Annotated in this window: 52 protein-coding genes, 1 tRNA gene, 1 pseudogene and 1 riboswitch (1 of these 55 only partly in view); of the genes and pseudogenes, 31 read left to right on the top strand and 23 right to left on the bottom strand. The window is 60.5% G+C overall.

Going from position 1 to position 55,824, the window contains the following annotated elements:
* Together moeB and moeA are read right to left on the bottom strand one after the other, a co-directional pair.
* Positions 1-594: the 5' portion of a molybdopterin-synthase adenylyltransferase MoeB gene (gene moeB, locus ACB034_RS03455; RefSeq protein WP_342012853.1), read on the bottom strand. It extends 162 nt beyond the left edge of the window; the window shows 594 of its 756 coding nt (coding positions 1-594); it begins with the start codon at positions 592-594; its stop codon lies off the left edge, out of view.
* Entirely contained in the window at positions 591-1,817 is a 1,227-nt protein-coding gene (gene moeA / locus ACB034_RS03450) for a molybdopterin molybdotransferase MoeA (protein WP_371172096.1), read from the bottom strand. Before moeA ends, moeB begins: the two co-directional genes overlap by 4 nt.
* Before the next feature lie 217 nt (positions 1,818-2,034).
* Between moeA and folE the strand changes: the two genes are divergently transcribed.
* The gene (gene folE, locus ACB034_RS03445) at positions 2,035-2,691 is read left to right on the top strand and encodes a GTP cyclohydrolase I FolE (protein ID WP_042027456.1); all 657 of its coding nucleotides are present in this window, start codon (positions 2,035-2,037) and stop codon (positions 2,689-2,691) included.
* Positions 2,692-3,003: 312 nt separating this feature from the next.
* A complete protein-coding gene (locus ACB034_RS03440; protein ID WP_042072822.1) occupies positions 3,004-4,659 on the top strand; it encodes a methyl-accepting chemotaxis protein in 1,656 nt (551 codons plus the stop codon).
* A 128-nt stretch (positions 4,660-4,787) separates the two neighbouring features.
* On the opposite strand, the gene ACB034_RS03435 is transcribed toward ACB034_RS03440, so the two are convergent.
* Positions 4,788-6,518, bottom strand: coding sequence for a formate--tetrahydrofolate ligase (locus tag ACB034_RS03435; RefSeq protein WP_371172095.1), 1,731 nt, complete (start codon positions 6,516-6,518; stop codon positions 4,788-4,790).
* A gap of 67 nt (positions 6,519-6,585) precedes the next feature.
* Here ACB034_RS03435 and ACB034_RS03430 point away from each other — a divergent pair, with 67 nt between their 5' ends.
* A complete protein-coding gene (locus ACB034_RS03430) occupies positions 6,586-7,005 on the top strand; it encodes a hypothetical protein (protein WP_371172094.1) in 420 nt (139 codons plus the stop codon).
* A gap of 2 nt (positions 7,006-7,007) precedes the next feature.
* Here the strand turns inward: ACB034_RS03430 and ACB034_RS03425 are convergent, their stop codons facing one another.
* Positions 7,008-7,910 (bottom strand): LysR family transcriptional regulator, encoded by a 903-nt coding sequence (locus tag ACB034_RS03425; protein WP_371172093.1) that lies wholly within the window; start codon positions 7,908-7,910, stop codon positions 7,008-7,010.
* Positions 7,911-8,016: 106 nt separating this feature from the next.
* On the opposite strand from ACB034_RS03425, the gene ACB034_RS03420 reads away from it, so the two are divergent.
* The 4 genes from ACB034_RS03420 to ACB034_RS03405 all read left to right on the top strand — a co-directional run bounded on the left by ACB034_RS03420 (position 8,017) and on the right by ACB034_RS03405 (position 10,927).
* Entirely contained in the window at positions 8,017-8,577 is a 561-nt protein-coding gene (locus ACB034_RS03420; protein ID WP_042027448.1) for a YceI family protein, read from the top strand.
* Entirely contained in the window at positions 8,577-9,314 is a 738-nt protein-coding gene (locus ACB034_RS03415) for a hypothetical protein (RefSeq protein ID WP_061475778.1), read from the top strand. Before ACB034_RS03420 ends, ACB034_RS03415 begins: the two co-directional genes overlap by 1 nt.
* A gap of 183 nt (positions 9,315-9,497) precedes the next feature.
* On the top strand, positions 9,498-10,619 hold the full coding sequence (locus ACB034_RS03410; protein WP_042027443.1) for an adenosylhomocysteinase: 1,122 nt from the start codon (positions 9,498-9,500) through the stop codon (positions 10,617-10,619).
* Positions 10,616-10,927, top strand: coding sequence for a SelT/SelW/SelH family protein (locus tag ACB034_RS03405; RefSeq protein ID WP_371172092.1), 312 nt, complete (start codon positions 10,616-10,618; stop codon positions 10,925-10,927). The genes ACB034_RS03410 and ACB034_RS03405 overlap by 4 nt, the downstream gene beginning before the upstream one ends.
* A gap of 98 nt (positions 10,928-11,025) precedes the next feature.
* Here ACB034_RS03405 and ACB034_RS03400 read toward each other — a convergent pair whose 3' ends face one another.
* Together ACB034_RS03400 and pepT are read right to left on the bottom strand one after the other, a co-directional pair.
* The gene (locus ACB034_RS03400; RefSeq protein WP_371172358.1) at positions 11,026-12,759 is read right to left on the bottom strand and encodes a lysophospholipid acyltransferase family protein; all 1,734 of its coding nucleotides are present in this window, start codon (positions 12,757-12,759) and stop codon (positions 11,026-11,028) included.
* 120 nt (positions 12,760-12,879) lie between these two features.
* Positions 12,880-14,103 (bottom strand): peptidase T, encoded by a 1,224-nt coding sequence (gene pepT, locus ACB034_RS03395; RefSeq protein WP_371172091.1) that lies wholly within the window; start codon positions 14,101-14,103, stop codon positions 12,880-12,882.
* 923 nt (positions 14,104-15,026) lie between these two features.
* Here pepT and speA point away from each other — a divergent pair.
* Positions 15,027-16,928, top strand: coding sequence for a biosynthetic arginine decarboxylase (gene speA / locus ACB034_RS03390; RefSeq protein WP_371172090.1), 1,902 nt, complete (start codon positions 15,027-15,029; stop codon positions 16,926-16,928).
* 78 nt (positions 16,929-17,006) lie between these two features.
* On the opposite strand, the gene ACB034_RS03385 is transcribed toward speA, so the two are convergent.
* The 3 genes from ACB034_RS03385 to ACB034_RS03375 form a co-directional block, all read right to left on the bottom strand.
* On the bottom strand, positions 17,007-17,531 hold the full coding sequence (locus ACB034_RS03385) for a hypothetical protein (RefSeq protein ID WP_371172089.1): 525 nt from the start codon (positions 17,529-17,531) through the stop codon (positions 17,007-17,009).
* Positions 17,528-19,510, bottom strand: a complete 1,983-nt coding sequence (locus tag ACB034_RS03380) for an alkyl/aryl-sulfatase (RefSeq protein ID WP_371172088.1) — start codon at positions 19,508-19,510, stop codon at positions 17,528-17,530. Before ACB034_RS03380 ends, ACB034_RS03385 begins: the two co-directional genes overlap by 4 nt.
* A 267-nt stretch (positions 19,511-19,777) precedes the next feature.
* On the bottom strand, positions 19,778-20,686 hold the full coding sequence (locus tag ACB034_RS03375; protein WP_371172087.1) for a LysR substrate-binding domain-containing protein: 909 nt from the start codon (positions 20,684-20,686) through the stop codon (positions 19,778-19,780).
* Between the two features lie 312 nt (positions 20,687-20,998).
* On the opposite strand from ACB034_RS03375, the gene ACB034_RS03370 reads away from it, so the two are divergent.
* On the top strand, positions 20,999-21,187 hold the full coding sequence (locus tag ACB034_RS03370; protein WP_026456536.1) for a hypothetical protein: 189 nt from the start codon (positions 20,999-21,001) through the stop codon (positions 21,185-21,187).
* 52 nt (positions 21,188-21,239) lie between these two features.
* Here ACB034_RS03370 and ACB034_RS03365 read toward each other — a convergent pair whose 3' ends face one another.
* Positions 21,240-21,530, bottom strand: coding sequence for a hypothetical protein (locus ACB034_RS03365; protein WP_371172086.1), 291 nt, complete (start codon positions 21,528-21,530; stop codon positions 21,240-21,242).
* A 286-nt stretch (positions 21,531-21,816) separates the two neighbouring features.
* Complete coding sequence (locus ACB034_RS03360) at positions 21,817-23,142, bottom strand: hypothetical protein (RefSeq protein ID WP_371172085.1); 1,326 nt, start codon at positions 23,140-23,142, stop codon at positions 21,817-21,819.
* A gap of 242 nt (positions 23,143-23,384) precedes the next feature.
* On the opposite strand from ACB034_RS03360, the gene ACB034_RS03355 reads away from it, so the two are divergent.
* From ACB034_RS03355 to ACB034_RS03320, 8 genes are all read left to right on the top strand, one after another.
* Positions 23,385-23,771, top strand: a complete 387-nt coding sequence (locus tag ACB034_RS03355) for a Rid family detoxifying hydrolase (RefSeq protein WP_042027430.1) — start codon at positions 23,385-23,387, stop codon at positions 23,769-23,771.
* 22 nt (positions 23,772-23,793) lie between these two features.
* Positions 23,794-25,083: a serine dehydratase subunit alpha family protein gene (locus ACB034_RS03350; RefSeq protein WP_371172084.1), complete on the top strand. Its 1,290-nt coding sequence runs from the start codon at positions 23,794-23,796 to the stop codon at positions 25,081-25,083.
* A 67-nt stretch (positions 25,084-25,150) separates the two neighbouring features.
* Positions 25,151-25,804, top strand: a complete 654-nt coding sequence (locus tag ACB034_RS03345; protein WP_042027428.1) for a transcriptional regulator — start codon at positions 25,151-25,153, stop codon at positions 25,802-25,804.
* Between the two features lie 75 nt (positions 25,805-25,879).
* Positions 25,880-26,587 (top strand): two-component system response regulator RstA, encoded by a 708-nt coding sequence (gene rstA / locus ACB034_RS03340; protein ID WP_371172083.1) that lies wholly within the window; start codon positions 25,880-25,882, stop codon positions 26,585-26,587.
* Between the two features lie 21 nt (positions 26,588-26,608).
* Positions 26,609-27,934: a two-component system sensor histidine kinase RstB gene (rstB, locus tag ACB034_RS03335; RefSeq protein ID WP_371172082.1), complete on the top strand. Its 1,326-nt coding sequence runs from the start codon at positions 26,609-26,611 to the stop codon at positions 27,932-27,934.
* Positions 27,935-27,987: 53 nt separating this feature from the next.
* The gene (locus ACB034_RS03330) at positions 27,988-28,170 is read left to right on the top strand and encodes a hypothetical protein (RefSeq protein WP_371172081.1); all 183 of its coding nucleotides are present in this window, start codon (positions 27,988-27,990) and stop codon (positions 28,168-28,170) included.
* Positions 28,171-28,438: 268 nt separating this feature from the next.
* Complete coding sequence (gene fabV / locus ACB034_RS03325; RefSeq protein ID WP_371172080.1) at positions 28,439-29,632, top strand: enoyl-ACP reductase FabV; 1,194 nt, start codon at positions 28,439-28,441, stop codon at positions 29,630-29,632.
* Positions 29,633-29,959: 327 nt separating this feature from the next.
* Positions 29,960-31,600 (top strand): mechanosensitive ion channel family protein, encoded by a 1,641-nt coding sequence (locus ACB034_RS03320; protein WP_371172079.1) that lies wholly within the window; start codon positions 29,960-29,962, stop codon positions 31,598-31,600.
* 133 nt (positions 31,601-31,733) lie between these two features.
* Here ACB034_RS03320 and ACB034_RS03315 read toward each other — a convergent pair whose 3' ends face one another.
* The gene (locus ACB034_RS03315) at positions 31,734-32,948 is read right to left on the bottom strand and encodes a pyridoxal phosphate-dependent aminotransferase (protein WP_042072799.1); all 1,215 of its coding nucleotides are present in this window, start codon (positions 32,946-32,948) and stop codon (positions 31,734-31,736) included.
* Between the two features lie 393 nt (positions 32,949-33,341).
* Here ACB034_RS03315 and ACB034_RS03310 point away from each other — a divergent pair, with 393 nt between their 5' ends.
* Together ACB034_RS03310 and aqpZ are read left to right on the top strand one after the other, a co-directional pair.
* Positions 33,342-33,554 (top strand): DUF1653 domain-containing protein, encoded by a 213-nt coding sequence (locus tag ACB034_RS03310; RefSeq protein WP_371172078.1) that lies wholly within the window; start codon positions 33,342-33,344, stop codon positions 33,552-33,554.
* Positions 33,555-33,823: 269 nt separating this feature from the next.
* Positions 33,824-34,513, top strand: a complete 690-nt coding sequence (aqpZ, locus tag ACB034_RS03305; RefSeq protein ID WP_042027418.1) for an aquaporin Z — start codon at positions 33,824-33,826, stop codon at positions 34,511-34,513.
* A gap of 88 nt (positions 34,514-34,601) precedes the next feature.
* On the opposite strand, the gene ACB034_RS03300 is transcribed toward aqpZ, so the two are convergent.
* Complete coding sequence (locus ACB034_RS03300) at positions 34,602-35,309, bottom strand: lytic transglycosylase domain-containing protein (protein WP_042072792.1); 708 nt, start codon at positions 35,307-35,309, stop codon at positions 34,602-34,604.
* A gap of 281 nt (positions 35,310-35,590) precedes the next feature.
* On the opposite strand from ACB034_RS03300, the gene ACB034_RS03295 reads away from it, so the two are divergent.
* Positions 35,591-36,070, top strand: coding sequence for a GNAT family N-acetyltransferase (locus tag ACB034_RS03295; RefSeq protein ID WP_042027413.1), 480 nt, complete (start codon positions 35,591-35,593; stop codon positions 36,068-36,070).
* On the opposite strand, the gene ACB034_RS03290 is transcribed toward ACB034_RS03295, so the two are convergent.
* Complete coding sequence (locus ACB034_RS03290) at positions 36,032-36,574, bottom strand: DUF1439 domain-containing protein (protein WP_042072791.1); 543 nt, start codon at positions 36,572-36,574, stop codon at positions 36,032-36,034. The two genes, ACB034_RS03295 and ACB034_RS03290, sit on opposite strands and share 39 nt — an antisense overlap.
* 99 nt (positions 36,575-36,673) lie before the next feature.
* Here ACB034_RS03290 and cls point away from each other — a divergent pair, with 99 nt between their 5' ends.
* On the top strand, positions 36,674-38,155 hold the full coding sequence (gene cls / locus ACB034_RS03285) for a cardiolipin synthase (RefSeq protein WP_371172077.1): 1,482 nt from the start codon (positions 36,674-36,676) through the stop codon (positions 38,153-38,155).
* A 103-nt stretch (positions 38,156-38,258) separates the two neighbouring features.
* Positions 38,259-39,521, top strand: a complete 1,263-nt coding sequence (locus ACB034_RS03280; RefSeq protein WP_371172076.1) for a DUF945 family protein — start codon at positions 38,259-38,261, stop codon at positions 39,519-39,521.
* Positions 39,522-39,576: 55 nt separating this feature from the next.
* Here ACB034_RS03280 and purU read toward each other — a convergent pair whose 3' ends face one another.
* Positions 39,577-40,413 (bottom strand): formyltetrahydrofolate deformylase, encoded by an 837-nt coding sequence (gene purU / locus ACB034_RS03275; protein ID WP_042027403.1) that lies wholly within the window; start codon positions 40,411-40,413, stop codon positions 39,577-39,579.
* Between the two features lie 232 nt (positions 40,414-40,645).
* Positions 40,646-40,803, top strand: a riboswitch (FMN riboswitch).
* Between the two features lie 105 nt (positions 40,804-40,908).
* On the opposite strand from purU, the gene ribB reads away from it, so the two are divergent.
* Both ribB and ACB034_RS03265 read left to right on the top strand, forming a co-directional pair.
* Positions 40,909-41,562, top strand: coding sequence for a 3,4-dihydroxy-2-butanone-4-phosphate synthase (gene ribB, locus ACB034_RS03270; RefSeq protein ID WP_042027402.1), 654 nt, complete (start codon positions 40,909-40,911; stop codon positions 41,560-41,562).
* A gap of 224 nt (positions 41,563-41,786) precedes the next feature.
* Positions 41,787-42,029 carry an Lpp/OprI family alanine-zipper lipoprotein gene (locus ACB034_RS03265; RefSeq protein ID WP_005334342.1) on the top strand — a complete coding sequence of 81 codons (243 nt, stop codon included), beginning with the start codon at positions 41,787-41,789 and terminating at the stop codon, positions 42,027-42,029.
* 147 nt (positions 42,030-42,176) lie between these two features.
* On the opposite strand, the gene ACB034_RS03260 is transcribed toward ACB034_RS03265, so the two are convergent.
* Together ACB034_RS03260 and ACB034_RS03255 are read right to left on the bottom strand one after the other, a co-directional pair.
* On the bottom strand, positions 42,177-43,025 hold the full coding sequence (locus tag ACB034_RS03260) for a tetratricopeptide repeat protein (RefSeq protein ID WP_338610576.1): 849 nt from the start codon (positions 43,023-43,025) through the stop codon (positions 42,177-42,179).
* A complete protein-coding gene (locus tag ACB034_RS03255) occupies positions 43,022-43,744 on the bottom strand; it encodes a 4'-phosphopantetheinyl transferase superfamily protein (RefSeq protein WP_371172075.1) in 723 nt (240 codons plus the stop codon). The genes ACB034_RS03260 and ACB034_RS03255 overlap by 4 nt, the downstream gene beginning before the upstream one ends.
* 275 nt (positions 43,745-44,019) lie before the next feature.
* On the opposite strand from ACB034_RS03255, the gene ACB034_RS03250 reads away from it, so the two are divergent.
* From ACB034_RS03250 to ACB034_RS03235, 4 genes are all read left to right on the top strand, one after another.
* Complete coding sequence (locus ACB034_RS03250; protein WP_042027399.1) at positions 44,020-44,508, top strand: C40 family peptidase; 489 nt, start codon at positions 44,020-44,022, stop codon at positions 44,506-44,508.
* A 150-nt stretch (positions 44,509-44,658) separates the two neighbouring features.
* A complete protein-coding gene (gene rlmF, locus ACB034_RS03245) occupies positions 44,659-45,603 on the top strand; it encodes a 23S rRNA (adenine(1618)-N(6))-methyltransferase RlmF (protein ID WP_371172074.1) in 945 nt (314 codons plus the stop codon).
* Positions 45,604-45,847: 244 nt separating this feature from the next.
* Positions 45,848-46,573 (top strand): MaoC family dehydratase, encoded by a 726-nt coding sequence (locus tag ACB034_RS03240; RefSeq protein WP_042027394.1) that lies wholly within the window; start codon positions 45,848-45,850, stop codon positions 46,571-46,573.
* 230 nt (positions 46,574-46,803) lie between these two features.
* A complete protein-coding gene (locus ACB034_RS03235; protein WP_061475767.1) occupies positions 46,804-48,219 on the top strand; it encodes a DASS family sodium-coupled anion symporter in 1,416 nt (471 codons plus the stop codon).
* A 76-nt stretch (positions 48,220-48,295) separates the two neighbouring features.
* Here the strand turns inward: ACB034_RS03235 and ACB034_RS03230 are convergent, their stop codons facing one another.
* Positions 48,296-49,282 carry a DUF481 domain-containing protein gene (locus ACB034_RS03230; protein ID WP_026457253.1) on the bottom strand — a complete coding sequence of 329 codons (987 nt, stop codon included), beginning with the start codon at positions 49,280-49,282 and terminating at the stop codon, positions 48,296-48,298.
* A gap of 21 nt (positions 49,283-49,303) precedes the next feature.
* Positions 49,304-50,221: a L,D-transpeptidase family protein gene (locus tag ACB034_RS03225; protein WP_042028169.1), complete on the bottom strand. Its 918-nt coding sequence runs from the start codon at positions 50,219-50,221 to the stop codon at positions 49,304-49,306.
* 308 nt (positions 50,222-50,529) lie between these two features.
* Here ACB034_RS03225 and ACB034_RS03220 point away from each other — a divergent pair.
* Positions 50,530-50,619: transfer RNA gene (locus tag ACB034_RS03220), tRNA-Ser, on the top strand.
* Between the two features lie 99 nt (positions 50,620-50,718).
* Here ACB034_RS03220 and ACB034_RS03215 read toward each other — a convergent pair.
* Genes ACB034_RS03215 through ACB034_RS03200 form a run of 4 tightly spaced genes read right to left on the bottom strand, consistent with a single transcriptional unit; the run spans position 50,719 to position 53,950 of the window.
* Positions 50,719-51,357 (bottom strand): flavodoxin family protein, encoded by a 639-nt coding sequence (locus ACB034_RS03215; RefSeq protein ID WP_371172073.1) that lies wholly within the window; start codon positions 51,355-51,357, stop codon positions 50,719-50,721.
* Positions 51,358-51,365: 8 nt separating this feature from the next.
* A complete protein-coding gene (locus ACB034_RS03210) occupies positions 51,366-52,004 on the bottom strand; it encodes an SDR family oxidoreductase (protein WP_371172072.1) in 639 nt (212 codons plus the stop codon).
* Positions 52,005-52,053: 49 nt separating this feature from the next.
* Complete coding sequence (locus ACB034_RS03205; RefSeq protein ID WP_371172071.1) at positions 52,054-52,983, bottom strand: alpha/beta hydrolase; 930 nt, start codon at positions 52,981-52,983, stop codon at positions 52,054-52,056.
* Between the two features lie 49 nt (positions 52,984-53,032).
* Positions 53,033-53,950, bottom strand: a complete 918-nt coding sequence (locus ACB034_RS03200) for an alpha/beta hydrolase (protein ID WP_371172357.1) — start codon at positions 53,948-53,950, stop codon at positions 53,033-53,035.
* A 123-nt stretch (positions 53,951-54,073) separates the two neighbouring features.
* On the opposite strand from ACB034_RS03200, the gene ACB034_RS03195 reads away from it, so the two are divergent.
* Together ACB034_RS03195 and ACB034_RS03190 are read left to right on the top strand one after the other, a co-directional pair.
* Positions 54,074-54,997, top strand: coding sequence for a LysR family transcriptional regulator (locus ACB034_RS03195; protein WP_371172070.1), 924 nt, complete (start codon positions 54,074-54,076; stop codon positions 54,995-54,997).
* A gap of 766 nt (positions 54,998-55,763) precedes the next feature.
* Positions 55,764-55,824: pseudogene (locus ACB034_RS03190) on the top strand (type VI secretion system tube protein Hcp); the annotation flags it as partial.

Genomic DNA, 55,824 nt, shown 5'->3' with positions numbered 1-55,824 from the left:
GACCACGGGCGCCAGCACCCCGGCCTCGACGCAAGTGAGGGCCTGCTCGCCGAACAGGGCACTGAGGCAGGCATAGCAGGGCTCGCCCTCCTGCCAGGTGAAGCTGCAGATTTGCCCCTCCATCCGGATGGCGGCGCCGCTGACCAGGGGCACCCCGTGCAGGCGGGCCTTTTGGTTGAGCAGGTTGCGAATGGTCAGGTTGTCGGTGCAATCGAGCACCAGCTGGTGCAGGGGCAACAGGGCATCGAGCAGTGCCTCGTCGGCGACGGTGGCGTGGGTGTCGACCTTGAGCCAGGGGTTGAGGGCGCGCAGCGCCTGGGCGGCGGAGTCCACCTTGTACTGGCCGATGCGCTCATCTGTGTGCAGCACCTGGCGCTGCAGGTTGGAGAGCTCCACCTTGTCAAAATCCACCAGGGTAAGCTGGCCGACCCCGGCTACTGCGAGATACTGGCTGGCGGCGCAGCCCAGCCCCCCTGCGCCAATCACCAGCACATGGGCCTGCTTGAGCGCCTCCTGCCCCTCGAAGTCGAAGGATTTGAGGATGATCTGGCGGTTGTAGCGCAAGAGCTCGGCGTCAGAGAGGATCTCGCTCACAACAGCAATCCCCCGAACGGCTCCACGGTGACGGTTTCACCCGCCGCGACCCGACCGCGCTCGCGCTCAAGGACGATGTAGCAGTTGGCCCGCGACAGGGAACTGAACACGGCGGAGTCCTGGGAGCCGGTGCTGCGCACTTCGAGGCCGTTTGGACCTTGGCAGAGGATACCGCGCTGGAAATCCAGGCGCCCCGGGCTCTTCTTGAGCGGCTCGGCAGCGACGGCCTGGAGTTGGAGCGGGCGCTCGAAACGCTGACCGGCCAGCTTGGCCAGTGCCGGCTGCACCAGCTGATCGAAGGTGACCATGGCGGAGACAGGGTTGCCAGGCAGGCCGAAGAACCAGGCATGGGGCAGGCGGCCGAAGGCAAACGGTTTGCCCGGCTTGATGGCGAGCTTCCAGAAGCCGATTTCGCCAAGCTCGTCCAGCAGCTGTTTGGTAAAGTCCGCTTCCCCTACCGAGACGCCACCCGTGGTGATCAGCACATCGGCCTCCTGATCGGCCCGGATGAAAGCGGCGCGCAGCAGGTCAGGATTGTCGGGCAGGATGCCAAGGTCGAGGCAGTCGCACCCCAGACGCGCCAGCATCGCCTTGACGCCGTAGCGGTTGGAGTCGTAGATGTCGCCGTGGGCGAGCGGGGTACCGACCGGTTTGAGCTCGTCACCTGTGCTGAAGATGGCTACCCTGAGCGGGCGGCGCACGCTGACGGTGGCGATGCCAAGAGAGGCCAGCAGTGGCATCTCCCGAGGGGTGAGGCGGGTGCCGGCGCCGAGCACGCAGGCGCCCTTGGCCATGTCGCTGCCGGCGCGGCGGATGTTCTGGCCCGGCACGGGCTGGCAGAGGAAGGAGATCCGTTCGCCATCGGCCCGGGTCTCTTCCTGCATCACCACCGCATCCGTCCCTGCCGGCACCGGGGCGCCGGTCATGATGCGCACGCAGTGGCCGGCAGGCCACTCCCCCTGATAAGGTTGGCCGGCGAAGGCCTTGCCCGCCATGATGAGAGGCGTGTCCGCGGCGAGATCCGCCAGGCGCACGGCATAGCCATCCATGGCGGAGTTGTCGAACGGAGGCACTGAGAGGGGAGAGGCGATATCGTCCGCGAGGATCCGGCCGAGGGCCTCTGGCAGCGGCAGCAGCTCGGTGTCGCAGCAGCAGGCAAGTTGCTCCAGCATCCCTTGCAGGGCATCGCTCAAGGGGAGTAGTCCGCTGGTATCAAATCCCATCGTCATTACCTCTTTCTATGGTTGAGGGCGGGATTATCACAAAAATCCCTGCCGATGGGCAGGTCGTGGCAGGGTAAAAGTGCCCGTTAGACCATAAAGTATGATTAGGAACGCAAGTTGACTTGAATATTGGCGGCAATGGCCGTTTACTATGCCGCCATACCATAAAGGGCCGCCCGATTGGCCCTCACCGTCCCTGAGCGTGGGAGAGACGACAATGACAACCTTAAGTCAGGAAGCCTTGCTGGTCAGGGCTGCCCTCGAGGCCCAGGGACTGGAAACCCCCCTGGTTGCCAACCAGCTGGATAGCCAGCAGAAGCGGGAAAAGATCGAAGGCCACATGCGCGCCATCATGGAGACGCTGGGGCTGGACCTGGCCGATGATAGCCTGGCCGAGACGCCGCATCGCATCGCCAAGATGTACGTGAACGAGATTTTCTCCGGCCTCGACTACACCACCTTCCCCAAGGTGACGGTGATCGAGAACAAGATGCAGGTGGACGAGATGATCATGGTGCGGGACATCAGCCTCACCAGTACCTGTGAGCACCACTTCGTGACCATCGACGGGCTGGCCCATGTCGCCTATATCCCCCGTGGCAAGGTGATCGGGCTCTCGAAGATCAACCGCATCGTGCAGTTCTTCGCCCGTCGTCCCCAGGTGCAGGAGCGGCTCACCCAGCAGATCCTGCTGGCGTTGCAGACCCTGCTGGGTACCCAGGATGTGGCCATCAGCATCAAGGCGACCCACTTCTGCGTGAAAGCTCGCGGGGTGATGGACTCCACCTCTTACACCACCACCACCTCCCTCGGCGGTGTGTTCAAGACCCAGCCTGATACCCGCGCCGAGTTTTTGGGCGGTTTGCGCAGCTGATACCTTAAGGGCGGTGAGAACCGCCCCTGTACTTTCCCTCTCTGCTGCAGGCTGACAGTTGGCCTGCATTTTTTACCAATAAAAGTCTCAAGGAATAGGCCAGGTCGGTCGATAAGGCTTTTACAATGGGTTGTTTTGACTCCATTCCTTCTTGTTCGGGACACGGGAGACGGCTGTTTGTCCCCTGACGCCCCTTGTTTTACCTCAGGACCAAACTCATTTTCTCGATGAGCTGCGATGGAACGCGGGATCCGGGTCTTTGCCTCGCGCAACAGGCCCGCGGAACCTGTTCACTCAATTTCAGGAAATGCCATGAATACCAGCTCCATGACCATAGGCAAGAAACTGTCGGCCGGTTTTGCCGTGCTCGGCCTGATGGTTGCCTTTATCGGCGGCTTTGCAATCGTTCAGTTTGGCAACATGAACGGAGCGGCGCTGCGCTTTACCGACAGCATACTGCCGGCCGTCAACCGGACCACCCTGATAGGGGATCGCATCAGCGAACTGCGTCGCTATGAACTCGGCTACTTCGTGGTGGCCGAGGATCCGAAACTGCGCGCGGAATATCGTGATGTGGCCGCTGATCTGATCCGCAAGGTGGATCAGCAACTGGCCGGCCATGACCGTACCATCTGGGCGGAAGATGTGGAAGAGCGTCGCGCCTTCGACGGCGTCAAGGCGGAATGGACCCGTTATGTCGCCCTGCACCAGCGGGTCAAGCAGCTGCAGGACAACGGCCAGATGGCCGAAGCCCAGAAAATCTTCCTGGCAGAAGGGGTGCCGCTCTTTGGCTCACTGCATCACTATGTTGACGAGCTGATCCGTATCAACCACGGCTATGCCACAGACTCTCGCTCCGATGTGGTGGCCTCCTACGATGGCGCCAAGTGGAGTGTCTCCATCGCCCTGGTGGTCTCCCTCATTCTGGTGGTCATGCTCTCCATGCTGCTCACCCGCCAGATCCGCGACCCTCTCATCATGCTGGCCCGTCAGGCGCAGCGTATCGCCGGTGGCGAGCTGGGGCAGGGCGAGCTGCAACAGTGGATCAAGGAGAACCGCTTCAACCGTGACGAGCTGGGCCAGCTGGGCAGCGCCATCAACCGGATGCAGACCTCTCTGTCCGAGCTGGTGAGCGAGATCGCAGGCTCGGTCAGCCAGCTCAGCAGCGCGGTGGAAGAGGTGAGTGCCATCTCCAGTCAATCTGCCAGCGGCATGGCCATCCAGCAGAGCGAAGTCTCCCAGGTGGCCACCGCCATGAACGAGATGCAGTCCACCGTCAACGAAGTAGCCCGCAATACCACGGATGCCATGAGTGCCGCCAAGGATGCTTCCCGTACCTCGGCCGATGGCAACCAGGTGGTACGCAGCGCCATCAGCAGCATCGAAGAGGTCTCCGAGAAGATTGAGCAAGCCGGTGCCGTGGTTCAGCAGCTGGAGGCGGACAGCGCCAACATTACAGTGGTGCTGGATGTGATCCGCGACATCGCCGGCCAGACCAACCTGCTGGCCCTCAATGCCGCCATCGAGGCCGCACGGGCAGGGGAACAGGGTCGTGGCTTTGCCGTGGTGGCGGATGAGGTTCGCTCCCTGGCCCAGCGCACCCAGGATTCCACCGCCGAGATCAGCAAGATGATCGAGCTGCTGCAAAGCCGCGCCGCCGAGGCGGGCAACGCCATGCAGCTGAGCCGTCACCAGATGCAGGAGAGCGTGGGACTGGCGCGGGATGCGGGGACCAGCATCGACACCATCAACAGTGCCGTGGTGCGCATCACCGACATGAACACCCTGATCGCCACCGCCACCGAGGAGCAGAACGCGGTGACCGAAGAGCTCAACCGCAATATCGTCAACATTCACAATGCAGCGGACGAGAATGCCCAGGGCGCGAGCCAGATTGCCCAGGCCTGTGGCGAGCTGAGCAAGCTGGCCAATACCCTGCACCATATGACCCAGCGCTTTACCCTCTAAAGCCTTGCTGGCGTGATAACGAAAGGCCCCGCCAATTGGCGGGGCCTTGTCGTTTCTGGCAGTTTTTTTGACCGTAGGGTCGATTAGCGAAGCGTAATCGGCCGACGCCAGACCCCTTACCCGACCATTTAGCTCAACCCGATGATCTCTCCGTTATCGTCGATATCGATATGACGATAGGCTGGCAGGCTGCCCAGGCCCGGCATGGTCATGATGGGGCCCGCCAGGGCATAGACGAAACCGGCGCCGGCGCACAGTTTCACCTCGTCGACGGGGATCTCGAAATCCCGGGGCACGCCCTTTTTCGCCGGATCATGGCTGATGGAGAGGGGGGTCTTGGCCATGCAGATGGGCAGATGATCCCAACCTTCGGCCGAGAGTCGTGCCAGCTGCTGGCGCGCCTTGTCGGAGAGGATGACGCCGCGGCCGCCGTAGCCGCACTCCACCAGGGTGGCGAGCTTGGCACTCAGGCTCATCTCGTCGGGATAGAGCAGGGAGCTCCGGCTCGGCAACGCGCAGGCATCGACCACGGCTTGGGCCAGCTCGGCGGCCCCTTCGCCGCCCTGCACGAAGGCATGGGAGATGGCGGTGCCACAGGCTCCTGCGTTCATCGCTTCACTCATCAATAGCTCGAGTTCAGCCTGGCTGTCGGTGGGGAAGCGGTTGATGGCGACCACCACGGGCACCCCGTAACGGCGGGCATTGCGAATATGCCAGACGAGGTTGGCACAGCCCTGGCGCAGGGTGGCCAGATCCTCCCCCTGCAGGCTGGCGGGCAACGGCTGGCCGGGGCGGATATCGAGCAGGCCGCTGTTGGCCTTGAGGCCACGCACCGTGGCCACCAGCACCACGCAGGAGGGGGTGATGCCGGATTGGCGGCTCTTGATGTTGAAAAATTTCTCCAGCCCCATGTCGGAGCCAAAGCCCGCCTCGGTCACCACATAGTCGGTGAGGCCAAGGGCGATACGATCGGCGATCACCGAGGAGTTGCCGTGGGCGATGTTGGCAAACGGCCCCGCGTGCACCAGCACTGGGGTCTGCTCCGTGGTCTGCATCAGGGTGGGTTGCAGGGCATCTTTGAGCAGCACCGTCATGGCGCCGGCCACTTCCAGTTGCTCGGCGGTGATGGGGTTGCCGTGGATATCGAGGGCCAGCTGGATGCGGCCGATGCGCGCGCGCAAGTCTTTCAGATCGCTGGCCAGCGCCAGGATGGCCATCAGCTCGGAGGCGGCGGTAATGACGAAGCGATCGCTGCGCTCCACTCCATCGGCCGGCTCTCCCTGACCTATGGTGAGATGGCGCAGGGCGCGATCGTTCATGTCGAGGGTGCGCGGCCAGAGAACCTGAGCCGGATCGATGTCGAGCCGGGTCAGGCCGGTTTTGGTACTGAACTGGTCGCCGAGTTTGCGCTCGTGAAACAGGCGGGCATCGAGGGCCGCGGCGGCCAGGTTGTGGGCGGCACTCAGGGCGTGAAAATCACCGGTCAGGTGCAGGTTCATCTCCTCCATCGGCACCACCTGGGCATGACCGCCCCCGGCGGCGCCCCCCTTGACCCCGAATACGGGGCCGAGGCTCGGCTGGCGTATAGTTGCGATGCTGGGGTGACCGATATGGTTGAGCCCCATGGAGAGTCCGAGGGTGGTGACCGTCTTGCCCTCGCCGAGCGGGGTCGGGGTGATGGCACTCACCAGCACCAGCTTGCCAGCCTTGGGGTTGTCCTGCTTGAGCAGATCCAGGCTCAGTTTGCCCTTGTAGTGGCCGTAGGGATAAAGCAGATGCGGTGGGATAGCGAGGCGCTGGGCCAGCTCGTGGATGGGGAGGCGGGGGGACTGGCGGGAGATCTCGATATCGCTTAGCATCAGTACCTCGTTGGCATGTCGGGGTAGAATATGCGGCGAAGTCTAGTGGAATATAACGGGTAATCCAATGGCGAAAACGATTTTATTTGGTGAGGGAGAGAGTGCTCAGGATCCTCTTCTGCTGGATCTCAATGCGCTCTATCACCCGCCCAAACAGCCGCTAACGGCGCTTGGCATCGTCAGCGCCCTGGTGCCCCTGTTCGGGTTTGGCTGGCAGGCGATGACCCAGGACTCCCGCACCCAGCTGCAACACGAGATCGCAAAACGCATCAACAGGCGTCGCAGCGACGAGGCAAACCTCATCCTGATCCTGCAGCTGGCCGCCATGTTTGACTGCCGGGAGCTTGAGGTGACACTGCCCTACGCCTTGAGCGACCAGCAGTTGACGGCGATCCGCACCCGTTTGCCGCGCTGGCTGCTGACCCCGGAGCCGGCACGCCTGCTGGCCCACCTGCCTGCGTCACCTTCTGTCTCCAGTCAGGCTTAGCTTCAGGCTGGCTGATCCCACTTCTGCGGGGCGAGATAACGCTCCTGCACGAATTCGATAAAGCAGCGCACCTTGGCCGAGACGAAGCGCCGGTGCGGATAGACCGCATAGAGCCCCACTTCGCCCTTGTTCCACTCGGGCAACAAGCTCACCAGCCTGCCATCGTTCAGGGCCTCTCCCACGATGAAGGTGGGCTGCAATATGATGCCCTGATCATCACAAGCGGCGCGGGTCAGCGCCACCCCGTTGTTGGCGCGAAGCGGCCCCTGGGGACGCACGCTCTGGGACTCCCCATCCCGTTTGAAGTGCCACTCCGGCTGGGTCAGGGTGTAGACGAGGCAGTCGTGCTGCCTGAGATCGTCAGGGTTCTTTGGCATTCCCTTGCGGGCCAGATAGGCCGGGCTGGCGCACAGCTCGAGCCTGATCGTCGCCAGCTGGCGCGCCACCAGGGAGGAGTCGCTCAAATGGCCGATCCGCAGCGCCAGATCGAACCCCTCTTCCACCAGTGCCACCCGCCTGTCGCTGTATTCGATATCCAGCTTGAGATCGGGGAAGCGCTCGCGAAACAGCGGCAGGGCGGGGGAGAGGTGCAGGTAACCAAAATCCATCGGCACCGACAGCTTGAGAGTGCCGTTGGGCTGCTGGTTGTGGTGGGTGAGCTGGCTGTGGGTCTCTTCGAGCTCCGCCAGTAAGGCCTGCGAGCGCTGATAGTAGAACTGGCCCGCCTCGGTGGGATTGACCTGGCGGGTGGTGCGCGACAGCAGGCGGGTGGCGAGAGACTCCTCCAGCTGCTGCATCAGCTTGGAGGCCATGGCCACCGAGATGCCGAGCTGATGGGCCGCCTTGGTAAAACTCTGGCACTCCACCACCTTGATGAAGGTGCGCATGGCGGCGATCTGATCCATTTTCCATCCTCAGTAAATAATTAATTTAATAAATCACTGATTATTCATTCAGGCAAGGAGGTTAGCATTTTGTTTACCGATGTGAACCCAATGAAGGAACGAACGGATGAAAATGACCAAGGCCCTGCTGGCCTCCTGCCTGTTTATGGCGACCCCCCTGATGGCGGCCGATTACGATGTCGATGCGGCGCACACCACGGTGCAGTTCAAGGTGGGCCACCTCGGCTTCTCCGAACTGGTGGGCCGTTTCAACACCTTCAGCGGCACCTTCAGCATGGATGACGCCAACCCGACCGCCGCCAAGGCGAGCTTCGAGGTGGATGCCGCCAGCGTGGACTCCAACCACGAGGCCCGTGACAAGCACCTGCGCAGCCCGGATTTTCTCGACGTGAAGCAGTATCCCAAAATGACCTTCGTCAGCTCCGCCTATGAAGGCAGCAAGGATAAAGGCGTGCTCAAGGGTACCCTGACCCTGCACGGCGTCAGCAAGGAAGTGGCTTTCGATCTGGTCAAGATCGGTGAGGGCAAGGATCCCTGGGGCGGCTATCGCAGCGGCTTCAACGCCTCCACCACCATCAAGCGCAGCGATTTCGGCGTGAACTACATGCTGCCGGGCATCCCTGACGAGATGGCTATTCAGCTGTTTGTCGAAGGCGTGCGCAAGTAATGGGTGCGGCACTTCTGCTTCAAACCCTGGCGGCCCCCTTGGGGGCCGCTTTGCTGTCATGGCGCTGGCCGCGCGCGGCGTATCTGTGGGGGGCGCTGGCCCTCTGGCTGGTGGGCTCGCTGCTGGGCGGTCTCTATGGTGTGCCGGTCAAGGCGTGGCAGTGGCTGCCGTTGACTCTGCTGGTGCCCGCCATCGCGGCCCAACTGGCGGACAAGCGCGCAGCCTTGCTGCTGTTTGCCGTGGCGGGTGCTCTGGTGTGGTGGCAGGGGCTGGCCTCTGTGCTTGTTGGCGAGCCGCGCATCTGGCTGGCGCTGCTGCCCGCCATCGCCTGGTACGGCGTTGCCGCCTGGCAGGGGGATAGCCGCGAGGGGCTGGGTTTTGCTCTCGGCTTTGTCTGGCTGGCGCTGGTGATCGGTATCGATGGCAGTCTGCTGATCGCCCAGCTGGCGGGGGCCCTGGCGGCATTGGCCGGTTTTCGGGCGCTGCTGGCCACCTTTGCCGGGGCGAAAGTAGCGCCTGCCGCCCTGGCGTTGGCGCTGGCCTTCGTCCAGATGCTCGCCTGGCAATACGTGGAGGTGCCTTTGAGCGTCTTGCTGCCGGTCTGGCTGCTGCCGCTGCTGGAGTGGGGGCTTCGCAACAACCGGTGGCAGACCCGTTGGGGGATCCTGATCCTGCTGGCCGGGGTGGGGACTGGCATCAGCCTGTGGTGGGTCTGGCCCGAGGCTTCTCTTTACTGAGTTTTTGCATAAAAAACAGGCAATTATGAGCATTTTTGCATACCTGCTCATACTCTTGGCAGATAATGATTGAGCCGCCTATGTGTTTAAGATAAAAAGGATTTTCATTTCACTGGATACACACAGAACCCGGTCATGCCGGGTTCTGTTTGCCTGCTTTGCGGCACATTAAGGAGGCCACAGTTGCGCAGTCAAGGATCTGAGCATCTGTTTTTTCGCCATTTTATCGATCAGGGACGTATCGATGGTCTTTGCATCCTGCTGGTCACCCATCTGCTCCCCGACCGTCCCCGCTTTATCGAGGCCCTTGGCCAGATGGGGCGCATCGCGGCCATCCTGCCAAAGCCCAAATCGGTGCATGCGCCGACCCTGGAGTGGGTCTCCCGCCACTATCCCGTCTGTACCCTCAACCGCCAGTGGACCAATGATCCCGATGGTGTCATCGCCCAGATAGCCCCGCTGGTGGCCCCCCACGAACGACTTATCATCCTCGATATCGGCGGTTATTTTGCCAAGACACAGGCGACCCTGAGCGAGTATTTCGGCCCCCGTTTTCTCGGCGTGGTGGAGATGACCGAGAATGGCCATCAACGCTACGAGCAGGAGGTGCTGGCGACCCCGGTCGTGTCGGTGGCGCGCAGCCCCCTCAAGCAGGCCGAGGATATCCAGATTGGCCTGAGCGTGGTCTACTCCGCCGAATCGCTGGCCCGCACGCTCAACCGCACCTTCAATGTCTGCGAGGCGGCGCTGTTCGGCTATGGCAAGGTGGGGCGCAGCATCGCCCGCGATCTGCGCTGCCGCAACCTCCATCTGGGGCTGGTGGAGACGGACGTACTGCGCCAGGTCGAGGCGCTCTCCCACGGCTTTCGCCTGATCACCAAGGAGGAGGCCCTGCGTCGCGCCGAGCTGGTGATCTGCTCCACCGGCAATGGCTCCCTCGATCTCGCGGATCTGCAGGCACTGCGTCCGGGTACCATGGTGGCCTCGGTCACCTCCGCCGACGACGAGTTCGCCTTCTGTCTGGCCCGGCTACCCTGGCCGAGCGAGGAGGTGTGTCCCCATGTGCTGGCCCTCAACCGTCCCGATGGCAGCCAGATCTATCTGCTCAACCGGGGCGAGGCGGTCAACTTCGTCCATGGCGCCGTCATCGGTGAATACGTCTATCTGGTGCTGGCGGAGATCATGGAGGGGATAAGGATGCTGGCCGCCGGCCCCCTGGCTCCCAGCCTGCTGGAGCTGCCGGAATCCACCATGCGGGCCATCGCCCGCCACTGGTTGACCGATTTTCATGGAGTGACCGAATGAGCGACTTGTCCATCCCGGGCGGCAAACCCCGCATCGAGATCCGCTACTGCACCCTCTGCCGCTGGATGCTGCGCGCCGCCTGGCTGGCCCAGGAGCTGCTCTCCACCTTCGACAGCGAGCTTGGTGAGGTAGCGCTGGTACCGGCCAGCAAGGGTGAATTTCGCATCTTGGTGAATGGCGTGCAGGTGTGGGATCGGGTGGCTGACGAGGGCTTCCCCGAGGCCAAGGAGATCAAGCAGCGGGTGCGCGACCTCATCGCCCCCGAGCGCAACCTTGGCCACGCCGATCGCAAGCCGGCTGCCGAGTAAGGGGACGCTGGCCCTGACAAGGGCAAGTGCCAAAGACAATAGAAACATACGAAAGAGGGAGGCCGTGGCCTCCCTCTCTTATTTATTGCGGCGTACCTCTATTGTGGCGTTCGCCCGTTGCCAGGGGCCAGCTCCACGCCCTGTGGGTTGCCGATATAGCGGGCCCGCTTGTGGGGCTTGATGCGGCTCACATCCACCCACACCAGGGCGTCGATGCAGTGATTGAAGTCGGGGTCGATGCCAAAGTCCATGAACTGCACGCCTCCCGGTTCGCACAGCTCGGAATACTGCTTGTAGAGGGTGGGAATGGCGCAGCCCAGATTGTCGAGACGGGCCTTGAGCTCCTTGAGATCGGCGCCGTAATCCGTGCCCGCGAACAGCGGCGGCGTCATGGGGTAGGGGCGACGCGAGGGAGCCAGCGCAAGCGTGGGGGCAAAGTGCTGGCGATAGAAGCTTACCAGCAGCTCCTTGCCTGCCGGCGGCAGGCTGCCGGACAGCGACACCGGGCCAAACAGATAGCGGTAGTCGGGATAGCGAGCCAGATAGGCGCCGATGCCGAACCAGAGATAGTCCAGACCCCGCTTGCCCCAGTAGGCGGGCTGGATAAAGCTGCGGCCCAGTTCAATGGCCTGTTCCAGCCGAGGCAGCAGCTTCTCTTCGAAGCCGAACAGGGTGTGGCTGTAGAGGCCCGCAAGCCCTTTGCTTGCCAACAGCTCGGCCACCGGGGCGAAACGGTAGGCGCCTATGATGTCGAGCCTGGCCGGATCCCAGAGGATGAGGTGGTAATAGTCATCATCAAAGCCGTCGAGATCCCGCCGCTTGCCCGAGCCTTCCCCCACCGCTCGAAAGGCGATCTCCCGCAATCGACCCAGCTCGCGCAGGATCACCGAATGACCCGTCTCATGACGGCGATAGAGCAGGATGGATTGGCCATCCGGAGTGTGGCCGAGCACCTCGCAGCGATCGATGGCCTGCTTGAGCAGGCGGCGATCCTCCGGCAGGGCGATGGGGGCCTCGGTCGCAAGCTTGCCCGCCTGTCCCCGGCCGATGCGATAGAGGTGGCTTCGCACCAGCCGCGCCGCCGTTTTGGCGGGCAGATCGCCAAGGCTGGAGGGGGGGAGCCTGGCCCCGATAGTCATCGGCAGTGTCTGCCCCTGCTGGCGAAACAGCTGGCGAACCAGCAGCAGGCCGGAGGCCGGTTTGCTGAGCCAGGAGAGAAGGTAAAAGCCGAGGCTGTTGTGCCCCCCCAGATGGACGGGCACCAGCGGGGTGCGGGTGCGCTGGGCCAGCTTGATGAAGCCTCCCTGCCAGGGGCCATCTTTTACCCCCTTGGGGCCAAGACGCGATACCTCGCCGGCGGGGAAGATCACCAGCGCCCCTTCCGCCGCCAGGTGCTCCCCCATCGCCAGAATGGCGCGCCTGTCCGTCTTGCCTCCCAGGTTGTCCACCGGCAGCAACAGGGAGCGCAGCGGCGCAAGCTGGGCCAGCAGCTGGTTGGCCACGATTTTCACATCGGGGCGGATGCGGCCGAGCAGGCGCAGTAGCGCCAGCCCGTCGAGAGACCCTATGGGGTGGTTGGCGACGATGATCACCCGGCCACTGGCGGGGATGTGCTCCAGCTGCGCCTCGCTGACCCGGTAGTCGAAGTCGAGCTGGGCCAGCACCTGTTCGACAAAATCGAGTCCGCGCAGGTGGGGGTAGCGGCTGGCAAACTGCTGGAAGGCCTGCTCGTTGAAGAGCCAGGCCAGGGCCCGCTTGCTGAGCGGGGCGAGTGCGGGGGAGCCATGCAGGCGGGGAAAGTGCTGGGCAAGCAGGGTATCGACACTGAACATCTGGGGCGCTCCGGCGAGGATTTGCCCCAGCATGAGGGTGATCTGTTCCCGCCGTATGGCAGCGGGATGACAGTTTGATGGCAGGGCGAAGGGAGTCGCCCTGCGGATTATCGGCGAGGATCAGCCGCGCCAGGCGGCCGTCAGCCGTACCAGTTCCACCAGGGTGGCGACCGCTTTTTCCATGGATTGCAGCGGGATGAACTCGTGCTTGCCGTGGAAGTTGTGACCACCGGTGAAAATATTTGGGCAGGGCAGCCCCATAAAGGAGAGGCGGGCACCGTCGGTGCCACCGCGGATCGGCTTGACTCTGGGGCTCACGTCGGCCGCGATCATCGCCGCCTTGGCCAGCTCCACAATGTGCATGTGCGGCTCAATCTGGCTGCGCATGTTGCGATAGCTGTCGGTCAGGGTGAGCTCGATGCGGGCCTTGGGGTACTCGGCCTGCATGGCGGCGACCCGTCGCTCCATCTCGGCCTTGCGACTGGCAAACCCCTCGTCGTCGAAGTCACGGATGATGTAGTGCAGGGTGCACTCCTCCACAGTGCCGTTCATCTGGGCCAGGTGGAAGAAGCCTTCGTAGCCCTCAGTACACTCGGGTGTCTGCTCGGCCGGCATGGCGGCGTGGAAGCGGGCGGCCAGAGTCTGGCTGTTGATCATGCTGCCCTTGGCGGTACCCGGGTGCACGTTGTTGCCGACAAAACGGATGGTGGCGCTGGCGGCGTTGAAGTTCTCGTATTCAAGCTCCCCCAGTTCGCCGCCATCGACGGTATAGGCCCACTTGGCCGGAAATCTGTCCAGTGGGAAGAGGTTGGCGCCGCGGCCTATCTCCTCGTCCGGGGTGAAACCGACCCAGATATCGCCGCGAGGGATCTCGGGGTGAGACTGCAGATGATCGATGGCGGTAAGGATCTCGGCGATGCCCGCCTTGTCGTCGGCACCGAGTAGGGTAGTGCCGTCCGTGGTAATGAGATCCTGGCCCAGGTAGTTTTTCAGGAAACGGTAGTCGCGGATGGTCAGCACCTCGTCACCCTTGCCAAGGCAGATATCCCCACCCTGGTAGTTCTCGATGATCTGGGGCTCCACGTGCTCGGCCTCGTAATCGGCTGTATCCATGTGGGCGATAAGACCGATGGCGGGAGCCTCTGGCTGGTTGCCCGGCAGACAGGCGGTGAGGTAGCCGTGTTCGTCCAGAGTGACCCGGGTCAGCCCCAGGGCTTCCATCTCTTCCTTGAGGACTCGGGCAAAGACCAGCTGGCCTTCACTGCTGGGACAGGCGGGATTGGTCTCGTCAGAGCGGGTATGAAAAGTCACGTAACGCAAGAAACGCTCAAGCAGGGTATCCATTAGTAGCCTCCGGTAATGAAGGGTCATTGTGGCCAATCCCGTTTTCTCGCTCATTGCGTCAGCGCAGGTTTTCTCCATTTTTTATGTCGGGGCGTCACTCCCTGACGCGGGTGGGCCCGCTCTGCATAAAGCGAAGGGGTTTCAGGATTTTTAGGCGCCGGCAAAGAGCTGCTTTTTGGCTGCAAGGCCCGCCTGGTCAGGGCTGCCCGTCATGGCGGAAAAACGTGACTCTTTTCAGGGGTAAAGGAGGGGGAGCGAATGAGGTGCTATCCCTGATGGCGCCTGCCTGGCAGCGATATTCGCACGGGTGAAAAAAAGGGGATTTGCAACGCGATTTTTTATTGTCACGGCCGGCCTTAAGTGTGTACACTCCGCGCCGATCCAAGGGTAACCCTGACGCAGGCAGAGGCCGCCAGACACCCGGACGATCACACGCCTATAGGGCGAGGCACGCAGAAACGACAGACACTGCTGGGGAATGGTTTCTTTAATACCGGTTAGGCTCCGGTATCAGGGAGAACAACGGACTCTCATCTTTCGGCTGACCGAGTGAGCCAACGGCTCATCATCTTCCCTTGTCATGGGCGGTCACTGGAAATGGGTTGGCTGTGGTTGTTGTCGTCTATCAACACGCATGCGTGCTGGCGCCTTCGCATCTCTTCCTTGAACCTCTCTCCTGCTGTCGTGATGGCTGCCGAATGATGAACAGACTGCGTGGCTGATGCTGTCTGTCATCAAAGTACCGCGGTACTACGGCATCGTAGCACCGCATACCGTTGAGCTTGATGTAAAGCCACCAGCCCCACATCAAGACTCGTTACTTCCCAAAATCCACCAGGCAGCCTTGGCTTGCCGCAAATGGTCTGGATGTGATTGAGGGTAACGAAGGCGGCCACTGGCCGCTCATTTGCGAGGCATAGCCCATGACTAACTGGTCCAGCAAGGACTCCTTGAAGGTCTACAACGTTCCCTACTGGGGTGCGGGTTTTTTCAATATCAATGACGCCGGTCATGTGACCGTTGCTCCCGATAAATCACGCCCTGATGCACAGATCGTGCTCTCCGACGCCATCGAACAACTGCGTCAATCCGGGCTGACCACCCCTGTGCTGCTGCGCTTCCCCGACATCCTCAAGAGCCGGGTCGATGCGCTGTTCAACGCTTTCGGTCAGGCCATCGAGAAGTCAGGCTATGAAGGGGACTACCTGTGCGTTTACCCGATCAAGGTAAACCAGCAGCGCCGCGTCATCGAGACCATCAGCCAGTCCTACAGTGACAAGCCCCGGCTTGGCCTGGAAGCTGGTTCCAAACCGGAACTGCTTGCCGTGCTGTCCCATCACCATGAGCAAGGCTCGGTGATCGTCTGCAACGGTTACAAAGACCGCGAATATATCCGCCACGCCCTGTTGGGCAACCTGATGGGCCACAAGGTCTACATCGTGGTGGAGAAGCCCTCCGAGCTGGAAATGGTGCTGGACGAGTCAGCTCGTCTCAACATCAAGCCCAACATCGGGGTGCGCGCCAAGCTCGCTTCCACCGGCTCCGGCATGTGGGAATCGAGCGGCGGCTCCATGTCCAAATTTGGCCTGTCCGCCTCCCAGATCCTGGCGCTGATCGAGCGTCTGCGCAGCGTCGGCAAGCTGGACTGCCTGCAACTGCTGCACTTCCACCTGGGCTCCCAGATCGCCAATATCCGCGACATCCAGGGCGGTATCCGCGAGTGCGGCCGTTTCTACGCCGAACTGCGTCGCCTCGGTGCCAACATCGAGGTGGTGGACGTGGGTGGTGGCCTGGGTGTGGACTATGAGGGCACCCGCTCCCAGAGCCACTGCTCCGCCAACTACAGCCTCTCCGAGTACGCCAACAACGTGGTGTGGGGCATTGGCGACGTGTGCCGCGAGTTCGACCTGCCGCACCCGACCATCATCAGCGAGTCCGGCCGAGCCCTGACTGCGCACCACGCCGTGCTGGTAACCAACATCATTGGTGCCGAAGGGGTGGAGGTGAACGACATCAGTGCCCCGGATGAAGACGCGCCCACCATTTTGCAAAACATGTGGAAAGGCTGGCTGGATCTGCGCGGGGAAGATCCCTCCCTGCTGGAGATCTTCCACGATTCGGTGGCGGATCTGGCAGACGTCAACACCCAGTACACTATGGGCCTGTTGAACCTGGAGCAACGCGCCTGGGCCGAGATGCTGCACCAGAACACCTGTCTGGCGCTGAAAGAGCTGCTCAACCCGGTCAACCGCAACCACCGTGCGCTGGCTGACGAGCTCTCCGAGAAGCTGGCCGACAAGTGCTTTGCCAACTTCTCCCTGTTCCAGTCCCTGCCGGATGCCTGGGGTATCGGTCAGGTGTTCCCGGTGATGCCGCTCTCCGGCCTTGAGCGTCCGCTCACCCGCCGCGGCATCCTGATGGACATCACCTGCGACTCCGACGGTCAGGTGGAGCACTACGTCGACGGTCTGGGGGTCGAGAGCACCCTGCCGATGCCGGTGTATGGCGAGCACGAAGAGTGCCACGTCGGCTTCTTCCTGGTGGGCGCCTATCAGGAGATCCTCGGCGATCTGCATAACCTGTTCGGTGACACCCACTGCGCAGAAGTGTGGTTGGACGAGGAAGGCAAGATGGACATCCGCAACGTGGTGCGCGGCGACACCGTCGACCAGCTGCTGCGTTACGTCAACATCGACCCGTCCGTCATTCGCGAGAACTACCAGCGGATCGTCTCCCACCCGGCGCTGGACGACGCGACCCGCAAGGCCCTGCTCGATGAGCTGGAGCTGGGTCTGCAAGGCTACGCCTATCTGGAAGACGAATAAGCGCCCGCGCTTGACCGTTGCCGCGATGGCACTAAAGAAAAGGGAGGCAGATGCCTCCCTTTGTCATATCTGAGCGGGTCATACCTGCGAGCTCAGGGCCTGGTGCAAGTCATGCAGCAACTGTTTGCCATCTTCTCCTTGCAGCGTCACCACTCCAAGCTGGACGGCAGTCTCTATGGTGAGGGTGCCGGCCAGCAGGGCATCGAGGGCGGCCTCGCTCAGCAGCATCACCCTGTCATCCGCATGTGGCCCGGGGGTGTGCAACTGCAGCAGCAGTGACTCCTTGCCACGCAGCCTCGACCAGAGCCCGGAGTCGACCAGCAGGATGGAGACGCCGCCCCTGACGCCGGCCTGCTGGAAGCTGCTCTTCAGGGCCTGCAGCCAGGCCTGGCTGCGGGTAAACCCCGCCTCGCCGGTGAGGGGGGGCAGACGGGCCAGTCTGTCATCATTGACCGCCGCCGCGGTCGCCATGGCAACGTCGAGCGTACCGGGCCAGCTCTGTTCAAACGGATTGGGGTAGAGTGCGTCATAACCGCAGGTCTGCCCCATCCCGGGGATGAGGCAGAGCAGGGTCATGCACACGCGCAGGGTGCGTCGCATCATGGGGTCACTATGTTGAACCAGAAGTTGAACTTGTCGAGCAGGCTGACGAAGTCGCTGAACTTCTGCTGGTCGCCCTGAACCTTGATCTCGCCGCTGGCGATCTTCTGCTCCAGCGTGCCCTGGCCCAGCTGGATGTCATCCAGGGTTTGCTTGCTCAGGGTGACGGTTACATCCGGCGAGGTGGCGTAGCGGGTGGTGTGATTGAGCACGGCGTTCTCCAGGCTCAGGGTGTGTTTCTCCCCGATGTCGGTGAAGTCCATGTTGACGACCATCTTCTTGCCGGCCGCTTTCTCCGGATTGATGCGTACCGCCAGATAGTCGAACAGCATGCTGGGACTCATGGCGCGAATGGTATCCGGCGAGGCGGTAACGGTACCGCCAGCAGTGGGCACGCCGTTGCGCAGCTCATAGGCCCCCTGCAGATAGACGGAGCGCCATGGGCCGGACTCAGCCTGATAACCCAACTGTTCGAGCGCATCGGCCAGCAGCAGCTTGCCCTCCTGGTTGTTGGGGTTGGCGAACACCAGATGCTTGAGCACTTCCGCGACCCAGCGATATTCCCCCTTGTCGAACGACGCCTTGGCTTTCTTCAGCAGCGCTTGCTCACCGCCCATGAACTCGACGTATTTGGGGCCGACCATCTCGGGTGGCAGGTTGTCCAGATCGGAGGGATTGCCGGAGTACCAGCCCATGTAGCGCTGATAGACGGCCCGGCTGTTGTGGCGCAGGGTGCCGTAGTAACCGCGGTTCGGCCAGAAGTCGTTGAGCTCGGGGGGCAGAGCTATCTTCTCCGAGATCTCCTCACCCGTGTAGCCCATGTTCATCAGCCGCACCGACTGGTCGTGGATGTACTTGTAGAGATCCCGCTGCTTCTTGAAGTAGTCGACGATGCTGGCATTGCCCCAGCGCGGCCAGTGGTGGCTCTGGAACTTGACCTGGGCCTGGTCGCCCCAGGTTTCGATGGTCTCGTTGAGGAAGCTGGACCACTTGAGGGCATCGCGCACCTGGGCGCCGCGCAGGGTGAGGATGTTGTGCATGGTATTGGTGGTATTCTCGGCCATCCAGAGCGCCTTGCTGTCCGGGAACCAGGTGTTCATCTCGGCCGGCGCTTCGGTGCCCGGAGTCATCTGGAAGACCATCCGCACGCCATCCAGGGTGACCTCTTCCCCGGTCTTGGTGATGAAGCGGGTTGGCAGCAGCAGGGAGGGAACGCCGGTGGAGGTGGTCTGCCCCAGGCCGCCATTCACGCCTCCCTGGGCATTGCGCGGCAGCAGGGCGCCATACATGTAGACGGCGCGGCGGGCCATGGCGTTGCCGGCGATGACGTTTTCCGAGACCGCATGCTCGGTGAACCCTTCGGGGGCGATGATCTGAACCCCGTTCTTTTTCACCTCGTCCGGCGAGTTGAACAGGCCGGCGGCCCCGCCGTAGTGATCCACGTGGGAGTGGCTGTAGACCACGGCGCTGACCGGCCGCTCGCCCAGGGTCTTGTTGATGAAGGCGAGGGCCGCCTTGGCGGTCTGCGGCGAGATCAGCGGGTCGAAGACGATCCACCCCTTGTCACCCTGGATGAAGGTGATGTTGGAGAGATCGAAGCCGCGGATCTGGTAAATCTTGTCGGTCACCTTGAACAAGCCGTACTCCATGTTCAGCTGGGCATTGCGCCACAGGCTCGGGTTGACGGTATCCGGCGCCGTCTTGTCCAGGCCGATGTAGGTCTTGTATTGCTCCAGATCCCACACCACGTTGCCCTTGTCATCCTTGATGGTGAGGGTATCCGGTTTGGCGATGAAGCCGCGTCGGGCGTCCTCGAAATCCTGCTTGTCGTTGAATGGCAGGGTGTGCAGCACATTCTGGTTGGCCTGGATGGTAAATTCGCTGGCCGGCTTGGGGTTGATGACGGCCCAGGCCGGCTGCAACAGCAGGGAGCCGGAGAGGCATAGGGTGACAATGGTGTGCGTCGAGAACTTGAGCTTCATCTGTCTTTCTCCAGATTGTGGTGGGCAGGCAGGACCAAGTGTAGTCAGACTCTGATGCCCCCCAGTAAACAGGGTGAGTGACGGGTAGCCGAGATGGCGCCTGACGACATGTCCCATGAACATGGTCAGCGTTGCTCTGTTATTCGGGCGTTGCGGCATTGCGCCGAGGGTTCGGCAACGGGGTCGGCACCAGAGTAGTCAAGCCGGCCGCAACAATCATGGCAGCCGGCAATAAACGACAGTTAAGCAGCCGTTAAATGAGGGGGGTCAGCTTGCGGCAATCAGGTGCAGCTGGCGGATAAACCACTGGAGGGCGGGATCCCGGCCCTGCGCCTGGTGCCAGCTGAGATAAACGGGGCAGTGGCTGGAGGCCCAGGGCAGCGGAAAATCCTTGAGCCGCAGGGTGTCGCGCACCTGTTCGACATGCCACTGGCTGACCACGCAGAGCCACTCGGTCTGGCTGACCAGGGAGAGGGCGGTGAGCAGGGCATTGCTCTCGTAGGCAATCTTGCGGGGAGGCAGGGCCTGGCTGCTGAGGCTGCGGATGACCCAGTCATCCTTGCGGCGCACATCCCAGACCACGTGCTCTTCGGCAAAGAAGGTTTCGAAGTCGAGGCTCTCCCCGATGCGCGGATGATCGGCGCGACAGGCCACCCTGAGCTCCAGGGTCAGTAGGGACTCGTTGCAAAAGCCGGTCTCTTCCAGCGCCGTGCTGGCCAGTACCAGATCGATGTTGCGAAGGCGCAGCGCCTGCTGACGCAGGTGCTCTTCAAACATGCCGGGCACCGACTCCACCCGGCAATGGGGAGCGACCCTGGCCAGATGGGCGAGCAGCGCCGGCAACAGCAGGAGATCGAGGTCCGGGTGGCTGGCAATGCGAAAGATGCGCTGGCTGGTGAGGGTATCGAACGCCTGATTGAGCAGCAGGGAGCGCTCCAGGGTGTGCAGAGCGGTGCGGATCTCTCTGTGCAGTCCGAGGGCTCGGCTGGTGGGGATGATCCCGCGTCTCTCGCGGCGAAACAGGGGTTCACCGATGAGGTCGCTCAGCCTGCGAATGGCCTGACTGATGGCGGCGGGGGTCATCTCCAGGCTGGCGGCCGCAGCCGATACTCCCTTCTCGGTCATGACGCGATCGAAGATGCGAAACAGGTTCAGATCTATGTGCGGGTAGGACATTTATGCATCCTCTGCTTGCCTGGTCGATATGGCGCAGGCGCCTCATGCCGGTGAGGCTGCCCATGATGTGAAGGGTGCCCAGGAGATTGCTCATCTTCCATTCAGCCCGATGTCATTGTGGCGAACATGGCTGACTGAGAACTTAACAGGAAGCAGATGGCCGTCAATGGGCGATAAACAGCGTCTATCGGAACTTTTTTGCCGACAAATCGCGGTGTCGCCACCCGGACTTGATCTGTATCAAGTTTGTAACGCTCTGGTTACTTTACGGTCGAAAATGATGTTGGTGGTATGACACAAAAGGAAGCTTGTATGGAACTCAAAAGGGACCCGAGATGCTATACCGACGTCTGTATCGACGGTAAGTGGTATCACTATGACCACTGCAGCACGAACGTCTACATGCTGATGGGCGGCGCCGCCCCAAGCTTGCAATTGGCCTATGAGCCGAGCAGCGAAGAGGAGCTGGTCGAGATGCTCCGCCAGCTTGCCCGCATCTGACTATCCTGTTGGCCTTCGGACGCTTTGTCGCGATGGCCATCTTCTTTCCTCGTCAATGGCCCGCTTTTCGATCGAACAATTCCTTGCCAGCTTCCAGCAGTGCCGTCGCCGCGGCATAGGCTTCGTCTGATTTGCCTATTTCGTCAGCCACATAGAGAAAGTCGGACTGGTACTTCTCCACCGCCTCTGTCGGGCTTTGGGCATCGATAAAATCCTCCCGGACCTCGAATCCCTGGGCCAATAACGCCTCTTTCTCAATCAAAAAAGTGGGGGAGACCATGTCGATAAAGGTGTATTGCTGCCGGTTGGATGCCGGAATGGTGAAAAACTGGTATCTCGCCATCTGAAATTCCTTGCCTGAACGAGGTGATAGATGTTGGCTCTTTCGATCTGTCGTATCTGGCCCTTGCCTCGAACTCCCTGATTCGGGAGAGCGGGTTGGCCATGTTTTGTTTTCGTTCGAGACTACGTCTTTGTCCCCCAGCCAAGCAAGACGAGATAGTTGTTTTTGTGCAGGGAGGTTGAGCTGGCTCTCATCCGGGCCTTGATAGCGGCGAGTTGCCAGGCGAAGTCGCTATCCAGAAAAAGGGCCACCCGGGGTGGCCCTTTTGTTGTGTCGTCACCGCGACTTAATTGAACGCCAGGAAGGGCGATACGCAGAGCAGCAGACCGGTGATGATGATGATGTAGAGGGAAGTGCCCTTGTACTTGTGCAGCGCCGGCACCTGATAGACCAGATAAGCCGGGATGAGGCAGCCCACCATGCCGAAGATGGGGCTGCAGATGGAGGTAAAACTCAGCACGGGGGCGTTGAGCACGATGGCGCCCCAGGAGAGCATGACGGTAAACACCATGATCCCTTTGCCTACCAGATCCCGGTTGATGCGCTCATCGGGCATGACGCGGCGCAGCAGGTTCATGGTCAGCCCCTGGCAGGCTTCCCGAAAACCGAGATAGACGCCGAAGTAGGCGGTCATTACCGCGAAGATGTTGAGGGTCAGGCTCAAGAGTTTGAGGGTCTGGCCCGGCACGCCCTGTGCCACCATGGCCAGCGCCGAGATGTTCTCCTCGGAGGCCCTGACTGCCTGCTCGTGGCCCATGGCCAGGGTGAAGGAGATGGCGTAGAAGAAGACCACCACGAACAGGATGCCGAAGGCGATGTTCATGGCACGCATGGCCTTGAAGCGGGCCACCTCCAGGGATTTTTCCCGCGAACGGTAAGAGATTACCATGGGGCTCAGGCTTTGGATAAAGAGGATGGAGGTCAGGGTGAAGGGGAGCATGATGACGGCATCCTTCATCCAGTGACCGACGGTGGGCATGGCGGTGATATTGGCCGTATCCCATTTGTCCACCATCATCAGACCGAGCAGGGCTACCACGCTGATCTTGGTCAGTACCATGAAGCTGGAGATCTTGAACAAGAGGTTCTCGCCGCGGGATGCCAGCGCCACCAGGGCGCAGATCAGTACCAGACCGTAGAGCGGGTTTTTCGAGAGCAGGGTGTCGGTGATGCCGAAGCTATGGAGGAAGGAGGCGCTGTCATTGGTGATGGCGGTGGAGTAGACAAACACCCAGATCACCAGCATCACGAAGTAGAGGGCGCCGAGCAGCATGCCCCAGTTTTTGCCCAGGTAACCCGTGATGATGCTGGGGTAATCCTTGCACTCGGGGGAGGTGGCCAGGGTATTGATGAAGAGGCGCTGGAACATGTACATGGCCGGATAACCGATCACCGCCGACAGCAGGAAGACCCACAACCCCATCAGCCCCACCTGTACCGGCAGGAAAACGATCCCCGCCCCGATGGCCATGCCGATGCTCATGATGATCCAGCCCCAGTCGGTGCTGTCAAAACGAACCGCCTCTTTCCATTCCAGTGTGCCCATCAGCGGGCCCTTGTGTATTGCGCTACCCGTGCCCGTGGCGGGCTGGGTGGTTGCCGTTGTGTACATATCTAGAGTCCCTTGTTTTTGTAATGGCAATGAATCTGGTGCAAATATAGTTGAATAAAAAGTTGGCAGACAATGCTCTTATATCCAAAGAAGGAGGTCGATCACGCTTTTTGTTTACAATAAAACGGAATTTATGACTGCATATTTAGTTTTTAGTTGAATAACTCAATTAATAAGCAAATAATGTTGAGTGAAAGCAAAACAACGTTTGCAAAAATAATTGCATATTAAGGAGTAGCGATATGAAGAAACAGGTCATAGTGGCGAATGCCGCACCCGATGCCATCGGCCCCTACAGCCATGGCACTGCCTATGGCGATCTCATCTTTACCTCCGGTCAGTTGCCGGTCTGCAAGCAGCAAGGGGGCGTGGTGGAAGGGGGCATCACGGCCCAGAGCCAGCAGGCGCTGGAAAACCTGAAATCCGTGCTGGAGGCGGGTGGCGGCTCGCTCGATACCGTGCTCAAGACCACCTGTTACCTGGCGGAGATCAGCGATTTTGCCGCATTCAACGCGGTTTATAAACGCTATTTCCAGCAGGATTGTCCGGCGCGCAGCTGTTTCGCGGTGAAAGATCTGCCCATGGGGGTCAGGGTGGAAGTCGAAGCCATCGCCCATATCGCCCGTTAATGCACACAGAAAGGTTCTCGCAATGAAACAAGCATGGCAGCAGTATCTGAAGATTATTCAACAGGTTGTCAAACCGGCGCTGGGCTGTACCGAGCCCATCGCCGCCGCTTATGCCGCGGCCGTCGCCGCCAGGGCGCTGGGGTGTGAGCCCGAGCGTCTGTCGGTGGTGGTCTCGGACAATCTCTACAAGAACTCCATGGGGGTCTATGTACCCGGCACCGGCAGGATAGGGCTGGCCATCGCCGCGGCTGCCGGCGCCATCGGTGGCAAGGCTGACGCAGGGCTCGAGGTGCTGGCTGCCATCACCCCGGAGCAGGTGGCCCGTGCCCAGTCCCTGATCGACGCAGGGGCCGTGCTGGTCAGTCGTACCGAGGCCCCTGAGTTCATCTACTGTCGGGTGACAGTGTCCGGTCATGATGATCAGGGCGAGGAGCACAGCGCCGAGGTGACCCTGTGCGGGGGGCATACCCGCATCGTCGAGCAGCGTCGGGATGGCGAGGTCACCTTTGCGGCGGACCCGACCCAGAGTGGCGCCACCGGGGCCATCTGCGACGGGGTCGACATCAGCATCGCTGCCATCCACGAATTCGCCACCCAGGTGGAGTTCGAGCAGATCCGCTTCATCCTCCAGGCCTCCGAACTCAACGGCAGGCTCTCCGACGAGGGGATGAGCAATCCCTATGGCCTCGAGATCGGGCGCACCATGCAGCAGAACATCCAGGCCGGCCTCATCGGCGAGGATGTGATGAACCGCATCGTGATGCGCACCGCCGCCGCCTCCGACGCCCGCATGGGGGGCGCCAGCCTGCCCGCCATGAGCAACTTCGGCAGCGGCAATCAGGGCATTGCCGCCACCATTCCCGTGGTGGTGATTGCCGAGCGCTATGGCGCAAGCGAAGAGCAGCTGGCCCGCGCCCTCATCATGAGCCACCTGGGCGCCATCTATATCAAATCCCACTATCCGCCGCTGTCGGCATTTTGCGGCAACACCGTCACCAGTGCCGCCGCTGCCATGGCCATGGTCTACCTGGCGGGAGGGAGCTTCGAGCAATCCTGTCATGCCATTCAGAACGTGCTGAGCGACAGCGCCGGCATGGTGTGTGACGGGGCGAAAGCCTCCTGCGCCATGAAGGTGAGTACTTCCTCCAGTGCGGCGGTGCGCGGCTTCCTGATGGCCCTCAACAGCCACTCGGTTTCGGGGCAGGGGATCGTCGCAGGCAACGTGGAACAAACCATCCGCAACGTCGGTCAGATGGTCAAGGACGGCATGGCTGCCACAGACAGCACCATTATTGATATCATGTCCGCCTGAGTGTCCCTGTCGGCTGCTGCCCGGCGCCCCGAGTCCGGCGCAGCAGCCCCTGCATTAAGGTCCCAATGTGAAGCTGCAAGAGTTGAGTCCGAGTGATTTCGAGATCCTCAAGGCGATGGAAAACATAGTGGATGGCATCGCCGCCATGTATGGCCAGCATACGGAGGTATTGCTCCACAGTCTGGATGCGCGCAACCCCTCGATCATCAAGATTGCCAACGGCCATATCACGGGCCGCAGCGTCGGTGCTCCCATCACCAACCTGGCGCTGATGAAGCTCAAGAGCGGGCAGGATATCTCCAGCCCCTACCTGACCAAGTGCGCCACCGGCAAGACGCTGCGCTCCCTCACCACCATCATTCGCAATGGCGAGCACCAGCCGATCGGCATGCTGTGCATCAACACCGACATGGATGCCCCGCTGCAATCCGTACTGCGGGCCATGATGCCCGAGTGCATGCATACCCACGAGAACTCCACTACCCCCGAGGTGTTCGCCCGCAACATCGACGAGGCCCTCAACAGCACCATCGACACCATCAGCAGCGAGGTGCGTGGCAACGAGGCGGTACCGCCATCCCAGAAGACCCGGGTCATCGTCAACCAGCTGCACGACATGGGGATCTTCGAGCTCAAAGACAGCGCCCAGATCGCCGCCCGCCAGCTCGGCATCTCGGTGCACTCCATCTACCGCTACCTGCGGGAGATCAAGAAGGGGTAATCTGGGGCCACAACGTCAAAAGTGGCCGCGTAACATCCCGAATGGGTTTTCCCTTGCTGCCAGCGAGCGCTTTTTATGCAACGTATTCTGTTTGTTGAGGATGACCCCGAGATTGGCGAGCTGATCAGCAACTGGCTCGGACGTCATGAGATGGAGGTGATCCTGGAGAGCAGGGGAGACAGGGCGCTGGCCAGATTCGAGGCCGAACAGCCTGATCTGGTACTGCTCGATATCATGTTGCCGGGGCTCGATGGCATGTCCCTGTGCAGGGCATTACGACCGCGCTTTGGCGGCCCTATCGTCATGCTCACCTCCCTCGACAGCGACATGAATCAGATCCTGAGCCTGGAGCTGGGGGCGAACGACTATATCCTCAAGACCACGCCCCCGTCCGTGCTGCTGGCCAGGCTGCGGGTGCAGTTTCGACAGCACCAGCGGGCGCCGCAGCCGGTGGCGGTGACCTCGGCGCCCCAGACTCTGCAATTTGGCCGTCTGTGCGTCGATGGGGCGGGGCGGGATGTGCGGCTCGACGGTCAGAGCATTGCCCTCTCCACCGCCGATTTCGATCTGTTGTGGGAGCTGGCCTGCCACGCCGGCCAGATCCTGGGGCGGGAAGCCCTGTTCCAAAGCCTGCGAGGCCGGGAGTATGACGGGCTGGATCGCAGCATGGATGTCGCCATCTCCCGCTTGCGACGCCGGCTCGGCGATGACACCAATAACCCGGTGCGCATCAAGACGGTCCGCCAGAAAGGCTATCTGTTCGTGCCCCACGCCTGGGAATAACCGGGAGCAGCGAGGAGCATCATGCGCCGCCTCTTTATCCAGTTTTATCTGTTGCTGATGGGCTGCTTCACCCTGGCGATCTTGCTGGTGGGCATGGTCTATCAGGTGACCGCCGAGCGGGCGGGGGATCGCTATCTGGAGCGGATGATGCAAGGCTCTCTGGGCCTGTTGACGGGGGAGCTGGCCAAGCTCTCCCCCGAACTCTGGCCGGAGCGCCTGCGGGTGCAGAGCCACCAGCTCACCCTGCCGCTCAAGGTCGGGGCGCTGGCACAGCAACCGCTGGCACGGGAGGATCAGGCCTTTCTTGCCGCGGGCAATATCGTGATCGTCGAAGAAGATGACACCTTCTTGCAGCGCATCCCGGGTACCGAACAGGTGCTGATCGTCGGCCCCGTGCCCTATCTCTCTTATCTTCATGAACTTCACTGGGTTGATGTGGGGTTGCTGCTGCTGATCGGGCTCTCCCTCGGTGTGCCCATCCTGCTCTGGTTGCGCCCCCACTGGCGCGGTTTGCAACAGCTGGAACGCACGGCCCGTCTGGTTGGCGACGGCGATCTCTCCCGTCGCACCAACCTGCCGGCGGGGAGCAGCCTGGCGCGGGTGGGGCGAACCTTCGATGAGATGGCCGCCCAGCTGCAGGCCATGCTGGCCAGTCGCAAGCAACTGACCGATGCCATCGCCCATGAGTTGCGTACCCCGCTGGTCAGGTTGCGCTATCGTCTTGCGATGCTGGAACCACAGCCAGCCGCGCCGGATCAGCAAGCCCTGGAGCGTGATCTGGGGGCGCTGGATGCCCTGATCGAGGAGATGCTCACCTACGCCAGGCTGGACAGGCCCGAGATGCCGCTGCAGCGCGACGAGATCGAGCTGGGGGCGTGGGCACGGCAGCACAGCGCCGACTGGCAGGCGCTGCGGCCCGATAAAGAGCTGGTTTTCGAGCTTCAGCCCATCGATATGCCCTGGTGCGGCGATCAACGGCTGCTGGCCCGTGCCGTGGAGAATCTCATCGGCAATGCCCTGCGCTATGCCGAGCACAGGGTCATCTTCACCGTCTCGCGCTTGCAGGATCGTTACCTGCTGGAGGTGAGCGACGACGGGCCCGGTATCGATCCGCAGCTGGCCCCGCAAATCTTCGAGCCGTTTGTCAGGTTGGACAAGAGTCGTGACCGCCGCACCGGTGGCAGCGGCCTCGGGCTGGCCATAGTGCGCAGCATTGCCCACCATCACGGGGGAGAGGTGGCCCTGCTGCCCGGTGACGGCGGTGCCCGTTTCTGCCTCACCCTGCCTGTACATTTGGATACAAACCGTCACCAACCACTCACGGAAGCGCGGCCGCCCTCCCTTTAGGATGAAGTCATGGAGAAGGCTCCATGACACCCACCTGAATAAGGAAAATGAAGATGAAAAAGATCATTCCCCTGACCCTGGCCGCCGTTTTCGCCCTCACCTCCGGTTTCACCATGGCTGCCACCCCGACCAAGTCTGCTGCGCCGCAAACCACCCAGACCAAGGTGGTGAAAAAACACCATAAAGCGGCTCATGCCAAGGCGCCGGCCATCAAGGTGGCACCGACCACCAAATAATCGCCGTCTGCCGGCGCGATAAAACACAAAAGGGAGGCTGATGCCTCCCTTTGATGTTGTTAGTCCCCGATAGCTGCTGTTCGATTGAGTTGTGAGCAATGGGTCTGCGAGTTGCGCTTCATTCATCCGCGAGGGTTCTGTTTTGGGTAGCAGGTAGCCTGCGAGATGCCCGTTTTTGCCGCAGTTCAACACATCAGAGCACCTAATCCCGGCAAGATGAGGTATCTTATGCCCCGATTTCATCCATCAAACGGATAAGAGACAACACATGATCATCAAACCCAAGGTTCGCGGCTTTATCTGCACCACCACTCACCCGGTCGGGTGCGAAGCCAATGTTCGTCGTCAGATTGCCTATACCCAGGCCAAGGGCACCATCGAGAATGGTCCCAAGAAGGTGCTGGTGATCGGCGCCTCTACCGGTTATGGCCTGGCGTCCCGCATTGCCGCCGCCTTTGGCTCCGGCGCCGCCACCATCGGCGTCTTCTTTGAAAAAGCGGGCAGCGAAACCAAGACCGGTACTGCCGGCTGGTACAACTCCGCCGCCTTCGACAAGGCCGCCAAAGAGGCGGGCCTGTACGCGAAAAGCGTCAACGGCGATGCCTTCTCCAACGAGTGCCGTGCCAAGGTGATCGAACTCATCAAGCAGGATCTGGGTCAGGTTGACCTGGTGGTCTACTCTCTGGCCTCTCCGGTGCGCAAGATGCCGGAAACCGGCGAAGTGGTACGCTCTGCCCTCAAACCCATCGGTGAGGTTTACACCACCACCGCCATCGACACCAACAAGGATCAGATCATCACCGCCACCGTCGAGCCGGCGAATGAGGAAGAGATCCAGAACACCATCACCGTCATGGGTGGTCAGGACTGGGAGCTGTGGATGGCTGCCCTGCGCGATGCGGGTGTGTTGGCCGATGGCGCCAAGTCCGTTGCCTACTCCTACATCGGTACCGATCTGACTTGGCCCATCTACTGGCATGGCACCCTGGGCCGCGCCAAGGAAGATCTGGACCGCGCCGCCGCCGCCATCCGTGGCGATCTGGCTGCCAAGGGCGGCACCGCCCACGTGGCCGTGCTGAAATCCGTGGTCACCCAGGCCTCTTCTGCCATTCCGGTGATGCCGCTCTATATCTCAATGGCGTTCAAGATCATGAAGGAGAAGGGCATTCACGAGGGTTGCATGGAGCAGGTGGATCGCATGATGCGCACCCGTCTGTATGGTGCCGATCTGGCGCTGGACGAACAGGCCCGCATCCGCATGGATGACTGGGAGCTGCGTGAAGACGTGCAGCAGACCTGCCGCGATCTGTGGCCGTCCATCACCAGCGAGAACCTCTCCGATCTGACCGACTACACCAGCTACAAGCAGGAGTTCCTGCGTCTGTTCGGTTTCGGCTTGGACGAGGTGGATTACGATGCGGATGTGAACCCGGACGTGCAGTTCGACGTGGTCGAGCTGTAAACCGGTTGTTCGTGAAAACAGGGCCCTGCGGGGCCCTGTTTTTTTATGGCCGTCTACCGATTTTATCGAATCAGTACGAGTCCTTTTTGATGGTGTGCCCAGATGCCTGTGAGTTAGGTTGCAAAATGGTGTGGCGGCCTCTTTCGCCGCCATCGCCGCGGTGCTATTACTGCTGGTAATCTTTGTTATAACTCGGTTTTTTGCAAAAAACGGACGGTGTTCCGGCGTGTCACGGATGACGGCAAGATTTGGATTGAGTCGGTTGACCCAATCCCGTGACAGGGCGTGGCCATCATGATGGGACCTGGCGGTCAATAGGGAGAGGTTATGGGGCATAGAGGGATGAGCAGGCTGGCAGGGATGCTGCTGGCCCTGCTCACGGTCAATAGCGGGTGGGCGGCGGAGCCGAGGCTGGAGCCGACCGAGCAGGAGCGGGCCCAGACCCTGACCCTGTTTCACGAGCCCATCGTGATGCTGCAAGCGAAATTCGGCCGCCTGGACGGGGCGGCCCGGGTGCGGATCGTCAAGGAGCGGGTGCAACAGTTGCAGCCCGAGGATTTGACCCATCCAGTGACCGTGGTCAGCTCGACCCGGCTCGGCCAGGAGGCCAGGGAGTTCAGGATCCATGACAAGCACCTGCTGGTGCTGCTGGAAAAGGATCTGGAGTGGCTCGATGAGCTGACCCTGGATCAGGCCGCCGAGCGGGTGCGGGTGAGGCTGGAGAATGTGCGGATCAAGGTGCTGGAGCTGCACTCCAACGCCTATCTGATCAAGGCCGCGGGCAAGACGCTGCTGGTGACCCTGATTTTTCTGGTGGTGGTCCAACTGCTGCGGCGGGGTCACCTGCGGGCGCGCCGCTGGTTTGCCAACAACCTGCTGCAGCAAAAGGGGCTGATCCCCCATCAATGGCGTCAGGTGCTCGGCAATCTGGAGATCCGTGTCATCGGCGTATTCACCTTGCTGGTGATCCTGCTGCTCACCTATGGCTGGCTCACCTATGTGCTGGGACTGTTTCCCCATACCCGGGTCTGGAGCGAGCAGTTGGGCTCCTCCCTGCTGGGGCTGTGCAGCGACATCCTGAGCGGGATCATCGCCGCCATGCCGGGGCTTGCGACCGTGCTGGTCATCTTCGTGCTGACCAAGCTCTTTATCCGCATGCTGGCCGTCATCTTCGAGCGCATCGAGCGCGGCCAGTTCCGGGTGCAGGGGTTGCACTCCGAGACGATAGGGGCGACCCGCCGTCTGCTCTCCGTGGTGATCTGGCTGTTTGCCCTGACCGTCGCCTACCCCTATCTGCCGGGGGCCGATTCGGACGCCTTCAAGGGGGTGAGCGTCTTCTTCGGTCTGATGGTGACCCTGGGCTCGGCCGGGATCATGAACCATGCCATGAGTGGCCTGGTGCTGATCTACTCGCGGGCCCTGCGGCCGGGGGATTTGGTGCAGATAGGGGAGGTGGAAGGGGTCGTCACCGAGCTGAGCGCCCTCTCGACCAAGCTGGTGACCCGTCATGATCACGAGGTGACCCTGCCCAACGCCGTGGTGGTAGGGGGCAAGGTAACCAACCTGAGCCGGCTGTCGAGCGACAAGGGTATCGCCCTGCTCACCAAGGTCACCATCGGCTATGACACGCCCTGGCGCCAGGTGCATGCCATGCTGGAGCTGGCGGCCAGGCGCTGCCAGTTGATCAACCAGGAAGAGGCGCCTCTGGTGCGTCAACTCAATCTGCAGGACTGGTATGTGGAGTACGAGCTGCAAGTACGGATGAAAGAGGGGTTGTTGCCCGGTCCGGTCAGAACCGAGTTGCACGGCCACATCCAGGATGTGTTCAACGAGTTCGGGGTGCAGATCATGTCCCCCAATTTTGTCGCCCAGCCGGAACAAGCGGTGCTGGTGCCCCGGGAGAATTGGTATCAGGCCCCTGCAGTGCCGCCCGCCGAGGTGGCAACCGGGGAGAAAGGGAAGAAATAACTCACAAAGCGGGCCTCGCAGTGCGAGCCTCCCGCCATAAAAAAATCCGAAGCGGTGCAGGCCGCTTCGGATTTTTTATCTTTGCTCTGCGACCGTGGAGAGGAGGCAGATCAAGGCCTAAGTCGCGTCGCCGTTACTGCTTGTAGTCCTTGAGGAAGCGGGCGAGACGACCGATGGCATCCTCCAGCTCCTCTTCCCGGGGCAGGAACACCAGGCGGAAGTGATCCGGCGCCGGCCAGTTGAAGCCGGTGCCTTGCACCAGCAAGAGCTTCTCCTGCTGCAGCAGGTCGAACACCATCTTCTGGTCGTCGCGAATGTCATACACCTTGGGATCCAGGCGCGGGAACATGTAGAGCGCCCCCTTGGGCTTGACGCAAGAGACCCCGGGGATCTCGTTCAAAAGCTCCCAGGCCTTATCGCGCTGGCGGCGCAGGCGGCCGCCCGGCAGGATCAGCTCGTTGATGCTCTGGTAGCCGCCAAGGGCGGTCTGAATGGCGTGCTGCATCGGCACGTTGGCGCACAGGCGCATGGAGGCCAGCATCTCCAATCCCTCGATATAGCCGCGGGCGCGCCCCTTGGGCCCGGTAATGACCATCCAGCCCTGGCGGAAACCACAGGCTCGGTAAGCCTTGGAGAGGCCATTGAAGGTCACTACCATCACATCGTCACACAGGGTGCAGACGCTGGTGTGGGAGATGTCGTCGTAGAGGATCTTGTCGTAGATCTCGTCGGCGAAGATGATGAGGTTGTGCTGGCGGGCGATCTCGATCACCTCCAGCAAAAACTCGCTGCCGTAGACGGCGCCGGTCGGGTTGTTGGGGTTGATCAGCACCAGGCCGCGGGTGCGCGGGGTGATGCGGGCACGGATGTCATCGAGATCCGGATACCAGTCGGCCCCTTCATCGCAACGATAGTGCACCGCGTGGCCACCGGAGAGGGTGACGGCCGCAGTCCACAGCGGGTAGTCGGGGGAGGGCACCAGCATCTCGTCGCCGTTGTTGAGCAACGCCTGCATCGCCATCACGATCAATTCGCTCGCGCCGTTGCCGATGTAGATGTCGTCGATATCGACCTTGCGCATCCCTTTTTGCTGGTAGTACTGCATCACCGCCTTGCGGGCCGAGAAGAGACCCTTGGAATCGCAGTAGCCCTGGCTCTGGGGCATGTTGAGGATGACATCCTTGATGATCTCTTCCGGTGCATCAAAACCAAACGGCGCCGGGTTGCCGATGTTGAGCTTGAGGATGCGGTGTCCTTCGTCTTCGAGACGGCGAGCCTCTTTATGCACCGGGCCGCGGATGTCATAGCAGACATCGTCGAGCTTGTGCGACTTGTCGATAGTGAACATGGTGACTGTGATTCCTTCCCCGTGGGGACGCGTTGGCGAAAAAGGCGGTTTTTAGTATCAAATTTCCCTTCCCCTATTCTTCACAGAATTGAATGCTAGAACAATCTTCTTTTTAGTAGAAATCCCTGATTTTTAGCTCCAAAACAGGGTTATTAAAAAGTTAAATTCAGCATGATCGTTTGTGTGATATCGGGATCGCCAGTGAAAGATGATGGGTTGATTAACAAAGCTACCTGACTGTGTTGAAATTATCACGCTCTCTGGCACGATTGGCTTGCGGAAAAATTCGTCTTCCACTCCCCGTTTTTGACAGCAAATCGGCGGGATGGCGTGAGCCAACCCATGCACGCCTGTGTCATCGTTTCATTTCGTTCAATCCCAGGAGGGATCTCCATGCATGCACCCGTACCCGGCCGTTATCGTCACTTCAAGGGGGGGCTTTATCATGTCCTCACTCTGGCCTTGCACACCGAAACCGGGGAGCAGCTGGTGATCTATCGCTCCGAGCAGGATGGCGAGGTCTATGCCCGTCCCGTGGCCATGTTCATGGAGTGGATTGAACATCAGGGAGAGGTGGTGAGCCGCTTCACACCGGTCGGGGAGTGAGGGGGAAGCGCGTCCCCGGAGGTGGGCAAGCGGTCTGATGGAGTCAAAATGGTCATAAGTTGTCGCATGAAACTTATCCTCATGAGGCCGGCACTTCGCGGCACTACTGATAAATGCCTTATCTAATCAATGCTTTGTGATGTGAATCACAAATTTTGAACATCCCGGGCAGGGTTCGCATCCCGGATTCACACTCCCATAATGTCGCACCTGTTAAATTGTGGGCTCTGTACGGAGCTTTTAAGTGTCACTTTATGGGGAGAAATCGCGTGAGACCTGTTGCTGCCGAATTTATTGGAACCTTCTGGCTGGTGCTGGGAGGATGTGGAAGCGCCGTATTGGCGGCGGCCTTTCCGGATGTCGGGATCGGTCTGCTGGGGGTCGCCCTGGCCTTCGGCCTGACGGTACTGACCATGGCTTTTGCCATCGGTCATATCTCGGGTTGCCACCTCAATCCGGCGGTCACCGTGGGATTGTGGGCGGGTGGCCGTTTTCCGGCGACCGGGGTCGTGCCTTACATCGTGGCCCAGGTGCTGGGCGGCATTGTTGCAGCCGGCGTGCTCTATGTGATTGCCAGCGGCCAGGCCGGATTTGATCTCTCCGCCGGGTTTGCCTCCAACGGGTATGGCGAACACTCGCCGGGTGGCTACACCCTGACGGCTGCGCTGGTGTGCGAAGTGGTGATGACGGCTGTCTTCCTGTTCGTCATCATGGGGGCGACCGACAGCCGCGCGCCGGCCGGTTTTGCACCGATCGCCATCGGCCTGTGCCTGACTCTGATCCACCTCATCAGTATTCCGGTGACCAACACCTCGGTCAACCCGGCCCGCAGTACCGGTGTGGCCCTGTTTGTCGGCGACTGGGCGACCAGCCAACTGTGGCTGTTCTGGGTTGCGCCGATTGTCGGGGGCATTCTGGGGGCACTGGCCTATCGTCTGGTGGCTGACGAGCAGAAGTAAGCGCTCGCCATAACATGTGTGGTCTCGACACGCCTGCGGGCGTGTTTTTTGTTTTTGCGGGGTTGGTGAGAACGAGAAACGACGAGGACTAGAGCCCCTTGGCCTGCAGCATCTCTTTGTAGCGCTGGTGGAGCAGCTGGACGCGTTCTACATAGGCCCGGGTTTCGGCATAGGGGGGGATCCCGCCATGCTTTTGCACGGCGCCCGCGCCGGCGTTGTAGGCGGCCGTCGCCAGTGCCACGTTGCCATCGTACAGTTTGAGCAGCCCCGCCAGGTATTTCACCCCGCCAAAGATGTTCTGCTCCGCCAGCAAGGCGTTGCCAACCCCGAGCTCCCGCGCCGTGGCAGGCATCAGCTGGGTCAGCCCCATGGCCCCCTTGCGGGAGATGGCCAGCGGGTTGAAGGCGGATTCGGCATGGATCAGGGCGCGGATCAGGGCTGGCTCCACCTGATAGGCCTTGGCGGCCGCCTTGATGGTGCTGGCATAGTCGTAGAGAAACAGCCCCGTGGTCTGCCAGTTGACGCGAGAGTCGGGATTGCAGGCGAAGCAGTCATTGAACAGCAGCAACTCATAATGGCCCTGCTCCGGGATCATATCGGAGTAGCGGGTTACTCCGTTTTGCTGCACCGATTTATAGACATGGATCTGCTTGCTGCCGGCGGGAGGGGCCGGTTGGGGGGCGGGTTCCACTTGCGCGACGGGCTGTGGCTCGGAGGTTACAAAGACCACCTCTGCCGGGAGAGGTGTCTGGCTCCAGCCCGGGATGGGGATCAACAGTAGATGGCTCGCCAGCATCCATGCTTTCAAGTGCGTGCTCCTTGTCGTGTACAACTGCTTGAGTAAAGCATCATGGCCAGATCGGGACAAGCGCTGAACGGCAGGCTGGGGCCGATTGGGTGAGGCGGGTCACAGCCTGTGACACCGGATGGGGCAGAGGTGCGGCTTTGCCCGCGCCGACGCTTTTTTGTCGCGGGCAGGCGTGCTATCTTGCTGGGTCAATCTGGTCGGATTAGTCCACAATATCTGACATTACCAATTGATTAGCAAAGGATTTGTTTGTGACTCGCACGCCGGCAATGGAGCTTACCTTCGAAGAGTACTGCGACGCCGACCTCTCTCTTATCAGGGATTATTACGAAACGACCTTCTCCCACTATGTGCCAGATCTGGCCGAGCGGATCTTTGTCGTGCGTGATGCCCACTGGCTGGTAGGAGCGGTCAGGTTGCGGGACGAAGACGAGTTCTATCACCTGTGCGGGTTTCGCTTGCTGCCTCATTACCAGTCTCTGGGGCTGGGCTCGCGGCTGCTGCAGTATGCCTGCGACGGCCTGGCTGACAAGCCGGTGGTGTGCCAGGCACTGCCCTTCGAGAAACCCTTTTACCTCAAGGCCGGCTTTGTCGATATGCGGCTCGATCGTCTGAGAGGCGCCCTTCACTCCCTCTATGAGCGGCAGTTGCAGCAGGGTTATCAGGTGGAGTTGCTGGTGCGACAGAGCGCACCAGCAGAGATGGGCTGGTTAGCGGGGATTAGTCAGCAAGTGGATTTTGCCCGGTGACAGCTCCACCCCCAGCAGGTTCTCCTTGAGCCAGGCCTGCTGCGGATCCTTGTCGTCAAGCCGATAGACGGGCTGGGTCTCCAGGCGTTTTTCCATGCTCTGCAGCAGCATGCCGAGCATGAGTCCGAATTTTTGCTGGGCGGCTTCCGGCTCCAGCTTGTACTCCACCAGCTTCATATTGTCGAGAAACAGGGCACTCTGGCTCTTGTCGTAGCGGGGCCTCGCCTCGTAGGTCATCTGCAGGCTGGCGTCATATTCGGTGTTGTCCGGCAGCGCTATTTTCAGCTTCCCCTTGCCATAGACACGGGCGGTATCCGGCTGCTGGCGACCGATCTGGACGTCGCTCTGCTCCAGCAGTACATGGGCCTTGATGATGCCGGGCAGTTCCAGTTGTTTGTCGACCTTGACCTGGGATTGCAGGTACTGGTTTATCTGTTGTTCATTGATGTCATATGAGCCTTGACCTAGCATGGCCAGGCTGAGCAGCATAGATTGCAGGATCATGGATGAGACCTGATTGAATGGATGTGCCCTACAGCATACCATTCTGGCCTGATGGGGTCTGCCCACCGTTCTGTTTGTCGATTAGAAGAGGAGTTCCCGTTGTTTAACGGTCTGGAACACGATCTCCAACTGCTGTTTTCCCGTTTTCTGGGTTGGCTGCTGCTGTTATTTCACACCGTCATCGTGGCCGGTGTGTCGCTTAGGGTGGTGATGAAGCGTCGTCCCATCGGGGTGTCGCTGGCCTGGCTGGCCCTCATTTATGCCATCCCGTTTGCCGGGGTGGGGTTCTACGTCCTGTTTGGCGAGATCCGGCTCGGCCGTCGCCGCGCCGAGCGTGCTCAGGCCATGTACCGCCCTTATGCCATCTGGATCCGTCAGCTGGCCCGTCTGTTTCCCCAGCACTGCTGCGAGGTGGGGGCCAAGGCCCAGCCGCTTCATGATCTGATCCAGGGCCGCCTGGCCATGCCTATGCTCTCCGGCAACCGCATGACCTTGCTCAACAAACCGGACTGGATCCTGCGGGAGATCGCCCAGGATATCCGCCGCTCTACGCTCTCCTGCTATCTGGAGTTCTATATCTGGCACCCTGGTGGCGATGCTGACATGGTGTGCGAGGCCCTGATGGAAGTGGCACAGCGCGGTGTGGATTGTCGTTTGCTGCTCGACTCGGTGGGCAGCTCGCAGTTTTTCCGCTCCCCCTGGCCCAAGAAGCTGCGCAAGGCGGGGGTCAAGCTGGTGGAGGTGTTGCCCGTCGGTGCCTGGCGCATTCCGTTCCAGCGCCAGGATCTGCGGATGCACCGCAAGCTGGTGGTGATCGACGACAGGGTTGGCTACACCGGCTCCATGAACATGGTGGATCCCCGTTTCTTCAAGCAGGATGCCGGGGTCGGCCAGTGGGTCGACATCATGATCCGGGTGCAGGGACCCATGGTGCCCCTGATGTGGTCCATCTTCGTCTGGGACTGGGAGATGGAGACCGGCGAACGCCTGCTCGATAGCCTGCAGCACGAACCCGAAGCCTGGCCCCAGACCGATTATCGCGCCCAGCTGATCCCCTCCGGCCCCTTCGTCGGGGGAGACTGCATCCAGCAGAGCCTGCTGCTGGCCATCTACCAGGCTCATAGTCACCTGGTGCTCACCACCCCCTATTTCGTACCGGACGATCCCCTGGCTGCGGCCCTCAGCTCGGCGGCAGCCCGTGGCGTGCAGGTGCAACTGGTGCTGCCGGCGCGCAACGACTCCATCATGGCCAACTACGCCTGCAATGCCTTTATGGAGGAGCTGCTGGAGGCGGGGGTGGAGATCTATCGCTACGATGCCGGCCTGCTCCACACCAAGAGTGTGCTGGTGGACGATGACTTCGCGCTGGTGGGCACGGTCAACCTGGATCGCCGCAGCCTCTGGCTCAACTTCGAGGTGACCCTGCTGGTGGACAATCCGGCCTTTGTCGCCCAGATGAACCAGCTGGTGCAGGGGTATATGGTGGAAGCCACCCCCATGACCCTGGCCCAGTGGCATGCTCGCCCCTGGTACAAGAAGGTGATGGAGAATATCTTCTATCTTTTCAGTCCCCTGCTGTGACCAGCATGACGAGCTCTGGCACGGGATTTCCGTTCATTGGGCTTGCCTGGTCGGGAGCTGGCCCCGTAGAGTGCAGTGACAATCCCTGGAGACTCATCAACATATGAAAAAAATAGTGGCCCTGGCCGTCGGCGCGGCACTGGTAGGTGGTGGTTTGGCGGCGTGCTGGTATACCGGCAACAGCTTCGATCGCCTCATGACGGAGCAGATTGCCAAGGTCAAGCATGACAGTGGCCTCGATCTGGCCTGGGTGCCTGGTAGCAGCAATCTGTTCACCCGGGACGGCGTGCTCAAGCTGGTGATCTCGCCCCAGGAGATGGCGGCGTTTGACGGTGGCATGGGGGGCGATCAGCCGCTGGAGCTGCAATTTACGGTCAACAGCCGCATCCTGCCGCTCTATATCAAGAGCCATGCCTTGCTCGATACCCGGCAGGGGTCGCTGGCCCCTGTATTCAGCGCTCTCAAAATGGAGCAGTGGCAGTTCGGCATGGAGTCGTTGAGCAGCCTCTGGACCATGAGCAACAGCAGCCGTTTCTGGGCTAACGAGTTCAAGGTCAAACAGGGGCTGGATGAATTCAGCTTCCTGCCGCTCAATGGCGAGTATCATGGGGATTTGGACGGCAACGGCCATATCACCATGAGCTGGCAGGGGATGACGGTGCATGAAGAGCAGAACAAGCTCGATCTGGTGTTGGCAGACATGAAGGGGAGTGCCGATCTGGCCGAGATCAGCGGCATCCTGCTGGCGCCCCAGAGCGAGATGACCCTAGCGGCGCTGACGCTGCAATTGCCCGATAGCGCCAGGATTGCCCTGCAGGGGATGAGCACCCAGACCCAGATCAAGGGCAACGACGCCCAGACCCTCTCCAGCACCTATCAGATGAAAATTGCCAAGCTCAATCTGGAGAACGAGTCCGATGCCCTGGCGGTGACCGACGCCTCGCTGGCAGTCAGCCTCAATGGCCTGGATCTGGAGGGCTACCAGGGGCTGCAGGCGGCCGGTGGCCAGGGGATCGACGAAGTGGCGGTCCAGCAGGCACTGGACAAGATGCTCAAACGTGGTGCCAGCCTCGAGCTGACGGACCTTGGCGCCAAGCTCAATGGCGAGCCCGTCACCATTAAGGGAGAGGCGACCCTGGCCCCGAGCTCGCTGGAGCAACTGTTCAACAGCGAGCAGGGGATGCAGGCGCTGACCGGGGTGCTGCACGCCAGCCTTGGCGACAAGCTGGGCAAGGCGGTACCACAGCTGGCACCCATGCTCGATCAGCTGACCCTGATGGGTTATCTGAAGGCGCAGCCGCCTCACCTCAACGCCGAGCTCAAGCTCACCAAAGAGGGCGTGACGGTCAACGATCTGCCGCTCTGACATCGCCGTAATACAACAAAGGCTCCCAAGGGAGCCTTTGTTGTATTGGATGGGGTTACTTGAACACCACCGTCTTGTTGCCGTAGACGAACACCCGCTCGTGCAAGACCAGCTCCAAGGCGCGGCTCAGTACCGACTTTTCCACATCCCGTCCGGCTTTGGCCATGTCATCGGCGGTGAAGGTGTGATCCACGTGGATCACGTCCTGCTCGACAATGGGGCCTTCATCCAGATCGTCGGTGACGAAATGGGCGGTGGCGCCGATCAGCTTGACTCCGCGATCGAATGCCTGGCGATAGGGGCGGGCACCGATGAAGGCGGGCAGGAAGGAGTGGTGGATGTTGATGAGTTTGCGCGGGTAGGCGGCGACGAAGCTTGGGGTCAGTACCCGCATGTACTTGGCCAGGATCACGTAATCGGGATCATAGCTGTCGATGATGGCGCGCACCTGCTCCTCGTGCTCGGTGCGGCTCAGCTCGTCGTGGCTGACGGTATGAAACGGGATATCGAACTTGCCGGTAAGCTCGGCCAGGGTGTCGTAGTTGCCGATGACAGCGACTATGTCCATGTCCAGCGCGCCGGCGTAGTTCTTCATCAGGATGTCGCCGAGGCAGTGAGCCTCCTTGGTCACCAGGATGACGATGCGTTTCTTGCCAGCCTTGACCAGGCGGCGCAGGGCCCCGAGCGGCAGGGCATCATCGAGGTCGGCCAGCAGGGTCTCGTCATTGAAACGCCCTTCCAGCTCGGTGCGCATGAAGAAACGGCCATTCTCGTGGTCAACGAACTCATCGTTCTTGATGATATTGAGCTGATGCTTGTAGCAGATGTTGGTGATCTTGGCGATGAGGCCCTTGGCGTCCGGGCAGTCCGTCAACAGTATTTTCTTTTCCATCTCTGTCATTTTCCGTTTGTGGTGTTGGCGCCTGTCGGGCTGGGCAGGCGGCGCGTTTTTTCAGGCACTATGCCACAAACAAATTGAGGCTATAAAGAAATTCGGCGGCTCGTCATGGTCTTCTGGGTCAGGGCGGTCTGAGTCTGCAACAGACGAGTCCTTCCATAGTCGGTTTTCGCGTTGACAGGGATTTGGGCTGGTATCTGCAACCGTTTTTCTTTAGGCTGTCCGGGCTTATTCTCAGGGCGGGGTGAAATTCCCCACCGGCGGTATCCCGATTGACTCGGGGAGCCCGCGAGCGCCCGACCCCGGTTTGACACCGGGTCGGGGTCAGCAGATCCGGTGAGATGCCGGAGCCGACGGTTACAGTCCGGATGAAAGAGGATAAGACAGACTTTTGCAGGCAAGCCCCCCGCGGGCCAGCCGCTGCATGCCTATCTCTGTCTGCCTTTCCGTGCCCTGATTCTGGTCCTTGTCTTGTTTAGGAGTTTTACCATGAATCAGTCTCTACTCAGTGAATTCGGTGATCCCGTTGCCCGTGTCGAAGCAGCGCTCGAGGCCTTGCGTGCCGGTCGTGGCGTTCTGGTTGCCGACGATGAAGATCGGGAGAACGAGGGCGACCTCATTTTCGCCGCGCAGTCCATGACCAACGAACAGATGGCGCTGATGATCCGCGAGTGCTCCGGCATCGTTTGCCTCTGCCTGACCGATGAGCGGGTGCGCCAGCTCGAATTGCCCATGATGGTGGAGGCCAACTCCAGCCACTATCAGACCGCATTCACCGTCACCATCGAGGCGGCGCAAGGGGTCACCACAGGGGTTTCCGCCGCCGATCGCATCACCACCATCCGCGCCGCCATTGCCGATGGCGCCAAGCCGGGGGATCTGCATCGCCCGGGCCATGTTTTCCCGCTGCGGGCCCGCACCGGCGGGGTCTTGACCCGTCGTGGTCACACCGAGGCGACGGTCGATCTGATGCAGCTCGCCGGGCTCAAACCGTTCGGCGTATTGTGTGAGTTGACTCGGGAGGATGGCTCCATGGCGCGGCTGCCGGATCTGGTCACTTTTGGTCGCAAGCATCAGATGCCGGTCTTGACCATCGAGGATTTGGTGCAATATCGCCAATTGTTGTCAGAACAAACCGCCTGAGGCTCATACGAAATTGTAATAAGGGAAGTTTTTGGTTAGTCTTTGTGCGTACCCCGGTTACGTGACACTCATTTTTGGTCGATTCTGGGTAAAAAATGCTCGGTCGAAAAAAAATGAGGGTTTTAATGCATTTATCTGTGCCGGGGGCTATGCAAAGTATGATTTTTTTGTGCCATAATCACGCCGCTTGCTAAACGTCTGGCGAGTTCAAGGGAGCTTTAAAAATGAAAAAATTGTTGTTGGTAGGTGTTGTTGGTCTGTCCGCTCTGCTGGGTGGTTGCGCTAACACCAGCGAACTGGAAACCTCTGTTCAGAATCTGTCTAACAAAGTTGACCAGCTGGCTCAAGATGTTAGCGCAGTTCGTGCTGATCAGTCCAAGATCGCTGCTGATGTTGCTGAAGCCAAGCAAGAAGCTATGCGTGCTAACCAGCGCATCGACAACATGGCTACTTCCTACAAGAAGTAATCCATGCAAAAAAATGGCGCAGCAATGCGCCATTTTTTTATGTCTGAAATTCACCAATTTTTTACCTGACGTTCACTTCCTGACCCATGAGGTCATGCCGGTTTCCCGGCACTCCCCCACGTAATTCCACACGTTATTTCGCGTCTCTCAATAGAGCAGGCTGTAGAGTTTGCGACGATAGTTTTGCGCCGCCGGCGTACTGCCCATGGTCGCCAGAATATCGAGATAGGTTTTTCTGGCATCGCCAAACGCCAGATCCCGCTTGAGAATGCTCAACAGCAGCCCCAGCGCCTCTTCCTGACGTCCCGCCTGGTTGTATTGCACCGCCAGATCCTGAGCCAGGGCAAAATCATCCGGATGTTCGGCGTAGCGCGCCTCCAGTGCCCGCAGCTCAGGGCTGTCGGCAGCTTGCAGTGCTAGGGCAAGCCGTGAACTCAGGGCATGGTAGTGAGCATCCTGCGCCACCATGGGGATCTGACCGAGGCGTTCCTGCGCTTCATCCAGCAGATTGAGGTCGAGCGCCGCCTGAATGAGCCACAGGCTGATATCGTGACGTTCAGGGGCCAGCTGGTGGGCCTTGCCAAGATGGGTATAGGCGATGCTGGGCTGCTCGTCGGCCAGCGCCTGCTGGGCCTTGGCCAGCAGCTCTTCCTCCTCCTTGGGGGCGAAGGCGGCAAAGAACTGGCGCAGGGTAGCTTCATCCTGCGGGCCTTCGATGATCGCCTGTTCGTCGGGGCGGCCTTGATGGAACAGCACCAGGGCGGGCAGGGCGCGCAGCCCGAGCTGGCTGGCCAGCGGCTGCAGCTGGGGATCGTTCATGTCCACCTTGGCCAGGGTCACCTGCGGGTTGGCAGGGCCGACCAGAGATTCGACCAGCGGGGTCATTCCCTGGCATTCCGGCATCTGCGGCGCATGGAAGTAGATGACGACCGGCTTCTTCATGGAGGCATCGATCAGTTCGGCGTGAAAATTCTGGGGAGTAATGTCGACGATCATGAGTTGGACTCTTCAGAGAGGGTGTTGAACAAGATGGGGCTGATAGCATGGCAATTCAAGCGTTCATCCAGCCGGTAGCAGTGAACCTGGGAATGGCTGGCCGCAATGCTCAACCAGCCGCTGGCAAATGGCCAGTCCTGCACCTGGTAGCGCGTGTCATCCAGCCGGTTGTCGAGACGCCACCCCTCTTCCGGGAGGAAACAGATCTTCTCAAGCCCGGCGGCGATGCCGCCACCATGGGCTTTGAGCACCGCCTCCTTGCGTGACCAGAGCCGATAAAAGGCACTCTCTTGCTGAGCGTCTGGCAGCTGACTGAGCCAGCTGTATTCGCTCTTGGCATAGAAGCGCCGGGCAAGGGGCAGGGGACTGCGGCGGCGCATGCCCAGCTCGAGATCGACCCCGAGCGGCCCCTGCGCGCTCAGGGCCAGCACCAGCCAGGGACCGCTGTGGCTGAGGTTGAAATGCCAGGCATCATCCTGCAGCCGTGGCTTGCCATGCTCCCCCTGGCCAAAGTGCAATTCACTGGCCGGTTGCTGCAGCCGTTCGGCCAGAAGCTGGCGCAACAGGCCCCGGCTGACCAGGTACTCCTGGCGCCGCGCCGGCAGCGTTATCGAGTGCCAGATATCTCTCTCTTCGGCGGATAACAGGGTGGTCAGCCGGGTGAGCTGGGCTTCATGGATGTCTGCCGGTCTTAACAAAAAAAGATCCGTGGCGGTCATAATTTTTCACTTTAAAAAGGGGCTGAAACAGGGATAAAAGTCAGTTTTCTATGAGGCCCGAGGCAATTTCGGGGATTGTATATTGTTTGTTCATGATCACATTAATTATGAAAAACAACGCATTTACTTGCAAAAATGTGACCTCGATAGGGATTTTCACTTGCCTCGATAGAATTCTTGGATATAGTCGAGTGCTGTTGCCTTATGAATTGCCCTTTGGGGCCGTATTTTAACAAGATTTACGCTTTTACGGGGATAAAGGATTGCGCCACCTGATGCTACTGCTGGTCGCGCTCGGTATGGTGGGTTGTGCTTCGGCACCCCAGCCCGAGGTCGCGAGCAAGATTGAAGTTGCCATGATGGAACCCGTTGTCGAACCGGAACCGTCGCAAACACCGGATGTGAACGAAATTCTGACCGTGTACAAAGAGTGGCGCGGTACACCCTACCGTTATGGTGGCACCACTGAACGTGGTATCGATTGCTCGGCGTTCACCCGCGAAGTATTCCGCAATGCCATCGGCATCGAATTGCCCCGGGATACCCGCTCCCAGGTTCATGAAGGCGCTCGCGTCGCCAAGCAGGATCTGGTCGAAGGGGATCTGGTTTTCTTCAAGATCAATCGTCGCCTCAATCATGTCGGCATCTATGTGGGTAATGGCGAGTTCATCCACGCCTCCACCCGAGCCGGGGTAACGCGCTCCAAGCTCGACAGTGCTTACTGGCGCAGCAAGTTCTGGCAGGCACGCCGGATCGATATCTGAGTCAGGCTGGACAAACGGCTCGCGGTACGGACTGTTTTTCCAACCTCACTTGAACCGGGCTCTCGCAGCCCGGTTTTTTATGGCCGTCATTTAGACTTTACCGCCTCAAGTCACTATAGTGTGGCCCCCGTTTTCCTCGGCAGACCCAATATGACATCGCACAGTGACCGCAAATCCGGACTCCATCCCCGCAACCGTCATCAGGAGGGTTACGACCTTGAGGCACTCTGTCTGGTGACTCCCGAGTTGGCAGCCCATGTGTTCACCAACGACTATGGCAAGCGCACCATCGACTTTGCCGATCCGGTGGCCGTCAAGGCGCTGAACAAGGCGCTGCTGGCACGTCACTATGGCATTGCTCATTGGGATCTGCCTGCCGGTTATCTTTGCCCGCCCATCCCGGGGCGCGTCGACTATCTGCATCGAGTGGCGGATCTTCTGGCCGAGAGCGCAGGGGAGGTGCCCACCGGCAAACAGGTACGGGTGCTGGATATCGGGGTCGGTGCGAACTGCATCTATCCACTGTTGGGGGCTCGAGAGTATGGCTGGCGCTTCGTGGGGGCGGATATCGATCCCGTATCGGTCAAGGCAGCGACCCTGCTGGCCGCCAGCAATGGCCTCGGCAAACAGATAGAATGTCGCCTGCAGACCAATGCCAGGCAGGTTTTTCGCGGCATCATTGGGCCCAGGGAGCCGTTTTCGCTGACCCTTTGCAACCCGCCGTTTCACGCCTCGCTGGAGGAGGCGAGCAAGGGAACCGAGCGCAAGCTGCGCAATCTGGGCAAAGGAGAGGCGGGCAAGCCGGTGCTCAATTTCGGCGGTCAGAAGGCCGAGCTCTGGTGCGAGGGAGGCGAGGCGGCCTTTCTGGCCAACATGATTGGTCAAAGCAGGGAGTTTGCCGGCCAGTGCCTCTGGTTCAGCTCCCTGGTTTCGAAGAAAGAGAACCTGCCTGCGGCGAAAAAAGCGTTGGGGCGGGTCGGCGCCGTCGACGTGCGGGTCATCGACATGGCACAGGGGAACAAGATCAGCCGGGTATTGGCCTGGACGTTCCTCGACAAGGCCGCTCGAACAGCCTGGTGGTCCAGAACCCGATGAGTTGTTTTTCACAAGGCCCGGCAGGGCCTTTTTTGATGACTTTTTTGGTTGTTTTTTAGCTAAATCAAGGCGTTTTGCCATCCGAACCCAGCTTGGCAGATTATCTTTATTTAGGGCCTGTAAGTAGTCACTTTCGCCTTGGTACAGTTGTACGCCGAGATTTTTTTGCACTTTCACCTGTAACTTTAATAAAATAGGACTGGTTAGACCTCTTATAGGCATTGAATCGAATAGGGATCGGTAGATGAAAGTTGTCGATTTTCTGAAGCACAAGCGCGAAATTTTGGCGCAGCACCCCTTTGAGCTCAAGGATTGGCTCTCTCCGGCGATCCGCGACTACTGGCGTGAGTTTCAGCAAAAGGCACACCTGCATCCTTTGCTGGGGCGCGTGCTCGACCCTCACGGTGAAACCCAGCACGGTCAGCAGCAAGAGTCCGTCGCCGTCGCCCAGGTTGCCAATGGCCAGCCTGCCATGGTGCAGGAGCCGGCCATCGAGCTGGACGAGGCCGCTGCCGCACTCTATGCCGAGTTGCAGGGCCGTATCGGTGAAGAGACTCACGTCGGTGAATGGCTCCATGTCAGCCAGCAGATGATCGATCAGTTTGCTGCGGTGACGGGGGATCACCAGTGGATCCACACCAATCCCGAGCGTGCCGCCGCCGAGTCGCCCTTCAAGACCACCATCGCTCACGGCTTCCTGACCCTGGCGTTGCTGCCGCAGTTGACCGGTTCGGTTGACGAGAGCACTCCCGAGTTTCCCACCGCTCGCATGGTGGTGAACTTTGGTCTCGACCAGGTGCGTTTCCCCTATCCCATCAAGGTGGAGAGCAATATTCGCGCGCGCACCAAACTGGCCCGCGTCACCCCCATCAAGGGTGGGTTGGAGCTGCTCAAGGAGATCAAGGTGGAGATCGAAGGGATCCGCCGTCCCGGCTGCGTCATCGAGTCGGTGACCCGCATCTATTTTTAATCACGTCTTCGCAGTGAATCGTTGAACGGGCCCGCTTTGTCGGGTCCGTTTTTGTATCCAGCGAAGAGAGGGTGGTCTGCCCATGACAGCCAGTGTCATGAACAGCTTGATATGACTCACAAAACCGGTGTCGTCGCAGTTAGCCAGCTCTCATTTTGATAAGACGGCGAACTGATGAGATAGCATTTTATGCCACCATTGAATCCTTGCTCCCTATCCTGGAGAAAATAGTGCCAATTAATCACAAGATTATTCTGCCTGTGCTGCTCAGCCTGTTTATCCTGCTGATCCCGACCCATTGGATCCCGTTGGAGGGGATCACAGTGGTGGAGCAGCGGGTTGTCGCCATCTTCGTGCTGGCCGCACTGTGCTGGATCCTCGAGCCCATCCCCATCTTCGCCACCTCGGTCCTGATCATAGTGCTGGAGCTGCTGCTGCTCTCTGACAAGGGGCTCTGGTTCATGACGGCCGACAAGGGCGAGACCGGCTTTGGCACCTTGCTGACCTCGACCGAGATCATGGCCACCTTTGCCTCCCCGGTCATCATGCTGTTTCTCGGTGGCTTCTTTCTGGCCATTGCCGCGACCAAATATCATCTGGACGTGAACCTGGCCCGGGTGCTGCTGCGCCCCTTCGGGCGCAATCCGCGTGTCGTCATGCTGGGTCTCATGCTGATCACCGCGACCTTCTCCATGTTCATGAGTAATACCGCGACCACGGCCATGATGCTGGCGATCCTGGCGCCGGTATTGGCGGTGTTTCCCGACAAGGATCCCGCCAAGATCGGGTTTGTGCTGGCGATTCCCCTGGCGGCCAACCTGGGGGGGATAGGCACACCAATTGGCACGCCCCCTAACGCCGTGGCTCTCAAGTACCTGACCGGTGAGCATGCCATCTCCTTTGGTCAGTGGATGGGATTTGCAGTGCCCTTCGTGGTGCTGTTGCTGCTGCTCGGCTGGTTCCTGCTTGGGCGTTTCTATCCCAGCCAGCTCAAGCAGATGGATCTCAAGATTGAGGGGCGCTTCATGCAAACGCCCCGGGCCTGGGTGGTTTACCTCACTTTTATCCTGACCATAGTGCTGTGGCTGATGGGTGACCTGCACGGCATGAGTTCCTATGTGGTCGCCATGATCCCGGTGGCGGTATTCCTCATCACGGGCATTATCACCAAGGAGGATTTGCACAGGATCTCTCTTGACGTGTTGTGGCTGGTATCGGGCGGTATCGCGCTGGGTCTGGCGCTGGAGGATTCCGGACTGGCGGAGCGGCTGATCACCCATATCCCGTTCCATGAATACTCTACTCTGGTGGTGCTGGTAGGCGCCTGTCTGCTGGCGGTAGTGATGGCCAACTTCATGTCCAATACGGCGACGGCCAACCTGCTGTTGCCGCTGGTGGCGGCCCTGGCCGTCAGCATGCCGGGATTGGCCGAGTGGGGTGGCAGCCACACTCTGATCCTGGCGGTTACCATTTCAGTATCCCTTGGCATGTCCTTGCCGATCAGTACGCCACCCAATGCGCTGGCCCACGCAACCGGTCTGGTGGAGAGCCACCAGATGGTGCGGATCGGCGTCATCATGGGGTTGGTTGGCACTGTTCTGGCCATGGTGTGGATCTACCAGATTGCCGCCTGGGGTCTGATTTGAACCCGGGTCATGCAATAGTAAAGGGGAGCCATCACGGCTCCCCTTCTTTATATGGCTGTATTTGACAGTCGCTTGCCTAGAAACTGGCACCCAGGCTGATCAGATGGCGGATCTCGCTCTCCTTGAGGCTCTGCTCTACCCCCTCATACCGGATCTCCCCATCCTGCCAGTCGAGCTCACTCGACCAGGAGAGGCGGATATTGTCGTTGAGGTAGTAACGCAGTCCTATGCTGCCATTGATATCCTGCTCCAGGGTGACATAGGGGGACGGCTGTGACAGATATTTCAAATAAGTCCCCTTGCTGAACAGTTCTAACTGCTGTTGCCAGAGCGAGAATGGCTGACGGTAATCCCAGCCCAGGCTACCGATGGGGTAGCTGATGATGCGGGAATCAAACAGGCGCAGGCCTGTCCAGCTGCCGTCGCGAAAATAGGTGCGTTGTATGCCCGCTTGGGCAATCAGTTCGAGCCGCCTGCGCTTGTCGTTCCAGAAGCGGTAACCGGGACCCGAGCTGAAGTCCAATTGGAGGTAGTTCTCATCCAGCATGTCGTACTCGGCATTGAGGGAGTTGCGGACAAACCAGTGATTGTTGAAGAAAAAATCCAGGGTCGGGTTGAGTTTATAGTCGTGGCTGTTGGTCTCGCCATTGGCGGTTTCGTAGTTGTACTCCCCTGACAGGCTGTAACGCCAGTCGAGGTTGGCAACCTCCGTCTTGCCCTTGATGTTGATGTCGTTGGTGCGGGTCTCGTTCTCCTTGAGCTTGATATTGAGATCGCCATTACCGGTCCAGAGCCAGGCATTGCGCTCATCCTCGTCCCCCTGAAACAGCGGTATGCCCCCCTTGGCCGTGGCTCTGGGTTTGTCCTGCTTCTCCAGCCGCCAGCGTTTGACTGCTTCCCGTTTGATCGTCACGGCCTGGCTATAGGGCAGGGCGATGCGCACCGACTCATCGGTGATCTCCTCTATGGTTCCGGTCAGGCGATCGCCGTTGCGCATCCAGAGAATGTCCTTGGCCCATGAGGGAGGGCTTGCCAGCATGAACAGGAGGAGCAGGTATCTCATGAGCGATGATGACTCCGGTACTTAGCCGCTGATGGGGCGGGGCAGCCCGTTCTTGCTGTCCAGTGCGGCGGTGACATCGGCCTGAGTAACCTCGGGCGCGCTGATAAATTGCTCGATGGCCGGTGACAGAACCAGAGGGGCGCCATTTTCGAGTTCTTCCTCGGTACGGGACAGGGGCGAATGCACCTCCAGCCAGCGCCGGCCATCGGGTTCGATGGCGACCTTGACCGGCTGGTTGATGACCCGTACCGGTGTGCCGACGGGCACTATCTTGAACAGCGACTCTATGTCATCCGGACGCAGACGGATGCAGCCGGCGCTGACCCGCAAACCGACGCCAAACTCCTTGTTGGTGCCGTGGATCAGATAATCCCGGTTGCCATAGCCCAGCCGCATGGCAAATTTGCCAAGGGGGTTTTCAGGACCGGGGGGAACGACCGCCGGCAGGGAGATCCCTTTTTGTTCCAGCCAGGACTTGCGCACCATGGGGCCGGGCACCCAGGTCGGGTTCGGCTTTTTCTCTATGATGGTGGTGGTCATCTCCGGGGTTTCACGGCCGACATCGCCAATCCCGATGGGCAGCACGATCACCTCGTCCTTCCCCTTGGGGAAGTAGTAGAGACGCAGCTCGGGCAGGTTGATGACTATGCCCTCCCGGGGCACATCGGGCAGCAGCATCTGGGTGGGCAGGGTCAGCCGGGTGCCCGGGGTGGGCAGATAGGGATCAACACCCGGGTTGGCCTCAAGCAGTGCCAAAAAACCGGTGTGGGTATTTTTCCCGACCAGTTCCAGATGATCGTTGGGTTGGACTATGTAGTCCTCCAGCTCGCCGATGAGACGGCTGTTGGCGGGCGGGAGAGGGTAGGTCTGGGCCAACACCTGAGTGGTGCAGAGCATGGTCATGGTCAGCAGGAAGGAGAGAGCAGATTTTATCGGCATGAGGCTTTCCATCAATTCACATCTTTATATCGGGGCGGACATGTCGTCATTTCGCCAAGGAGGGACGCCGATTGTTCCTGAATCGGCCGAGGATTTCCAGTCTGCCTACCGGGTTCCATGCTGCAGAGGGGGCGTAACCGGCCTGAACGCGGTCATTTCTGTCATGTTGCCGGCAATATGAAGACAAAATGGGTTTTCGTCCGGAACACTCCGAGAGGAAGCCTGGCGCTCCTTTTATGTTCAGTCGTTTGATATTAAAGATATTTTTATTGCATTCTCCGGGCACCTTGGGTAAAAACTCTCCTCACGGAGAGATGCCGGAGTGGCCGAACGGGATTGACTCGAAATCAATTGTGGTAGCAATACCACCCAGGGTTCGAATCCCTGTCTCTCCGCCACATCTCAAGCCCACGCCAATGCGTGGGCTTTTTCATTGGGCGCTTGCCCCTCCCGGCTCCTGGTCGTTTTTTCCCTGAGAAGGGAGGATTCCCGAGCGCTTAAGGTTTGGGCAGCCAGTCGTCGATTGCCGCCACCATCTGATCGGGTGTCAGCTGGCGGGTCATTCGCCCCCGCAGCACATGTCGATGGGCGAAGGATTTGGCGCCACGGGCCATCACCTTGGCCTTGAGTGCCTCGATGTGCTCTTCACCGAGGTGGCTGTTGTAGGTGTTGAACAGCACCACATCCTTGCCATCGAAACGGTTGTGCTCGACGAAGGCCCAGATAGGCGGCGCCGGGCTGTAGAGCCAGACCGGGGAGCCGAGCCACACAGTATCGAACGGAGTCAGATCGAGGGTGCGCGGCACGATATCGGGCAGTGCCTCTGGTGCATGCTTCAATGCGTTCGCATCGCCGAGGGCCTGCACCAATCCCCCGGGGCCGAGCCGATAGGCGGGGGCATCCAGCGCAAAGAGCCGGGCCCCGAGCCGATTTGCCAGGTGGCGGGCGGCCAGCGCCGTATTGCCCGAGCGGGAGAAATAGACCACCGCCGTGCGGGGGCTCGCCACCTGCGGGCTATCTGCCTCCACCCCGGCCAGCTCATAAGCCTGCCGACGCTCGATAAAGGAGACCGCCAGCAACACGACTACCACGGCGGCGGCCAGCGTGCCAAGGGCGATAAAGGCCCAGTTCATCATCCTTGACCTCACATAAAGTACGGCTTGTCGCCCTCGCTGCCGGGTTGGTGGATGCCAAGGTTCTCCCCCAGATGCAGTTCGGGCGAGACCAGGATCCGGGTGATGAGATCCCCCACGCTCCTGCGCGACACCACTGTGCCCTGGAAGGGCTGGCCCTTGGCGGTCAGTGCGTAATCCACTTCATCCTCATCGGTCAACCAGGCCGGGCGCAAGATGGTGTAATCCAGCCCCGATGCCTCGATGGCGTCCGCCGCGCGTCGGTAGGGTTTAAGCTCCTCGCCGATGATGCCACGATTCCACTCGCCGAACTTGCCGGGCACCTCGTCGTAGATCCCAAGCGACAGCACGAAGACCAGGCGCTTCACCCCGGCGGCCCGCATGGCGGCGATGACCGCCTGGGCCTGCTTGTCCAGGTTGTCGCCACTGAGGTTGGCGTAGACGATCTCTTGTCCTGCCATCGCCTCCTTGAGCAGCGGCTTGTCCAGCACGCTGCCGATCACCACCCTGGCGTTGGCCGGCTCACGGCCGCTCAATTTTTTGGGATCGCGCAGCAGCAGGGTCTGGCGGATGTCGCCCTGCCCGGCGAGCCCCTTGACCACCCACCTGGCTATCTGGCCGCTGGCGCCGAGGATCAGTACGTTTCGCATATCGGTTTACCTTGTCGCTTGAATGGGTGGGGATGCCCCCACCGCGGGATCACAGGGTGCGCTGGAAGAAGGGCACGAGGCTTGCCATGGCGATGGCCACCGGCTCGGCTTTGTCGTAGAGGTCGTAATGGGACCAGCCTTCGGCCACGACAATGTGCTTGTCGGTGGAGGCGGCGCGGCCGTAGATCTCCCAACCATCCCGATAGGCCCCAAAGCCCCCCGCCTTGTCGCCGATCACCACCATCAGCGGCTGGGTCAGCAGCACCTCGGCATGGAGGAAGGCATCCCACCCCATGGCGGCGCCGGTGAAGGACATCAGCTGGCGGGTCGCGCCATGGGGCTGCTGACCGCGCGCCGTCTTGTAGTACTCGGTGGCCTCCAGTACGTCGATGTCGGTGATGCCTGCCGCGGTGGCCGCCGCCACGGACGCCGGCAGCAGATCGGCGGGCTCTGTGGCGATCCCTTGTGCCTGCGCCGTGCGCATCCGGGCTATGCTCTGGGCCAGCTCAAGAGGTTTGAACTGGGCGAAGCCTTCACGGATCAGGCGGCCATAGTTGACCCCGGTGATGGAGGCCAGCGCCTTGAGGCGGTGATCCGTGATGCCCGCATGGATGGTGTAGGCGCCGCCGCCGCACACGCCGATGGCGCCGATGCGATCGCTGTCCACATAAGAGAGGGATTGCAGGTAGTCCACCGCGAAGCGGATGTCGGAGACCCGAATGGCCGGATCCTCGATAAAGCGCGGCTCACCGCCGCTGGCGCCCTGGAAGCTGGCGTCGGGCACCAGCACCACGAACCCCGCCGCAGCCAGCCCCTTGGCGTAGACATTGCCGGCGGTCTGCTCCTTGCAACTGCCGATGGGGTGAGTGCTGACGATGGCCGGGTAGCGTTTTTGCTCGTCGAAATCGGGCGGCAGGTAGAGATCGGCCGCCGTCTGCCAGCCCAGGTTCTGATAGGTCAGGTTCAATACATGGCTCATGATGATGCTCCTCGATAAGCGAGAGGGGTCTCCCCCTCTCGCGGGCCGATTAGTTCAGGGTTCGCAGGAAGAAGGGGGCCAGCTTGGCGACGGCCTCGTCGACATAGCGGGGCACATCGTAGAGGGACATGTGGTTGGCCCCCTCCACCACATGCAGGGCCTTGTCAGTGCTCGCGGCGCGCGCCAGCAGGTCATCGCTCATCCACTTGCTGCCAGCCACACTGCCTGCCACCGCCAGGATCGGCTGGGTCAGGAAAGCCTCCGCCTTGTGATAGGCGTCGTAGGTGATGATCTGGTTCAGGTTGCGGGTCAGCGCAAAGCCCGGCGCGTTGGGGTGCTCGCAGCGCGGGGTGTGGTAGTACTCCCAGGCTTCGCGCAGCTCCTCGTTGGGGGCATCCTCTTCACGCAGGGGGGCCAAGGGGATGGTGGCGTAGCCGCTGCCTGCCGCATCCGTGGTGCGCGCCTGGGAGCCGAAGTCCAAATACCCCATGGCATCGGCATCCTTGACGCTGTTGTCCCAGCCATTGCGGAACATCTGGCCGATGTTGACCGCGCTGACCATGCCGAGCGCCTTGATGCGGCGATCCTGGATGGCGGCATTGGCGCTGTAGCCGGCACCGGCGCAGATGCCCATGGCCCCGATCCGGTTCTCATCGACATAGGGCAGCGTGGTCAGGTAGTCCACCACGGCGCTGACGTCCTCGGTGCTGACGTGGGGATTCTCCAGCTGGCGCGGCTCGCCCGAGCTCTCGCCCTGATAGGAGCGGTCAAAGGCGATGGCAACGAGGCCCTGCTCGGCCAGCTTGCTGGCGTACAGGCCCGCAGTCTGCTCCTTCACCCCGCCGCCGGGGTGGGAAACCACGACCGCCGGGTACTGCTTGCGCTCATCGAAGTGCGGCGGGAAGTGAACGATGGCGGCCATAGTGATGCCTTGGCCGTTGCGATTGGGGAAGGTGACATGGGACATGGTCGGGCTCTCCGTTAGGTTCAGGGTCGTCATGCTTGACGCGAGTTCGAGCTAATAGTAGTAAGTCTATTGAGCTAGATATACGCACCTATCCAGACATGACTGATTAGCCAGGCTAAACAAATGCCCATAGAACCTTCACTCGTCGCGTCACTGACGTGGTTTGCCCACATCGCCCGCCACCGCAGCTTTACCAAGGCCGCCACCGAGATGGGGGTGACCCGCGCCGCCCTCTCCCAGCACCTGAAGGGGCTGGAGCAGCAGCTGCAGGTGCGGCTGCTCAACCGCACCACCCGCGACATGTCGCTGACCGAGGAGGGACGGCGCCTGCTGGACGTGCTGCAACCCTCCCTCACGGCCATCGAGCGGGTGGTGAGCGAGCTCAATGACTCCCACCTTGAGCCCTCGGGCCTTATTCGCATCAACAGCTCGCGCATCGCCGCCAGGTTGCTGATCGAGCCGCACATGGGGGAGTTTCTGGCGCGCCATCCCAAACTGCGGCTGGAGCTGGTGATGGCGGACGGGTTTTCCAACATCATCGCCGACGGGATGGATGCCGGCATTCGCCTGGGGGAGAGCCTGGATGAACACGTGGTGGCGGTGCCTATCACCCCCCCTCTGACCATGGCCATCGTCGGCTCACCCGACTATTTCAGGCAGCATGGCACGCCGCAGACCCCGGGGGATCTCACCCGGCACAACTGCCTGGCCTACCGCTTCACCTCCAGCAATACCATCGACCGCTGGTCGTTTACCTCCCCCGATGAGGAGCAGCACACCCAGATCGTCGATCCCAAGGGCAACGCCGTGTTCAACGACGACGACAGCATGCTGCAGGCGGCCCTGCAGGGGGTGGGGTTGGTCAAACACCTGGATCTGCGGGTGCGCCAGCACCTGAGTGACGGATCACTGGTGCGGGTGCTCGCCCCCTGGTGCCCCCCCTTCCCGGGGTTTTATCTCTATGTGCCCTCGCGGGCCCAGATGCCGGCCAAGATCCGGGCGCTGATGGACTTTCTGGTGGAGAAGCGCGAAGGGATTGCCAGGTAGCGTGCGCAAGAGCTTGCTTGGTGAAATGTCTCCGCCACATTCCAAGCCCGATCTCTTTAAGGAGTGGGCTTTTTTATTTGATTGTCTTGGTCTTTCTTCCTGTATCGGTCGTTGCATGCCAATCCCGCCGGGCGCTTGTGAGCGTTTGCTACCCATAGTCCCGCTTCCTGCGATTGGCTCATGTTGTCTACATGCCCGCTTTTGTAACTAGCTGTAGGCATCCTCTCGACCTATCCCTTGCGTAACGCAATTTTCTATGACTCATCGGATGCACTTCACAGTTGGGCTGGAAAAACAGGCGTCATTCGGTGACGGTTGTTTTTCATCAGTGGGGGTCTCTGGGAGCGCAGGAAAAGTCACGGAAGCAGTTCATTGACCCTCGTGTATCTATGACGGTGACAGCACCACGATTGTTCTGAGGTGTGAGGAGGACACTCGCATCATGGTGATTTGGGCTGCTGGCATCAACGCGGAAAGCGTGCACCTGTGCCGGTGCAATATTGCGAGTGGCTAAATTGTCGCCATTGCAGTGAATCGTTCTGAACTGCGCAATGTATTGCGTATTTACCAGATTTAAAAACTGGATGGGCAACGATTGACGATGTATTGAGTGAGATAAAGCAAAAAATTGCTTGTTGTTGCATGGTGCTTAGCGCGAATCATTGATAACTGATTGATAGGTAATGAAATTTATAGATGGCATGGACGCTGCTAACAGATTCGCTCGAGTGCTATCTCATTTCACTAATCTATCAGGAGCATATCCATGCCAACTCCATGTTATATCAGCATCGAAGGTAAAACCCAGGGCAACATCACCGCGGGTG

Origin of the sequence: Aeromonas sp. S18(2024) (assembly GCF_041402525.1) — a bacterium.
GTDB classification, from domain to species: Bacteria; Pseudomonadota; Gammaproteobacteria; order Enterobacterales; family Aeromonadaceae; genus Aeromonas; species Aeromonas enteropelogenes.
This window is presented reverse-complemented; position numbering and strand designations above follow the sequence as displayed.

Coding starts and splice junctions, on each gene's coding strand:
- moeA (WP_371172096.1), bottom strand. CDS start 1,817: ATGGGATTTGATACCAGCGGACTACTCCCCTTGAGCGATGCCCTGCAA.
- folE (WP_042027456.1), top strand. CDS start 2,035: ATGACAACCTTAAGTCAGGAAGCCTTGCTGGTCAGGGCTGCCCTCGAG.
- ACB034_RS03440 (WP_042072822.1), top strand. CDS start 3,004: ATGAATACCAGCTCCATGACCATAGGCAAGAAACTGTCGGCCGGTTTT.
- ACB034_RS03435 (WP_371172095.1), bottom strand. CDS start 6,518: ATGCTAAGCGATATCGAGATCTCCCGCCAGTCCCCCCGCCTCCCCATC.
- ACB034_RS03430 (WP_371172094.1), top strand. CDS start 6,586: ATGGCGAAAACGATTTTATTTGGTGAGGGAGAGAGTGCTCAGGATCCT.
- ACB034_RS03425 (WP_371172093.1), bottom strand. CDS start 7,910: ATGGATCAGATCGCCGCCATGCGCACCTTCATCAAGGTGGTGGAGTGC.
- ACB034_RS03420 (WP_042027448.1), top strand. CDS start 8,017: ATGAAAATGACCAAGGCCCTGCTGGCCTCCTGCCTGTTTATGGCGACC.
- ACB034_RS03415 (WP_061475778.1), top strand. CDS start 8,577: ATGGGTGCGGCACTTCTGCTTCAAACCCTGGCGGCCCCCTTGGGGGCC.
- ACB034_RS03405 (WP_371172092.1), top strand. CDS start 10,616: ATGAGCGACTTGTCCATCCCGGGCGGCAAACCCCGCATCGAGATCCGC.
- ACB034_RS03400 (WP_371172358.1), bottom strand. CDS start 12,759: ATGTTCAGTGTCGATACCCTGCTTGCCCAGCACTTTCCCCGCCTGCAT.
- pepT (WP_371172091.1), bottom strand. CDS start 14,103: ATGGATACCCTGCTTGAGCGTTTCTTGCGTTACGTGACTTTTCATACC.
- speA (WP_371172090.1), top strand. CDS start 15,027: ATGACTAACTGGTCCAGCAAGGACTCCTTGAAGGTCTACAACGTTCCC.
- ACB034_RS03385 (WP_371172089.1), bottom strand. CDS start 17,531: ATGATGCGACGCACCCTGCGCGTGTGCATGACCCTGCTCTGCCTCATC.
- ACB034_RS03380 (WP_371172088.1), bottom strand. CDS start 19,510: ATGAAGCTCAAGTTCTCGACGCACACCATTGTCACCCTATGCCTCTCC.
- ACB034_RS03375 (WP_371172087.1), bottom strand. CDS start 20,686: ATGTCCTACCCGCACATAGATCTGAACCTGTTTCGCATCTTCGATCGC.
- ACB034_RS03370 (WP_026456536.1), top strand. CDS start 20,999: ATGGAACTCAAAAGGGACCCGAGATGCTATACCGACGTCTGTATCGAC.
- ACB034_RS03365 (WP_371172086.1), bottom strand. CDS start 21,530: ATGGCGAGATACCAGTTTTTCACCATTCCGGCATCCAACCGGCAGCAA.
- ACB034_RS03360 (WP_371172085.1), bottom strand. CDS start 23,142: ATGTACACAACGGCAACCACCCAGCCCGCCACGGGCACGGGTAGCGCA.
- ACB034_RS03355 (WP_042027430.1), top strand. CDS start 23,385: ATGAAGAAACAGGTCATAGTGGCGAATGCCGCACCCGATGCCATCGGC.
- ACB034_RS03350 (WP_371172084.1), top strand. CDS start 23,794: ATGAAACAAGCATGGCAGCAGTATCTGAAGATTATTCAACAGGTTGTC.
- rstA (WP_371172083.1), top strand. CDS start 25,880: ATGCAACGTATTCTGTTTGTTGAGGATGACCCCGAGATTGGCGAGCTG.
- rstB (WP_371172082.1), top strand. CDS start 26,609: ATGCGCCGCCTCTTTATCCAGTTTTATCTGTTGCTGATGGGCTGCTTC.
- ACB034_RS03330 (WP_371172081.1), top strand. CDS start 27,988: ATGAAAAAGATCATTCCCCTGACCCTGGCCGCCGTTTTCGCCCTCACC.
- fabV (WP_371172080.1), top strand. CDS start 28,439: ATGATCATCAAACCCAAGGTTCGCGGCTTTATCTGCACCACCACTCAC.
- ACB034_RS03320 (WP_371172079.1), top strand. CDS start 29,960: ATGGGGCATAGAGGGATGAGCAGGCTGGCAGGGATGCTGCTGGCCCTG.
- ACB034_RS03315 (WP_042072799.1), bottom strand. CDS start 32,948: ATGTTCACTATCGACAAGTCGCACAAGCTCGACGATGTCTGCTATGAC.
- ACB034_RS03310 (WP_371172078.1), top strand. CDS start 33,342: ATGCATGCACCCGTACCCGGCCGTTATCGTCACTTCAAGGGGGGGCTT.
- ACB034_RS03300 (WP_042072792.1), bottom strand. CDS start 35,309: ATGCTGGCGAGCCATCTACTGTTGATCCCCATCCCGGGCTGGAGCCAG.
- ACB034_RS03295 (WP_042027413.1), top strand. CDS start 35,591: ATGGAGCTTACCTTCGAAGAGTACTGCGACGCCGACCTCTCTCTTATC.
- ACB034_RS03290 (WP_042072791.1), bottom strand. CDS start 36,574: ATGATCCTGCAATCTATGCTGCTCAGCCTGGCCATGCTAGGTCAAGGC.
- ACB034_RS03280 (WP_371172076.1), top strand. CDS start 38,259: ATGAAAAAAATAGTGGCCCTGGCCGTCGGCGCGGCACTGGTAGGTGGT.
- purU (WP_042027403.1), bottom strand. CDS start 40,413: ATGGAAAAGAAAATACTGTTGACGGACTGCCCGGACGCCAAGGGCCTC.
- ribB (WP_042027402.1), top strand. CDS start 40,909: ATGAATCAGTCTCTACTCAGTGAATTCGGTGATCCCGTTGCCCGTGTC.
- ACB034_RS03265 (WP_005334342.1), top strand. CDS start 41,787: ATGAAAAAATTGTTGTTGGTAGGTGTTGTTGGTCTGTCCGCTCTGCTG.
- ACB034_RS03260 (WP_338610576.1), bottom strand. CDS start 43,025: ATGATCGTCGACATTACTCCCCAGAATTTTCACGCCGAACTGATCGAT.
- ACB034_RS03255 (WP_371172075.1), bottom strand. CDS start 43,744: ATGACCGCCACGGATCTTTTTTTGTTAAGACCGGCAGACATCCATGAA.
- ACB034_RS03250 (WP_042027399.1), top strand. CDS start 44,020: ATGCTACTGCTGGTCGCGCTCGGTATGGTGGGTTGTGCTTCGGCACCC.
- rlmF (WP_371172074.1), top strand. CDS start 44,659: ATGACATCGCACAGTGACCGCAAATCCGGACTCCATCCCCGCAACCGT.
- ACB034_RS03240 (WP_042027394.1), top strand. CDS start 45,848: ATGAAAGTTGTCGATTTTCTGAAGCACAAGCGCGAAATTTTGGCGCAG.
- ACB034_RS03230 (WP_026457253.1), bottom strand. CDS start 49,282: ATGAGATACCTGCTCCTCCTGTTCATGCTGGCAAGCCCTCCCTCATGG.
- ACB034_RS03225 (WP_042028169.1), bottom strand. CDS start 50,221: ATGCCGATAAAATCTGCTCTCTCCTTCCTGCTGACCATGACCATGCTC.
- ACB034_RS03215 (WP_371172073.1), bottom strand. CDS start 51,357: ATGATGAACTGGGCCTTTATCGCCCTTGGCACGCTGGCCGCCGCCGTG.
- ACB034_RS03210 (WP_371172072.1), bottom strand. CDS start 52,004: ATGCGAAACGTACTGATCCTCGGCGCCAGCGGCCAGATAGCCAGGTGG.
- ACB034_RS03205 (WP_371172071.1), bottom strand. CDS start 52,983: ATGAGCCATGTATTGAACCTGACCTATCAGAACCTGGGCTGGCAGACG.
- ACB034_RS03200 (WP_371172357.1), bottom strand. CDS start 53,950: ATGTCCCATGTCACCTTCCCCAATCGCAACGGCCAAGGCATCACTATG.
- ACB034_RS03195 (WP_371172070.1), top strand. CDS start 54,074: ATGCCCATAGAACCTTCACTCGTCGCGTCACTGACGTGGTTTGCCCAC.